General features: G+C 70.9%; 50 protein-coding genes (2 of these 50 cut by a window edge). 7 read left to right on the top strand and 43 right to left on the bottom strand.

Features of this window, described 5'->3' with window-relative positions; translation table 11 throughout:
* The 7 genes from ACIP4Y_RS25635 to pyrR all read right to left on the bottom strand — a co-directional run.
* A protein-coding gene (locus ACIP4Y_RS25635) for a quinone-dependent dihydroorotate dehydrogenase (RefSeq protein ID WP_401397645.1) crosses the window boundary here: on the bottom strand, window positions 1-245 show its start. The gene continues 862 nt to the left of window position 1, outside the view; only the first 245 of its 1,107 coding nucleotides appear in the window; the start codon lies at window positions 243-245; its stop codon lies off the left edge, out of view.
* A 51-nt stretch (window positions 246-296) separates the two neighbouring features.
* Complete coding sequence (gene carB / locus ACIP4Y_RS25630) at window positions 297-3,605, bottom strand: carbamoyl-phosphate synthase large subunit (RefSeq protein WP_401397642.1); 3,309 nt, start codon at window positions 3,603-3,605, stop codon at window positions 297-299.
* Window positions 3,598-4,740: a glutamine-hydrolyzing carbamoyl-phosphate synthase small subunit gene (gene carA / locus ACIP4Y_RS25625; RefSeq protein ID WP_358646179.1), complete on the bottom strand. Its 1,143-nt coding sequence runs from the start codon at window positions 4,738-4,740 to the stop codon at window positions 3,598-3,600. The genes carB and carA overlap by 8 nt, the downstream gene beginning before the upstream one ends.
* Window positions 4,737-5,297, bottom strand: coding sequence for a hypothetical protein (locus ACIP4Y_RS25620; protein WP_401397638.1), 561 nt, complete (start codon window positions 5,295-5,297; stop codon window positions 4,737-4,739). Before ACIP4Y_RS25620 ends, carA begins: the two co-directional genes overlap by 4 nt.
* On the bottom strand, window positions 5,294-6,580 hold the full coding sequence (locus tag ACIP4Y_RS25615) for a dihydroorotase (protein ID WP_358646175.1): 1,287 nt from the start codon (window positions 6,578-6,580) through the stop codon (window positions 5,294-5,296). The genes ACIP4Y_RS25620 and ACIP4Y_RS25615 overlap by 4 nt, the downstream gene beginning before the upstream one ends.
* 5 nt (window positions 6,581-6,585) lie before the next feature.
* Window positions 6,586-7,563: an aspartate carbamoyltransferase catalytic subunit gene (locus ACIP4Y_RS25610; RefSeq protein WP_401397635.1), complete on the bottom strand. Its 978-nt coding sequence runs from the start codon at window positions 7,561-7,563 to the stop codon at window positions 6,586-6,588.
* 91 nt (window positions 7,564-7,654) lie between these two features.
* Window positions 7,655-8,233 (bottom strand): bifunctional pyr operon transcriptional regulator/uracil phosphoribosyltransferase PyrR, encoded by a 579-nt coding sequence (gene pyrR, locus ACIP4Y_RS25605; protein WP_401397632.1) that lies wholly within the window; start codon window positions 8,231-8,233, stop codon window positions 7,655-7,657.
* A 297-nt stretch (window positions 8,234-8,530) separates the two neighbouring features.
* Here pyrR and bldD point away from each other — a divergent pair, with 297 nt between their 5' ends.
* Window positions 8,531-9,034 carry a transcriptional regulator BldD gene (bldD, locus tag ACIP4Y_RS25600; protein WP_014671524.1) on the top strand — a complete coding sequence of 168 codons (504 nt, stop codon included), beginning with the start codon at window positions 8,531-8,533 and terminating at the stop codon, window positions 9,032-9,034.
* A 178-nt stretch (window positions 9,035-9,212) separates the two neighbouring features.
* On the opposite strand, the gene nusB is transcribed toward bldD, so the two are convergent.
* The 13 genes from nusB to ACIP4Y_RS25535 form a co-directional block, all read right to left on the bottom strand.
* Window positions 9,213-9,647, bottom strand: a complete 435-nt coding sequence (nusB, locus tag ACIP4Y_RS25595) for a transcription antitermination factor NusB (RefSeq protein ID WP_189300531.1) — start codon at window positions 9,645-9,647, stop codon at window positions 9,213-9,215.
* Window positions 9,648-9,649: 2 nt separating this feature from the next.
* Window positions 9,650-10,216, bottom strand: coding sequence for an elongation factor P (efp, locus tag ACIP4Y_RS25590; protein WP_353759039.1), 567 nt, complete (start codon window positions 10,214-10,216; stop codon window positions 9,650-9,652).
* Between the two features lie 50 nt (window positions 10,217-10,266).
* The gene (locus ACIP4Y_RS25585; protein ID WP_358647142.1) at window positions 10,267-11,373 is read right to left on the bottom strand and encodes an aminopeptidase P family protein; all 1,107 of its coding nucleotides are present in this window, start codon (window positions 11,371-11,373) and stop codon (window positions 10,267-10,269) included.
* Between the two features lie 106 nt (window positions 11,374-11,479).
* A complete protein-coding gene (locus tag ACIP4Y_RS25580) occupies window positions 11,480-12,385 on the bottom strand; it encodes a Pro-rich N-terminal domain-containing protein (RefSeq protein WP_401397625.1) in 906 nt (301 codons plus the stop codon).
* A 187-nt stretch (window positions 12,386-12,572) separates the two neighbouring features.
* A complete protein-coding gene (gene aroB / locus ACIP4Y_RS25575) occupies window positions 12,573-13,664 on the bottom strand; it encodes a 3-dehydroquinate synthase (protein ID WP_401397622.1) in 1,092 nt (363 codons plus the stop codon).
* Window positions 13,661-14,170 carry a shikimate kinase gene (locus ACIP4Y_RS25570; protein ID WP_401397620.1) on the bottom strand — a complete coding sequence of 170 codons (510 nt, stop codon included), beginning with the start codon at window positions 14,168-14,170 and terminating at the stop codon, window positions 13,661-13,663. Before ACIP4Y_RS25570 ends, aroB begins: the two co-directional genes overlap by 4 nt.
* A gap of 5 nt (window positions 14,171-14,175) precedes the next feature.
* Window positions 14,176-15,360 carry a chorismate synthase gene (aroC, locus tag ACIP4Y_RS25565; protein ID WP_401397617.1) on the bottom strand — a complete coding sequence of 395 codons (1,185 nt, stop codon included), beginning with the start codon at window positions 15,358-15,360 and terminating at the stop codon, window positions 14,176-14,178.
* 165 nt (window positions 15,361-15,525) lie between these two features.
* Window positions 15,526-16,365, bottom strand: a complete 840-nt coding sequence (locus ACIP4Y_RS25560; protein WP_401397614.1) for a shikimate dehydrogenase — start codon at window positions 16,363-16,365, stop codon at window positions 15,526-15,528.
* 933 nt (window positions 16,366-17,298) lie between these two features.
* Window positions 17,299-18,960 (bottom strand): endolytic transglycosylase MltG, encoded by a 1,662-nt coding sequence (mltG, locus tag ACIP4Y_RS25555; protein WP_401397611.1) that lies wholly within the window; start codon window positions 18,958-18,960, stop codon window positions 17,299-17,301.
* 122 nt (window positions 18,961-19,082) lie between these two features.
* Window positions 19,083-19,547, bottom strand: a complete 465-nt coding sequence (gene ruvX / locus ACIP4Y_RS25550; protein WP_401397609.1) for a Holliday junction resolvase RuvX — start codon at window positions 19,545-19,547, stop codon at window positions 19,083-19,085.
* Between the two features lie 14 nt (window positions 19,548-19,561).
* Window positions 19,562-22,234: an alanine--tRNA ligase gene (gene alaS / locus ACIP4Y_RS25545; RefSeq protein WP_401397606.1), complete on the bottom strand. Its 2,673-nt coding sequence runs from the start codon at window positions 22,232-22,234 to the stop codon at window positions 19,562-19,564.
* Window positions 22,234-22,581, bottom strand: a complete 348-nt coding sequence (locus ACIP4Y_RS25540; protein ID WP_401397603.1) for a hypothetical protein — start codon at window positions 22,579-22,581, stop codon at window positions 22,234-22,236. The genes alaS and ACIP4Y_RS25540 overlap by 1 nt, the downstream gene beginning before the upstream one ends.
* 16 nt (window positions 22,582-22,597) lie before the next feature.
* Window positions 22,598-23,023: a DUF948 domain-containing protein gene (locus ACIP4Y_RS25535; RefSeq protein ID WP_361480179.1), complete on the bottom strand. Its 426-nt coding sequence runs from the start codon at window positions 23,021-23,023 to the stop codon at window positions 22,598-22,600.
* 162 nt (window positions 23,024-23,185) lie between these two features.
* On the opposite strand from ACIP4Y_RS25535, the gene ACIP4Y_RS25530 reads away from it, so the two are divergent.
* Complete coding sequence (locus ACIP4Y_RS25530; RefSeq protein ID WP_401397600.1) at window positions 23,186-25,357, top strand: ATP-binding protein; 2,172 nt, start codon at window positions 23,186-23,188, stop codon at window positions 25,355-25,357.
* 21 nt (window positions 25,358-25,378) lie between these two features.
* On the opposite strand, the gene rpsD is transcribed toward ACIP4Y_RS25530, so the two are convergent.
* From rpsD to ACIP4Y_RS25505, 5 genes are all read right to left on the bottom strand, one after another.
* On the bottom strand, window positions 25,379-25,993 hold the full coding sequence (gene rpsD / locus ACIP4Y_RS25525; protein WP_020938857.1) for a 30S ribosomal protein S4: 615 nt from the start codon (window positions 25,991-25,993) through the stop codon (window positions 25,379-25,381).
* Between the two features lie 301 nt (window positions 25,994-26,294).
* The gene (locus ACIP4Y_RS25520) at window positions 26,295-27,650 is read right to left on the bottom strand and encodes a replication-associated recombination protein A (RefSeq protein ID WP_401397596.1); all 1,356 of its coding nucleotides are present in this window, start codon (window positions 27,648-27,650) and stop codon (window positions 26,295-26,297) included.
* A 66-nt stretch (window positions 27,651-27,716) separates the two neighbouring features.
* Complete coding sequence (locus ACIP4Y_RS25515) at window positions 27,717-28,373, bottom strand: vitamin K epoxide reductase family protein (protein WP_358647167.1); 657 nt, start codon at window positions 28,371-28,373, stop codon at window positions 27,717-27,719.
* A 202-nt stretch (window positions 28,374-28,575) separates the two neighbouring features.
* Window positions 28,576-29,838 carry a histidine--tRNA ligase gene (gene hisS / locus ACIP4Y_RS25510; protein WP_401397592.1) on the bottom strand — a complete coding sequence of 421 codons (1,263 nt, stop codon included), beginning with the start codon at window positions 29,836-29,838 and terminating at the stop codon, window positions 28,576-28,578.
* Between the two features lie 12 nt (window positions 29,839-29,850).
* A complete protein-coding gene (locus ACIP4Y_RS25505) occupies window positions 29,851-30,555 on the bottom strand; it encodes an MBL fold metallo-hydrolase (RefSeq protein WP_401397589.1) in 705 nt (234 codons plus the stop codon).
* A gap of 170 nt (window positions 30,556-30,725) precedes the next feature.
* Between ACIP4Y_RS25505 and ACIP4Y_RS25500 the strand changes: the two genes are divergently transcribed.
* On the top strand, window positions 30,726-31,550 hold the full coding sequence (locus tag ACIP4Y_RS25500) for a peptidylprolyl isomerase (RefSeq protein WP_358647173.1): 825 nt from the start codon (window positions 30,726-30,728) through the stop codon (window positions 31,548-31,550).
* Window positions 31,551-31,720: 170 nt separating this feature from the next.
* Window positions 31,721-32,950 (top strand): DUF349 domain-containing protein, encoded by a 1,230-nt coding sequence (locus ACIP4Y_RS25495; RefSeq protein ID WP_358647175.1) that lies wholly within the window; start codon window positions 31,721-31,723, stop codon window positions 32,948-32,950.
* A 78-nt stretch (window positions 32,951-33,028) separates the two neighbouring features.
* On the opposite strand, the gene ACIP4Y_RS25490 is transcribed toward ACIP4Y_RS25495, so the two are convergent.
* The 15 genes from ACIP4Y_RS25490 to pgsA all read right to left on the bottom strand — a co-directional run bounded on the left by ACIP4Y_RS25490 (window position 33,029) and on the right by pgsA (window position 48,638).
* Window positions 33,029-35,563, bottom strand: coding sequence for a RelA/SpoT family protein (locus ACIP4Y_RS25490; RefSeq protein WP_401397587.1), 2,535 nt, complete (start codon window positions 35,561-35,563; stop codon window positions 33,029-33,031).
* Between the two features lie 316 nt (window positions 35,564-35,879).
* A complete protein-coding gene (locus ACIP4Y_RS25485; RefSeq protein WP_401397584.1) occupies window positions 35,880-36,419 on the bottom strand; it encodes an adenine phosphoribosyltransferase in 540 nt (179 codons plus the stop codon).
* Complete coding sequence (secF, locus tag ACIP4Y_RS25480) at window positions 36,416-37,516, bottom strand: protein translocase subunit SecF (protein ID WP_401397581.1); 1,101 nt, start codon at window positions 37,514-37,516, stop codon at window positions 36,416-36,418. The genes ACIP4Y_RS25485 and secF overlap by 4 nt, the downstream gene beginning before the upstream one ends.
* Before the next feature lie 2 nt (window positions 37,517-37,518).
* Window positions 37,519-39,303, bottom strand: a complete 1,785-nt coding sequence (secD, locus tag ACIP4Y_RS25475) for a protein translocase subunit SecD (RefSeq protein WP_401397578.1) — start codon at window positions 39,301-39,303, stop codon at window positions 37,519-37,521.
* Window positions 39,304-39,445: 142 nt separating this feature from the next.
* The gene (gene yajC, locus ACIP4Y_RS25470) at window positions 39,446-39,949 is read right to left on the bottom strand and encodes a preprotein translocase subunit YajC (RefSeq protein WP_358648011.1); all 504 of its coding nucleotides are present in this window, start codon (window positions 39,947-39,949) and stop codon (window positions 39,446-39,448) included.
* Window positions 39,950-40,127: 178 nt separating this feature from the next.
* Window positions 40,128-41,222 carry a Holliday junction branch migration DNA helicase RuvB gene (ruvB, locus tag ACIP4Y_RS25465; RefSeq protein ID WP_401397575.1) on the bottom strand — a complete coding sequence of 365 codons (1,095 nt, stop codon included), beginning with the start codon at window positions 41,220-41,222 and terminating at the stop codon, window positions 40,128-40,130.
* 26 nt (window positions 41,223-41,248) lie between these two features.
* Window positions 41,249-41,854 carry a Holliday junction branch migration protein RuvA gene (ruvA, locus tag ACIP4Y_RS25460; RefSeq protein WP_401397572.1) on the bottom strand — a complete coding sequence of 202 codons (606 nt, stop codon included), beginning with the start codon at window positions 41,852-41,854 and terminating at the stop codon, window positions 41,249-41,251.
* Entirely contained in the window at window positions 41,851-42,390 is a 540-nt protein-coding gene (gene ruvC, locus ACIP4Y_RS25455; RefSeq protein ID WP_358648008.1) for a crossover junction endodeoxyribonuclease RuvC, read from the bottom strand. The genes ruvA and ruvC overlap by 4 nt, the downstream gene beginning before the upstream one ends.
* A gap of 125 nt (window positions 42,391-42,515) precedes the next feature.
* Window positions 42,516-43,268 (bottom strand): YebC/PmpR family DNA-binding transcriptional regulator, encoded by a 753-nt coding sequence (locus ACIP4Y_RS25450; protein WP_014671555.1) that lies wholly within the window; start codon window positions 43,266-43,268, stop codon window positions 42,516-42,518.
* A 65-nt stretch (window positions 43,269-43,333) separates the two neighbouring features.
* Entirely contained in the window at window positions 43,334-43,933 is a 600-nt protein-coding gene (gene pdxT / locus ACIP4Y_RS25445) for a pyridoxal 5'-phosphate synthase glutaminase subunit PdxT (RefSeq protein WP_401397568.1), read from the bottom strand.
* Window positions 43,934-43,946: 13 nt separating this feature from the next.
* Window positions 43,947-44,852, bottom strand: a complete 906-nt coding sequence (gene pdxS / locus ACIP4Y_RS25440) for a pyridoxal 5'-phosphate synthase lyase subunit PdxS (RefSeq protein WP_069781943.1) — start codon at window positions 44,850-44,852, stop codon at window positions 43,947-43,949.
* 124 nt (window positions 44,853-44,976) lie between these two features.
* Window positions 44,977-45,519: a hypothetical protein gene (locus tag ACIP4Y_RS25435; protein ID WP_358648006.1), complete on the bottom strand. Its 543-nt coding sequence runs from the start codon at window positions 45,517-45,519 to the stop codon at window positions 44,977-44,979.
* Between the two features lie 388 nt (window positions 45,520-45,907).
* Window positions 45,908-47,071, bottom strand: a complete 1,164-nt coding sequence (locus ACIP4Y_RS25430) for a glycosyltransferase family 4 protein (protein ID WP_401397563.1) — start codon at window positions 47,069-47,071, stop codon at window positions 45,908-45,910.
* Entirely contained in the window at window positions 47,068-47,976 is a 909-nt protein-coding gene (locus tag ACIP4Y_RS25425; RefSeq protein ID WP_401397560.1) for a phosphatidylinositol mannoside acyltransferase, read from the bottom strand. Before ACIP4Y_RS25425 ends, ACIP4Y_RS25430 begins: the two co-directional genes overlap by 4 nt.
* Entirely contained in the window at window positions 47,973-48,638 is a 666-nt protein-coding gene (pgsA, locus tag ACIP4Y_RS25420) for a phosphatidylinositol phosphate synthase (protein WP_401397557.1), read from the bottom strand. Before pgsA ends, ACIP4Y_RS25425 begins: the two co-directional genes overlap by 4 nt.
* A gap of 304 nt (window positions 48,639-48,942) precedes the next feature.
* On the opposite strand from pgsA, the gene ACIP4Y_RS25415 reads away from it, so the two are divergent.
* Both ACIP4Y_RS25415 and ACIP4Y_RS25410 read left to right on the top strand, forming a co-directional pair.
* Complete coding sequence (locus tag ACIP4Y_RS25415) at window positions 48,943-51,144, top strand: elongation factor G-like protein EF-G2 (RefSeq protein WP_358648003.1); 2,202 nt, start codon at window positions 48,943-48,945, stop codon at window positions 51,142-51,144.
* Between the two features lie 200 nt (window positions 51,145-51,344).
* A complete protein-coding gene (locus ACIP4Y_RS25410) occupies window positions 51,345-52,991 on the top strand; it encodes a hypothetical protein (RefSeq protein ID WP_401397553.1) in 1,647 nt (548 codons plus the stop codon).
* 30 nt (window positions 52,992-53,021) lie between these two features.
* Here ACIP4Y_RS25410 and ACIP4Y_RS25405 read toward each other — a convergent pair whose 3' ends face one another.
* On the bottom strand, window positions 53,022-53,579 hold the full coding sequence (locus ACIP4Y_RS25405; protein WP_401397550.1) for an HIT family protein: 558 nt from the start codon (window positions 53,577-53,579) through the stop codon (window positions 53,022-53,024).
* A gap of 67 nt (window positions 53,580-53,646) precedes the next feature.
* On the opposite strand from ACIP4Y_RS25405, the gene ACIP4Y_RS25400 reads away from it, so the two are divergent.
* Window positions 53,647-54,321 (top strand): potassium channel family protein, encoded by a 675-nt coding sequence (locus ACIP4Y_RS25400; RefSeq protein ID WP_401397547.1) that lies wholly within the window; start codon window positions 53,647-53,649, stop codon window positions 54,319-54,321.
* A gap of 28 nt (window positions 54,322-54,349) precedes the next feature.
* On the opposite strand, the gene thrS is transcribed toward ACIP4Y_RS25400, so the two are convergent.
* Window positions 54,350-56,326, bottom strand: a complete 1,977-nt coding sequence (gene thrS / locus ACIP4Y_RS25395; RefSeq protein ID WP_401397544.1) for a threonine--tRNA ligase — start codon at window positions 56,324-56,326, stop codon at window positions 54,350-54,352.
* Between the two features lie 167 nt (window positions 56,327-56,493).
* Window positions 56,494-57,671: the 3' portion of a hypothetical protein gene (locus ACIP4Y_RS25390; RefSeq protein ID WP_401397541.1), read on the bottom strand. It continues 40 nt past the right edge of the window; the window shows 1,178 of its 1,218 coding nt (coding positions 41-1,218); the start codon falls outside the window, past its right edge; the stop codon is at window positions 56,494-56,496.

Raw genomic sequence — 57,671 nt, 5'->3', positions numbered from 1 at the left:
AGCATCGACATGCCGTCGATGGCGACGGCGTTCTTGTCGAAGCCGGCGGCGAGCCCGAAGGGGCCGTGCATGCGCAGCCCGAAGGCCTCCGTGCGCAGCTCCTTGTAGCGGGGCGCCAGGGCGGCCGCGACGAAGGTGCGCAGCACGGGGACGCGGGCGGCGAGGCGGATCCAGCGGAAGGCCAGGTAGTGGGCCTTCTCGGGGTCCATGCGCTGGAAGACCAGCTTGAAGAAGATGGAGTACATGGTGTCCTCGTGAAGAGGGGGACACCGTTTCCGGTGTCCCCCTCGGGGCTGCTAGTCGCGGGCCGCGGTCAGGTGGGCCGCGTGTTCCTGGAGCGAACGGACGCCCACGTCCCCGTGGTTGAGGGCGTCGATGCCCTGGACCGCCGCCGCGAGCGCCTGGACGGTCGTCAGGCACGGCACGGAGCGGGCCACCGCGGCCGTACGGATGTCGTAGCCGTCGAGGCGGCCGCCGGTGCCGTACGGGGTGTTGACGATGAGGTCGACCTCGCCGTCGTGGATCAGCTGGACGATGGTCCGCTCGCCGTTCGGGCCGGTGCCCTCGGACTGCTTGCGCACGACCGTGGCGTTGATGCCGTTGCGCTTGAGGACCTCGGCGGTGCCGGAGGTGGCCAGCAGCTCGAAGCCGTGGGCGACCAGCTCGCGCGCCGGGAAGATCATCGAGCGCTTGTCGCGGTTGGCGACCGAGATGAACGCGCGGCCCTTGGTGGGCAGCGGACCGTAGGCGCCGGCCTGCGACTTGGCGTACGCCGTGCCGAAGACGGAGTCGATGCCCATGACCTCGCCGGTCGAGCGCATCTCCGGGCCGAGGACGGTGTCCACACCGCGGCCGTGGATGTCGCGGAACCGCGACCACGGCATGACGGCCTCCTTGACGGAGATCGGCGCGTCCAGCGGCAGCTCCCCGCCGTCGCCGTTCTGCGGCAGCAGCCCCTCGGCGCGCAGCTCGGCGATGGTCGCGCCCAGCGAGATGCGGGCGGCGGCCTTCGCGAGCGGCACCGCGGTCGCCTTGGAGGTGAAGGGGACCGTACGGGAGGCGCGCGGGTTGGCCTCCAGGACGTAGAGGATGTCGCCGGCCATCGCGAACTGGATGTTGATCAGGCCGCGCACGCCGACACCCTTGGCGATGGCCTCCGTGGAGGCGCGCAGCCGCTTGATGTCGAAGCCGCCGAGGGTGATCGGGGGCAGGGCGCACGCCGAGTCGCCGGAGTGGATGCCGGCCTCCTCGATGTGCTCCATGACGCCGCCGAGGTACAGCTCCTCGCCGTCGTAGAGGGCGTCGACGTCGATCTCGATGGCGTCGTCCAGGAAGCGGTCGACGAGGACCGGCCGGGAGGGGCTGATCTCGGTCGACTCGGCGATGTAGGAGGCGAGGCGGGTCTCGTCGTAGACGATCTCCATGCCACGGCCGCCGAGGACGTACGAGGGCCGGACCAGGACCGGGTAGCCGATCTCGTCGGCGATGGCCTTGGCCTCCTCGAAGGTGGTGGCCGTGCCGTGCTTGGGCGCCGGCAGGCCCGCCTCCGCCAGGACCCGGCCGAAGGCGCCCCGGTCCTCGGCCGCGTGGATGGCCTCGGGGGACGTTCCCACGATCGGCACGCCGTTGTCCTTCAGGGCCTGCGAGAGGCCCAGCGGGGTCTGGCCGCCCAGCTGCACGATCACGCCCGCGATCGGGCCGGCCTGCTGCTCGGCGTGGACGATCTCCAGCACGTCTTCCAGCGTCAGCGGCTCGAAGTACAGGCGGTCGGAGGTGTCGTAGTCCGTGGAGACGGTCTCCGGGTTGCAGTTGACCATCACGGTCTCGTACCCGGCGTCGGACAGCGCGAAGGAGGCGTGGACGCAGGAGTAGTCGAACTCGATGCCCTGGCCGATGCGGTTCGGGCCGGAGCCCAGGATGATGACGGCCGGCTTCTCGCGCGGCGCGACCTCGGTCTCCTCGTCGTAGGAGGAGTAGAAGTACGGCGTCTTCGCGGCGAACTCGGCGGCGCAGGTGTCGACCGTCTTGTAAACCGGGCGGACGCCCAGGGCGTGCCGGACCTCGCGGACGACGTCCTCGCGCAGGCCGCGGATCTCGGCGATCTGCTGGTCGGAGAAGCCGTGCCGCTTGGCCTCGGCGAGCAGCTCGCGGGTCAGCTCGGGCGCCTCGGCCAGCTCGTCCGCGATCTCCTTGATCAGGAAGAGCTGGTCGACGAACCAGGGGTCGATCTTCGTGTACTCGAAGATCTCCTCAGGGGTGGCGCCCGCGCGGATGGCCTGCATGACCGTGTTGATCCGGCCGTCGGTGGGCCGTACGGCCTCCCGCAGCAGGGTCTCCTTGTCGCTGGGCTCGCCGGTGAAGGCGAACTGGCTGCCCTTCTTCTCCAGGGAGCGCAGCGCCTTCTGGAAGGCCTCGGGGAAGTTGCGGCCGATGGCCATGGCCTCGCCGACCGACTTCATGGTGGTGGTCAGCGTGGAGTCGGCCTGCGGGAACTTCTCGAAGGCGAACCGCGGGGCCTTGACCACCACGTAGTCGAGCGTGGGCTCGAAGGAGGCCGGGGTCTCCTGCGTGATGTCGTTCGGGATCTCGTCCAGCGTGTAGCCGACGGCCAGCTTGGCGGCGATCTTGGCGATCGGGAAGCCGGTCGCCTTGGAGGCGAGCGCGGAGGACCGCGACACGCGCGGGTTCATCTCGATGACGATCACGCGACCGTCCTCGGGGTTCACCGCGAACTGGATGTTGCAGCCGCCGGTGTCGACGCCGACCTCGCGGATGACGGCGATGCCGATGTCGCGCAGGAGCTGGTACTCGCGGTCGGTGAGCGTCATCGCGGGCGCGACGGTGATGGAGTCACCGGTGTGCACGCCCATCGGGTCGAAGTTCTCGATGGAGCAGACGACCACGACGTTGTCGTGCTTGTCGCGCATCAGCTCCAGCTCGTACTCCTTCCAGCCGAGGATGGACTCCTCCAGGAGCACCTCGGTGGTCGGGGAGAGCGTGAGGCCCTGGCCGGCGATGCGGCGCAGCTCCTCCTCGTCGTGCGCGAAGCCGGAGCCGGCGCCGCCCATGGTGAAGGACGGGCGGACGACGACCGGGTAGCCGCCGAGGGTCTCGACGCCCTTGAGGACGTCGTCCATGGAGTGGCAGATCACCGAGCGGGCGGACTCGCCGTGCCCGATCTTCTTGCGGACCTCCTCGACGACCTCCTTGAACAGGTCGCGGTCCTCACCCTTGTGGATCGCCTCGGGCTTGGCGCCGATCAGCTCGACGCCGTACTTCTCCAGGACACCGTTCTCGTGCAGCGAGATGGCGGTGTTCAGGGCCGTCTGGCCGCCCAGGGTGGGCAGGAGGGCGTCGGGGCGCTCCTTGGCGATGATCTTCTCGACGAACTCGGGGGTGATCGGCTCGACGTAGGTGGCGTCGGCGATCTCCGGGTCGGTCATGATCGTCGCCGGGTTGGAGTTGACGAGGACGACGCGCAGGCCTTCGGCCTTGAGCACGCGGCACGCCTGGGTGCCGGAGTAGTCGAACTCGGCGGCCTGGCCGATGACGATCGGGCCGGAGCCGATGACCAGGACGGACTGGATATCGGTGCGCTTAGGCACGCTGGCCCTCCATCAGGGAAACGAAGCGGTCGAAGAGGTAGGCGGCGTCGTGCGGACCGGCTGCCGCTTCGGGGTGGTACTGGACGGAGAAGGCCGGCTGGTCGAGCAGCTGCAGCCCCTCCACGACGTCGTCGTTCAGGCAGACGTGCGAGACCTCGGCGCGGCCGAACTTCGTCTCGCTGACCTTGTCGAGCGGCGCGTCCACGGCGAAGCCGTGGTTGTGCGCGGTGACCTCGACCTTGCCGGTCGTACGGTCCTGGACCGGCTGGTTGATGCCACGGTGGCCGTACTTCAGCTTGTAGGTGCCGAAGCCGAGGGCGCGGCCGAGGATCTGGTTGCCGAAGCAGATGCCGAACAGGGGCGTCCTGCGCTCCAGCACGGCGGTCATCAGCGCGACCGGGCCGTCGGCGGTGGCCGGGTCGCCCGGGCCGTTGGAGAAGAACACGCCGTCCGGGTTGACGGCGTAGACGTCGTCGGCCGTGGCGGTGGCGGGCAGCACGTGCACCTCGATGCCGCGCTCGGCCATGCGGTGCGGGGTCATGCCCTTGATGCCGAGGTCGATGGCGGCGACCGTGAACCGCTTCTCGCCGACGGCCGGGACGACGTACGCCTCCTTGGTCGCGACCTCCTCGTAGAGGCTCGCGCCCTTCATGTGCGGCTGGGCCTGCACGCGCTCCAGCAGCTCCGCCTCGGGGGCTACGCCCTCGCCGGAGAAGATGCCGGCGCGCATGGAGCCGCGCTCGCGCAGATGGCGGGTCAGGGCCCGGGTGTCGATGCCGGAGATGCCGACGACGCCCTGCCGCTCCAGCTCGTCGTCCAGGGAGCGCTTGGCCCGCCAGTTGGACGGCACGCGCGCGGGGTCGCGCACGACGTAGCCGGAGACCCAGATGCGGTTCGACTCGTCGTCCTCGTCGTTCCAGCCGGTGTTGCCGATCTGGGGGGCGGTCGCGACGACGATCTGGCGGTCGTACGACGGGTCGGTGAGGGTTTCCTGGTAGCCGGTCATGCCGGTGGAGAACACGGCCTCGCCGAAGGTCTCCCCCACGGCCCCGTAGGCACGGCCGCGGAAGACCCGGCCGTCCTCCAGGACGAGTACGGCGGGAACCTTGCCAGCTCCCCTTGTGGAGGTCGTCATCGTGCGCCTTCCGTGTCGTTGATCATCTGGTTCAGGGTGTCGACCCACTCGGTGTGCTCGGCCGCGCGGTCGGAGCGGAAACCGGAGTCGATCAGTTTGTCGCCGTGTGCCCAGGTCACCACCAGCAGTCCGCCCTCGGTGAGGACCTTGCCGGCGATGCCCTTGTCGAGGCGGGCGCCGCGCAGCGCCGCCGTGGGGACGAAGAAGTCGGCCGCTCCGGGGCGCTCGACCTCCAGGCCCGCGTCGGTCAGGGTGAGCTCGGCCCTGCTGCGGGTGCCCAGGCCGTGGGCCACGATGCGGTCCAGCCACTGCCCGGCGGTGGTGGAGCCGTGGTAGCGGCCGCTCATCGTCAGTCTCGCCTCGCCGGGCTGCTCCGGCGCGGTGGGCAGCGCAGGGAGGTCGCCCTGGAGGGTGCCGCGCCACTTCCAGCCCTCGCGCATCAGCCAGTAGACCAGCGCGATGAACAGGGCCAGTCCGACGAGCCAGCCGATGCGGGCCCCCCAGTCGGTGACCTCGGCCGACTTCTTCGCCTCGGCCAGCAGGATTGCAGGTGTCACGTGAGCTTCCCGTCGACGAGCGTGGCCTTGCCCCGCAGCCACGTGTGCGTCACACGGCCCGGCAGCTCGCGCCCCTGGTAGGGGGTGTTGCGGCTGCGCGAGGCGAAGCCCGCGGGGTCCACCCGGCCACGGTATTCCGTGTCGACGAGGGTGAGGTTGGCGGGCTCACCAGCCGAGACGGGACGGCCGTGCCCGGTGGCCTGTCCGATCTGCGCGGGCTTGGCGGACATGCGGTCGGCGACGCCGGCCCAGTCCAGCAGGCCCGTGTCGACCATGGTCTCCTGGACCACTGACAACGCGGTCTCCAGGCCGACCATGCCCATGGCGGCGGCGGCCCACTCGCAGTCCTTGTCCTCGTGCGGGTGCGGGGCGTGGTCGGTGGCGACGATGTCGATCGTGCCGTCGGCGAGCGCCTCGCGCAGGGCCAGCACGTCGCGCTCGGTGCGCAGCGGCGGGTTGACCTTGTAGACGGGGTTGTAGGTGCGCACCAGCTCGTCGGTGAGCAGCAGGTGGTGCGGGGTGACCTCGGCGGTGACCTGGATGCCCCGGGACTTGGCCCAGCGGACGATCTCGACGCTGCCGGCGGTCGAGAGGTGGCAGATGTGGACGCGGGAGCCGACGTGGTCGGCGAGCAGTACGTCCCGCGCGATGATCGACTCCTCGGCGACGGCCGGCCAGCCGCCCAGGCCCAGCTCGGCGGAGACGACGCCCTCGTTCATCTGCGCGCCCTCGGTGAGGCGCGGTTCCTGCGCGTGCTGGGCGACGACACCGCCGAAGGCCTTCACGTACTCCAGCGCGCGGCGCATGATCACGGCGTCGTCCACGCACTTGCCGTCGTCGGAGAAGACGGTGACGCCGGCGGCGGACTCGTGCATGGCGCCCAGCTCGGCGAGCTTCCTGCCCTCCAGGCCGACGGTGACGGCGCCGATGGGCTGCACGTCGCAGTAGCCGTGCTCCTTGCCGAGCCGCCAGACCTGCTCGACCACACCGGCGGTGTCGGCGACCGGGAAGGTGTTGGCCATGGCGAACACGGCGGTGTAGCCGCCGCTCGCCGCCGCGCGGGTGCCGGTGAGGACGGTCTCGGAGTCCTCGCGGCCGGGCTCGCGCAGGTGGGTGTGCAGGTCGACCAGGCCGGGGAGGAGCACCTTGCCGTCGGCCTCGACCACCTCGGCGCCCTCGGCGGACAGGCCGTTGCCCACCTCGGCGATGGTCTCGCCGTCGATCAGGACGTCCTGCGGCGCGCCGCCGAGCACCTTCGCACCACGGATCAGGATCTTGCTCATGTGTCTTACTTCTCCTCGGTACGAGAGTGGGTCACGGCAGGCTCGTTCCCGCCCAGCAGCAGGTACAGGACGGCCATCCGGATGGAGACGCCGTTGGCGACCTGTTCGACGGCGGTGCAGCGGTCGGAGTCGGCGACCTCGGCGGTGATCTCCATGCCGCGGACCATCGGGCCGGGGTGCATCACGACGGCGTGCTCGGGCAGCTTGGCCATGCGGTCGCCGTCGAGGCCGTAGCGCCGCGCGTACTCGCGCTCGGTGGGGAAGAAGGCCGCGTTCATGCGCTCGCGCTGGACGCGGAGCATCATCACGGCGTCGCACTTGGGCAGCGCGCTGTCGAGGTCGTACGAGACCGCGCACGGCCAGGACTCGACGCCGACCGGCACCAGGGTGGGCGGGGCGACCAGGGTGACCTCGGCGCCCAGGGTGTGCAGCAGGTCGACGTTGGAGCGGGCGACCCGGCTGTGCAGGACGTCACCGACGACGGTGATCCGCTTGCCGGACAGGTCCTGGCCGAGCCCGGCGTCGCGGCCGATCAGCCGGCGGCGCATGGTGAAGGCGTCCAGCAGCGCCTGGGTGGGGTGCTGGTGGGTGCCGTCGCCGGCGTTGATGACGACGGCGTCGATCCAGCCGGAGTTGGCGAGGCGGTACGGGGCTCCGGAGGCGCCGTGCCGGATGACCACGGCGTCGACGCCCATGGCCTCCAGGGTCTGCGCGGTGTCCTTCAGGGACTCGCCCTTGGACACCGACGAGCCCTTGGCGGAGAAGTTGATCACGTCCGCGGACAGCCGCTTCTCGGCGGCCTCGAAGGAGATCCGCGTGCGCGTGGAGTCCTCGAAGAAGAGGTTGACGATCGTCCGGCCGCGCAGGGTCGGCAGCTTCTTGATCGGCCGGTCGGCCACCCGGGCCATCTCCTCGGCGGTGTCGAGGATCAGGACGGCGTCGTCGCGGGTGAGGTCGGCGGCCGAGATGAGATGACGCTGCATCTGTCAGGCTCCGTAAGGCAGTTCAAGTGAGGAGATGTACGGCAAACCGGCGCGTGTGCGGGCATGCCGAAGCAGCCCGGCGCCCGGGTTGCTACTGGCCGGCCTTCACACCGAGCAGCACGGTGTCGCGACCGTCCTCCTCGGCGAGCTGGACCTTGACCGTCTCCCGCAGCGACGTGGGGAGGTTCTTGCCGACGTAGTCGGCGCGGATGGGCAGTTCGCGGTGGCCGCGGTCGACCAGGACCGCGAGCTGCACCGCGCGCGGGCGCCCGATGTCGTTCAGGGCGTCGAGGGCGGCACGGATGGTACGGCCGGAGAAGAGCACGTCGTCGACGAGGACGACCAGCTTGCCGTCGATGCCGTCACCGGGGATGTCGGTGCGGGCCAGCGCGCGCGGGGGGTGCATGCGCAGGTCGTCGCGGTACATGGTGATGTCGAGCGAGCCGACCGGGACCTTGCGGTCGGTGATCTGCTCCAGCTTGGCGGCGAGCCGCTGGGCGAGGAAGACACCCCGGGTCGGAATGCCGAGGAGCACCACGTCGTCGGCGCCCTTGGCGCGCTCGACGATCTCGTGGGCGATGCGGGTCAGCACCCGCGCGATGTCGGGGCCCTCGAGAACGGGCCGGGCATCGGACGCTTGCGCGTGCGCAGGCGAGTCGTGCTTGTCCATACGAAACGGACCTCCTTCTCCGCCTCACGGGACGGACCTTAAAGGACGTCGGAATTGCGCCACCTACCGTAGCAGGTCACCGGGCGGGCCTCCGCCACCCCCCGGGCACGCCCGTGGCACCCTTGTGTCACCCCGTTTTCACCCGCTTGGCCCAACCGACCGCCACTACCACGGAAGAGTCGGTGTGGACCATTCGGCTTGACGCACAAGAGTCACGCTGCGTAACCTCACAGTGAGTTACCAGCCGCGCGGCGGGAAGACAGTCCGGTCGCGTCGACACAGTGTCCGGGGAGCTATATGTCCAGCGAATACGCCAAACAGCTCGGGGCCAAGCTCCGGGCCATCCGCACCCAGCAGGGCCTTTCCCTCCACGGTGTCGAGGAGAAGTCCCAGGGTCGCTGGAAGGCCGTGGTGGTCGGTTCGTACGAGCGCGGCGACCGCGCCGTGACCGTACAGCGACTGGCCGAGCTGGCCGATTTCTATGGCGTTCCGGTGCAGGAGCTCCTGCCGGGCACCACGCCGGGCGGCGCCGCCGAGCCGCCGCCGAAGCTGGTCCTCGACCTGGAGCGGCTGGCCACCGTGCCGGCCGAGAAGGCGGGCCCGCTGCAGCGCTACGCGGCGACCATCCAGTCCCAGCGCGGTGACTACAACGGCAAGGTGCTCTCCATCCGCCAGGACGACCTGCGCACACTCGCCGTCATCTACGACCAGTCCCCCTCGGTCCTCACCGAGCAGCTGATCAGCTGGGGCGTCCTGGACGCGGACGCGCGTCGCGCGGTCGCCACCCACGAAGAGGCGTAAGCACTCCACAGCCTCAGCAGAAACGTGCCGCCGGGGTGGCCGGAACCATGCGGTTCCGGCCACCCCGGCGGCGTTTCTGCGCGCGCTGCAGGATTCAGTGCGGGATGCGCCGCGGGAACGTCGGAGGGCCCGCAGCACAGGCGTGCTGCGGGCCCTCCGACGATGGCGTGTCGGGCGGTCAGGCCTCGTCCCGGCGCAGGGACGGCTTGAGCTCCTTCAGGCGGCCCAGCAGTCCGTTGACGAACGAGGGCGACTCGTCGGTCGAGAACTCCTTCGCCAGCTGCACCATCTCGTCCAGGACGACGGCGTCCGGGGTCTCGTCGACCCAGATCAGCTCGTACGCGCCCAGCCGCAGGATGTTGCGGTCCACGACCGGCATACGGTCGAGCGTCCAGCCCACCGCGTACTGGGCGATCAGCTCGTCGATCCGCTTCGCGTGCACGGCGTAGCCCTCGACCAGCTGCATCGTGTACTCGCTGACCGGCGGCTGCCGGGTGTCGGACCGGGACAGCCGGATCCAGTCCGCCAGGACCGTCAGGACGTCGGCGCCGCGCTGGTCGCCCTCGAAGAGGATCTGGAAGGCGCGCTTGCGGGCCGTGTTGCGGGCAGCCACGGTTAGCTGTTCACCCGGCCGAGGTAGTCGCTGGTGCGGGTGTCGACCTTGATCTTCTCACCGGTGGTGATGAAGAGCGGGACCTGGATCTGGTGGCCGGTCTCCAGGACGGCGGGCTTGGTGCCACCGGTGGAGCGGTCGCCCTGGACGCCCGGCTCGGTCTCCTGGACGGTCAGCTCGACGGCGGCCGGCAGCTCGACGAAGAGCACCTCGCCCTCGTGCTGCGCGACGGTGGCCGTGAAGCCCTCGATGAGGAAGTTGGCGGCGTCGCCGACGGCCTTGCGGTCGACCATCAGCTGGTCGTAGGTCTCCATGTCCATGAAGACGAAGTACTCGCCGTCCATGTACGAGAACTGCATGTCGCGCTTGTCGACAGTGGCCGTCTCGACCTTGACACCGGCGTTGAAGGTCTTGTCGACCACCTTGCCGGAGAGCACGTTCTTGAGCTTGGTGCGCACGAAGGCGGGGCCCTTGCCGGGCTTGACGTGCTGGAACTCGACGACGGACCAGAGCTGGCCGCCTTCGAGCTTGAGCACCAGGCCGTTCTTGAGGTCGTTCGTGGAAGCCACGGTTGCGGAATCTCCTGGACTGACGTGGACGACCCCGGGGGCACGCACTCCTACAGCGCGAGCAGCTCCTTGGTCGTGATGGTGAGTAGCTCGGGTCCGCCGTCCGCCTCGGGGCGCACGACGAGCGTGTCATCGATCCGGACGCCGCCCCGGCCCGGGAGGTGGACCCCCGGTTCGACGGTGACCGGCACGCAAGCGTCCAGTTTACCCATGGCTGAGGGAGCCAACTGCGGGTCCTCGTCGATTTCGAGTCCGACACCGTGGCCGGTCAGCGGTGGCAGGGCCTCCGCATAGCCCGCGGAGTCGAGCACCTGACGGGCCGCGCGGTCGACGTCGCGGTAGGCGGCGCCGGGCGCCAAGGCCTCGCGTCCGGCCCGCTGAGCGGCGAAGACGAGGTCGTAGAGCTGGATCTGCCAGTCCGCGGGCGAGGTACCGATGACGAAGGTACGGCCGATCTCGCAGCGGTAGCCCCGGTAGGTGGCGCCGAGGCACACGGAGAGGAAGTCGCCCTCCTCCACTCGCCGGTCGGTGGGGCGGTGGCCGCGGCGGCCGGCGTGCGGTCCGGTGGCCACGGAGGTGGAGAAGGCCGGTCCGTCGGCGCCGTGGTCGACCAGGCGCCGCTCCAGCTCCAGGGCGAGGTGCCGTTCGGTGCGGCCGACCAGGATGGACTCCAGCAGCTCGCCGAGGGCCTGGTCGGCGATCTCGGCGCCGATGCGCAGGCAGGAGATCTCCTCCTCGTCCTTGACCACTCTGAGCTGCTCGACGGCTCCGCCGAGGTCGGTGAGGCGGAGCTTGGGGGCGACGGAGGCGATGGCCCGGTGCCGGGCGACGGTGAGGTGGTGTTCCTCGACCGCCAGGGAATCGGCGTCCTGACCGGCGGCGATGCCTGCTGCCGCGACGGCGGCGTCACCGTCGTTCGACGCAAGGACGTGCAGGCGCAAATTCTCGTCCGGCCTGCCTTCGTGCGGGCGGTCGTCCGGCGGGCCGGCGCAGACCAGGAGATCCTCGCGTCTGCCGAGCAGCAGGACGGCGCCCTGCGGGGCTGCGGCGGCGAGGTAGCGGACGTTGGCCGGGCGGGTGACGAGCGCTGCCGCGGTGCCGGCCGCGTTGACATGGTCCCTCAGCCGGGATCGGCGGTTCGCGTACACCTCTGACATGAGATGAGCGTAGGAGTTTTGTGCGGGTTGTGCCGATTCGTGGGGGCCGAGTGGGGCTGCGGGGCAGGTGGAGGGTGGTGCGGTCGTGCCCCCCGGTCACCCCCGCTCACCAGCTCGGTGGGCTCGCGATCGCTCTGGCCAGAACCTCGTCCAGTACGCGGGCCGTGCCGGGGACGTCCAGCTGGGAGTTGTCGATGATCGGCAGGCCCGAGCCGTACCAGCCGGCCATGCGGCCGTGGATGCGGGCCACCTCCTCGTCGGTGAGGCGGCGGTTGCCGGTGCGTTCGGCGTTGCGTTCCAGGACGATGTCCAGGCCCGGCAGGAGGACCACCGGGAGCAGGCCGGGGCCCACGTGCCGCTTCCAGCCGCCCAGGCCCACGACCGGGCGGTCCGGGAAGACCGCGTCGTCCAGGATGCAGGAGATGCCGTTGGCGAGAAAGTTGCGGGCGGCGAAGCCGCAGGTGCGGCGCGCCAGGCGGTACTGGGCCTCGGAGTGGTCGTTCCAGCCGGACTGGGGGTCGGCGAAGCCCGAGCGGACCCATTCGCGGACGTCGTCCAGGCTGATGTGGGCCGTGGGGGCGCGGCGGTGGTCCGCCCAGTACTTGGCGACGCTGGTCTTGCCCGCGCCGGCCGGGCCGATGAGGAGGACGGCGAGGGTGGTGGCCGTCGGGTCCGGTGCGCTGGCCGCGGCGGGCGGCGCCGCGGGCGCGCCGACCGGACCGCCGGGCGGCAGCGGGACGTGCCCGGTGGTATCGGGGGTCGGCGGGCCGGAGGTGTGCTGCGGGGGCGGCGGCACGGAGACGGACGGTGCCGGGGGCTGCTGCGGGGTGGGCGGCACGGGGCCCGACGGGGCCGCGAAGCCCGGCACCGGGGGCGGCGGGGGAACGGGAGCGGGCCCCTGGGAGGTGCCCGGGTGCGCACCCGGGTGGTGCGCGGCCGGCGCCCAGCCGGCGTGCGGTCCCTGCCCCGGCTGGTGGGGCGGCGGCAGCGGAGACCCCACTGCGTGCTGCATCCGTTGCCACTCCGTCTCGTACAGGCGATGCGTGCCGGCAGCGAGGCGTGCCCCGCTCCCTACCGAACGGTACCGTCCCCGGCCGTCGTTTGGTGAAACGGCCGGGGGCGGCCCGAAGTGCCCGGTGGGCGAGGGAAATCGGACGCGGGGGAACGGCTCCAAGGAACGGTCCGGGACGGACCGGGAGTTACTGGCCGACCTCGCCGTAGGCGGCGAGGAGCACGGCCGGGTCCGGGCCCTCCAGGACGGTCGGCCTGGCCAGCCCGTCCAGGACGATGAAGCGCAGCAGGTCGCCGCGGGACTTCTTGTCGACCTTCATCGTCTCCAGCAGCTTGGGCCACTGGTCGTAGCGGTAGTGCAGCGGAAGGCCGACGGACTCCAGGATGGTGCGGTGGCGGTCGGCCGTCGCATCGTCCAGACGGCCCGCCAGGCGGCCCAGTTCGGCGGCGAAGTGCATGCCGACCGCGACGGCCGCCCCGTGCCGCCACTTGTACCGCTCGTTCTTCTCGATCGCGTGGCCGAGCGTGTGGCCGTAGTTGAGGATCTCCCGCAGGCCCGACTCCTTCAGGTCCGAGGAGACGACCTCCGCCTTGACCCGGATCGACCGCTCGATCAGCTCGGCCGTGTGCGGGCCCGCCGGGGTGCGGGCGGCCTCCGGGTCGGCCTCGATCAGGTCCAGGATCACCGGGTCGGCGATGAACCCCGCCTTGATGACCTCGGCGAGACCGGAGACGTAGTCGTTCACGGCCAGGGAGTCCAGCGCCGCCAGATCGCACAGCACGCCGGCCGGCGGGTGGAAGGAGCCGACCAGGTTCTTGCCCTCGGCGGTGTTGATGCCGGTCTTGCCGCCGACCGCCGCGTCCACCATGGCCAGCACGGTGGTCGGGACGGCGATCCAGCGCACCCCGCGCAGCCAGGTCGCGGCGACGAACCCGGCCAGGTCCGTGGTCGAGCCGCCGCCGACCCCGACGATGGCGTCGGTGCGGGTGAAACCGCACTGGCCGAGCGCCTTCCAGCAGTAGGCGGCGACCTCGGCGGTCTTGGCCTCCTCGGCGTTGGGCACCTGGATGGCGACGGCCTCGTAGCCCTGCTCGGCCAGATCGGCGCGCAGCGCCTCACCTGTCTCGGCCAGCGCCTCCGGGTGGATCACGGCGACCCGCTTGGCCCGTTCCCCGATCAGCCCGGCCAGCTCGCCCAGCAGCTGCCGGCCCACCAGTACCTCGTACGGGTCGGTGCCCGCGGTACCGGCCACCGGGATCCGGGTGACTGCCTCGCTCATACCTGCTTCAACTCCAGTGCGTCCCATGCCGCCTGTGTGACCTCTTCGGGCGTGCGGCCGTCCGTCGCCACGACGGCGGTGGCGACCTCCTCGTACAGGTGCCGGCGCGCCTCCATCAGCTCCCGCCACTGCTTGCGCGGGTTGACCGCGAGCAGCGGGCGGGCCACGTTCAGGCCGGTGCGCTTGACGGCCTCCTCGACCTCCATCGACAGGTAGATCACCCGGTGCCCGGCCAGCAGCGCCCGCGTGTCCGGGTCGAGGACCGCCCCGCCGCCGAGTGCGACGACACCCGGGTGCTCGGCGAGCGCGGCCCGTACGGCGGCCTTCTCCAGCGCGCGAAAGGCCGCCTCGCCCTCGTCCACGAAGATCTCGGCGATCGTGCGGCCCTCGGCCGCCACGATGTCCTCGTCGGTGTCCCGGTAGCCGACGCCGAGGCGCTCGGCGAGCAGCCGGCCGACGGTGGACTTGCCCACGCCCATCGGACCGACCAGGACGACCGCAGGCATGCCGCTCACCTGATCGCCAGGCTGTCGAGGTACGACGTCACGTTGCGGCGGGTCTCCGGCACGGAGTCACCGCCGAACTTCTCCGCGACCGCGTCCGCGAGGACGAGCGCCACCATGGCCTCGGCGACGATGCCGGCCGCCGGGACGGCGGAGACGTCGGAGCGCTGGTGGTGCGCCTGTGCGGGCTCGCCGGTGGTGACGTCCACGGTCCGCAGCGCGCGCGGCACGGTGGCGATCGGCTTCATCGCGGCACGCACCCGCAGCAGCTCACCCGTGCTGAGGCCGCCCTCGGTGCCGCCCGAGCGGCCGGAGACGCGCCGGATGCCCTCCGGCGTGCTGACGATCTCGTCGTGTGCCTGGGAGCCGGGCACGCGGGCCAGCTCGAAGCCGTCGCCGACCTCGACGCCCTTGATCGCCTGGATGCCCATGAGCGCGCCGGCGAGGCGGGCGTCCAGCTTGCGGTCCCAGTGCACGTGCGAGCCGAGGCCGACCGGGACGCCGTAGGCCAGCACCTCGACCACGCCTCCCAGGGTGTCGCCGTCCTTGTGGGCCTGGTCGATCTCGGCGACCATCGCCTTCGAGGTGTCCGCGTCGAGGCAGCGCACCGGGTCCGCGTCGAGCTTCTCGACATCGGCCGGGGTGGGGTGGACGCCCTGCGGGGCCTTCACGGAGCACAGCTCGACCACGTGGGACACGATCTCGATGCCGGCGGTCTCCTTCAGGTACGACCGGGCGACCGCGCCCAGCGCGACCCGGGCCGCCGTCTCCCGGGCCGAGGCGCGCTCCAGGATCGGCCGGGCCTCGTCGAAGCCGTACTTCTGCATGCCCGCCAGGTCGGCGTGGCCGGGGCGGGGGCGGGTCAGCGGCGCGTTGCGGGCCAGCCCCGCGAGGACCTCGGGGTCGACCGGGTCCGCCGCCATGACCTGTTCCCACTTCGGCCACTCGGTGTTGCCCACCATGATCGCCACCGGCGAGCCGAGGGTCAGGCCGTGCCGGACACCGCCCAGGAAGGTGACCTCGTCCCGCTCGAACTTCATGCGGGCACCGCGGCCATAGCCGAGCCGCCGCCGCGCCAGGTGGTCCGCCACCATGTCCGTGGTGATCGGCACGCCGGCGGGAAGACCCTCCAGCGTCGCGACAAGTGCGGGACCGTGGGACTCCCCCGCGGTCAGCCAACGCAGCCTGCTCAACGGTGCTCCTCAGTGCTCGCGCCCGGTACTGCCTTGCGCACGCGCGTCCTCGCGTACGGCGACGGCGCCACCCGGGTGCGCGACCCCGGTACGCCACCTCCGATCCTCCCACGTCCGGGGGCGGGGACCGGCCGCCGGTCCAGCAGGCGGACGCGTGCGCGGGCGTCAGCGGGCCGCGAGCGCCTTCTCGCCGGCGTGCCGCATGGCCTCCAGCGGGCCCGGGATGCGCCCGGTCATCTGCTCGAACTGGAGCACGGCCTGGTGGACCAGCAGGTCCAGGCCGCTGACCACGGCACCGCCGAACATGGACCAGCGGGCCGCCAGCCCGGTGGGCCAGGGGTCGTAGAGCACGTCGAAGAGGGTGGCGGGGCGTTCGGGTACGGCGGTGGCGAGGGCGTCGGTGGTACCGGCGGGCGTGGTGGCGATCACCAGCGGGGCGCGCAGCGCCTCGGCCGCGTCCGACCAGTCCGCCGTACGCACCTCCACGTCGAGCCGTTCGCCCCACTGCCGCATCTCGGCGGCGCGGGCCTCGCTGCGGACGTAGGCGACGACCTCCCCGGTGCAGACCCGGGCCAGCGCGGCGAGCGCGGAGGAGGCGGTGGCGCCGGCGCCGAGGATCGCGGCGGAGTCGACCTGCTCGATGCCGTGCTCGCGCAGGGCGGCCACCATGCCCGGGATGTCGGTGTTGTCGCCGAGCCGGCGTCCGTCCTCGGTGAGGACCAGCGTGTTGACGGCGTCGACCGAGGCGGCCGTGTCGCTGATCTCGTCGAGCAGCGGGATGACCGCCCGCTTCAGCGGCATGGTCAGCGACAGCCCGGCCCACTCCGGGCCGAGCCGGTCCAGGAACCCGGGCAGGGCGGCCTCGTCGACGTCGAAACTGTCGTACGACCAGCCGGTGAGTCCGGCCGCCTCGTACGCGGCCCGGTGCAGCACCGGGGAGAGGGAGTGGGCGATCGGCGAACCGAGCACGGCGGCACGACGGCCGTCAACTGCCTTCGATGTCATGGAGAGCTACCCTCGGATTCCACGGATTCAGGTTACCTTGACCGACCTTCCGCCTCTCCAGGAGCTCGTCGAGCTTACGGATGAGCGGAGGCGCCAGCGACGGGCTGGCGAATCCACCGGATCCGCCAGAAAGTCACGTCTGCCGCTTGGCGATACACCCAACCGCACAACACGGCGCGACGGCCAGCCAACTTGCAAAGCGAGTTGGCTGGCCGTCGAGTTCAGAAGCTAAGCCTTGTCAGGCCTGCTGACGCAGGTACTCTCATTCACCTTGCCTGCATTACCGGTGCAAGCCTCCAGACGGATGGAAGCCCCGTCAGCAAACCAGACTTCGTCCCGACTCTCTTCGCAAGTATGCGCCCCCTTCTTGTTCCAGACAGTCGCCGCGAGCTTGCCCTTGTAATAGATTCGACCAACCGCAGCGTGACCGTCTGCCTTTTCGTCACAGGTATTCCAGTACTCAGTAGAAGAGTCATAGCCGACCATCGCCCCGCCATCCGCGGAATATATGACCCCGGTAGCGTTGGCCGATCCTGCCGCGAACCCGACGACAGCGACACTCATGGCCGCAACGGACCCCAGCCGTGCGAACTTCATACCGCTTCCCCCAACGTGGATACGTGAAGTGGTGTTGACTTCACTAATAGTTATGGTCGACCGTTGACCATACATGCAGCCTTGATTGTGTCCAAACAAGAAACTGGGACGTTCATGCCCGTCAGTCGGGCAATCTTGGTGCGCTCGGGCAACCGGGAAACGAGCGAGACCGCTGGTCAGGGAGTCCACGCCCCAGATGCCGTCCAGCTACAGGCCGCGGCCAGGGACCGGGGGACCTACTCGACCGCTTGGAGGAGAGTGAGGCTGACCTGAACCAGCCTCCTCCTGGCCGAGCACACCCTGTCCCTCAGGGCAGCGAGTAGCCGCGCGCTGCCATCAGTTCTTGTTCCTCGCCGCGTTCCACTCGTCGACTAGCTTCTCGTGGTCCGCGAGCGTCTTCGTGAACTTGCTGGTTTTGCCGTCCATCGAGATGAAGTAGTACCAGCCGTCGTGAGTCGGGTTGAGCGCACCCCTGAGCGCCTCCTCGCCAGGGTTGTCGATAGGTCCCGGCGGCAACCCCTTGGAGAAGTAGGTGTTGTAGGGGTTGCCGTACCTACGCAGCTCGGCGATGCTCAGATCGAGCTTGCTCTGATTCTTCACGTAGTTGTAGGTGGAGTCGAACTCCAATCGACCGTAGGTCTGAGGGTTATCGACCTTGAGTCGGTTGTATACGACCTCCGCCATCTTGCGGAAATCATCGTGACTGGTGCCCTCGGCCTGCACCAGGCTCGCCACCGTAAGCAACTGCCAAGGACTGTCGAGGCCCAGCGCCTGAGCCTTGTTCTCTAGACCCAACGCTTTGTACTCCGCGGTGGACTGAGCCACCATCTTCCTGAGAACGGCCGCAGGCTTCTGTTCCTTGGTGACCGCGTAACTCGAGGGGTAGAGGAAGCCTTCCAGCGGGTCCTTCAGGTTCGGGTGGTTCATCGCCCAGGCAGGTAGCCCCAGGTGCTTGTACTCCTTCTTCGCGACCCGCGCCGTGGTGCCCGTCGCCACTCCGAGGCGCTTGTCGATCAGGGCGTACACCGCTGTGTTGCGGAGGCCCTCGGCGATGATCAGGTTGCTGCGGCTCTTCGGGCTCAGCATCAGGTCCACCGCGCTCGCGGCGGACATCTCCTTCTCCAGGGTGTAGACCCCGTCCTGGAGCGATTTACCGTCAGGGTTGGCCTGCAGCGCGGAGACGAACGCGGCGGCGCTTTCGACGACACCCGCGTCCTTCAGCTTCTGACCGATCTCCCAGCCCCCCGCGCCCTTGGGGATCTCGACTGTGACCTGCTCCCCGTTGCCGTCGCCCGCGTAGTCCGGAGCCGTGCCGAAACGATTTTGGTAAAACTGGTAGCCGAAATACCCGACTCCGGCGAGGCCTCCGCCGAACACCAGGACGACCACCATGCAGGCGCAGCCGGTGCGCCGCTTCTTGCTCTTGACGGGCTTCTTTCCCTTGCCGCGCCGCTCCCGCCGGCTCTGGAGCTCGTGCTCCTCGTCGTCCTCCCCGCCGTCCCCCGCGAAGATGGCGGGCTCCTCCTCCTCGCCCGCCGTCTCCGGCTCGGGCTCCGGCTCGGGGCGCCTGCGGCCGGGCGGCTCCGGCGGCGGATAGGCGTCCTCGGTGCCGTAGAAGTCGGGCTGTTCCCCGCCGTAGGCCACGGGCTGCTGGCCGAACGGGTCGCCGGGGTCGGCCGCGTACGGCACCTGGCCGTGGGTGCCGGTCGCGTCCCAGCCGCCCTGGTGGACGTGCTGCTGGGTCTGGCCGTGGAACCGCTGGTCGTACTGCTGCTGACCGGATCCGTCCGGGTACGAGTGCTGCTGCCCGTCGTACCCGGGCTGCTGCTCCTGGCTCCAGTCGCCGTACTGCGGCGCCTGCGGATAGTGCTGGGGCTGACCCTCGTAAGGGGACTGCCGGCCCGCGTGGGTCTGCTGTCCTCCCCATCCGCCGTCCCCGTACAACGGGTCCTCCGGATGCCACGGTTCGGAGCCTGGGCCCCGGCCATACTCAGTCATCGATCCCCTAGAGCCGCGAGGCCGACGGTCACGCGGCCGGGGGGCCGGCTTCCGCTCCGCCTCTTGCTGTGCCCCGGCTGTTCGAACACCGGCGCATCGCGCGGAACGTTACCGTATCGCGATCAGATGACCACTTCGACGCCTTCGCCGGGTGGATTGTCTGACACCCGTTCGGATTCCAGGGCCTGCTGCAAAATGATGACGGCGGCGGCCTGGTCGATGACCGCGCGGCCCTTCTTCGACTTCACCCCCGAGGCGCGCAGTCCCTGACTGGCCGTCACCGTCGTCATCCGCTCGTCCACCAGCCGCACCGGTACCGGCGTGATGCCCTTGGCCAGTTCCTGGGCGAAGGCGCGGACCTTGACCGCGGCCGGGCCCTCGCCCCCCTTGAGGGAGCGAGGGAGGCCGACGACGACCTCGATCGGTTCGTACTCCGCCACCAGCTGACGCAGCCGGCGGTGGGCGGCGGGGATGTCCCGGCCGGGGACGGTCTCCACCGGGGTGGCGAGGATCCCGTCGGGGTCGCACGAGGCGACCCCGATCCGGGCGTCCCCGACGTCGATCGCGAGCCGACGTCCTCTGCGCATGTCTCGACCGCTTCTTACTTGGCGGTCTCGGCGACGAGGCGCTCGACGGCCTCGACGGCCTCGCCGACGGCGGCCGGGTTCTGGCCGCCGCCCTGGGCGACGTCCGGCTTGCCGCCACCGCCGCCGCCGAGCGTCTTGGCGGCCGTACGGACCAGGTCGCCGGCCTTCAGACCGCGGTCGCGGGCGGCGTCGTTGGTGGCGATGACCGTGAGCGGCTTGCCGTTGTTCACCGTGAAGAGGGCCACGACGGCGGCGCGTCCGCCCTGGATCCGGCCGCGCACGTCGAGGACCAGCTTGCGCAGGTCGTCCGGCGTGGTGCCGTCCGGGACCCGGCCGGTCACCAGGGCCACGCCCCGCACGTCCTTGGCGGACTCGGCGAGGCCGGCGGCGGCCTGGAGCACCTTCTCGGCGCGGAACTTCTCGATCTCCTTCTCGGCGTCCTTCAGCTTGCCGAGCATCGCGGAGACCTTCTCCGGCAGCTCCTCCGGACGGCCCTTGAGCAGCTCGGTCAGCTGGTTGACCACCGTGTGCTCGCGGGCGAGGAAGTTGTAGGCGTCCACACCGACGAGGGCCTCGATACGGCGGACACCCGAGCCGATGGAGGACTCGCCGAGCAGCTTCACCAGGCCCAGCTGGGCGGTGTTGTGCACGTGCGTGCCGCCGCACAGCTCCTTGGAGAAGTCGCCGATGGTCACGACGCGCACCCGCTCGCCGTACTTCTCGCCGAACTCGGCGATGGCGCCCTGCTTCTTGGCCTCGTCGATACCCATGACCTCGGCGCGCACGTCGAGGTCGCGGGCGAGCACCTCGTTGATCTTCTGCTCGACGTCGGTCATCACGGCCGTCGGCACGGCGGACGGGGAACCGAAGTCGAAGCGGAAGCGGCCCGGCTGGTTCTCGGAGCCGGCCTGGGCGGCCGTCGGGCCGAGGGCGTCGCGCAGGGCCTGGTGGGTGAGGTGGGTGGCCGAGTGGGCGCGGGCGATGGCGTGGCGGCGGCGGGCGTCGATGGAGGCGTGGGCCTTGGCGCCGACCGTCACCTCGCCGACCTGGACGACGCCCTTGTGGACGTACACGCCCGGGACCGGCTTCTGGCAGTCGCGGACCTCGATGACGGCACCGGAGTCGACCTTGATCTTGCCGGTGTCGCCGATCTGGCCGCCGCCCTCGGCGTAGAACGGGGTGCGGTCCAGGACGATCTCGACCTCGTCGCCCTCGGTGGCGGCCGGGGAGGAGACGCCGTCGACCAGGATGCCGACGATCGTGGTCTCTCCCTCGGTGTCCGTGTAACCGATGAAGTCGGTGGCACCGGCGGAGTCGGCGATCTCGCGGTAGGCGCCCATGTCGGCGTGGCCGGTCTTCTTGGCCTGTGCGTCGGCCTTGGCGCGCTCCCGCTGCTCCTTCATCAGGCGGCGAAAGCCCTCCTCGTCCACGGACAGCCCCTGCTCGGCGGCCATCTCGAGGGTGAGGTCGATCGGGAAGCCCCAGGTGTCGTGGAGCAGGAACGCCTTGTCGCCCGGCAGCACGTTCGAGCCCGAGGCCTTGGTCTCGGTGACGGCGGTGTCGAGGATGTTGGTGCCGGCCTTCAGCGTCTTCAGGAAGGCGTTCTCCTCGGCGAGGGCGACCTTCTCGATGCGCTCGCGGTCGGTGATCAGCTCCGGGTACTGCTGGCCCATCATCCGGATGACGGTGTCGATCAGGTCCTTGACGACCGGACCGGTGGCGCCGAGCAGCCGCATGTTGCGGATGGCGCGGCGCATGATGCGGCGCAGCACGTAGCCGCGGCCCTCGTTGCCGGGGGTGACGCCGTCACCGATGAGCATGGTGGCCGTGCGCATGTGGTCGGTGACCACGCGCAGGGAGACGTCCGAGGCGTGGGCGTCGCCGTAGCGGACGCCGGTCAGCTCGGTGGCCTTGTCGATGACGGCCATGGAGGTGTCGATCTCGTACATGTTCTGCACGCCCTGCAGAATCATGGCGAGCCGCTCCAGGCCGAGGCCGGTGTCGATGTTCTTGCTCGGCAGGTCCCCGAGGATCTCGAAGTTGTCCTTGCCGATGCCCTCACCCCGCTCGTACTGCATGAAGACGAGGTTCCAGATCTCCACGTACCGCTCGTCGTTGACGGCGGGGCCGCCCTCGACGCCGAACTCGGGGCCGCGGTCGTAGTTGATCTCGGAGCAGGGGCCGCAGGGGCCGGGGACGCCCATGGACCAGAAGTTGTCCTTCATGCCCAGGCGCTGGATGCGTTCCTTGGGCACGCCGACGACCTCGTGCCAGATCTGCTCGGCCTCGTCGTCGTCCTTGTAGACGGTGATCCACAGGCGCTCGGGGTCGAGGCCGTAACCGCCCTTGTCCTGGGGGCTGGTGAGCAGCTCCCAGGCGAGCTTGATGGCGCCTTCCTTGAAGTAGTCGCCGAAGGAGAAGTTGCCGCACATCTGGAAGAACGTGCCGTGCCGCGTGGTCTTGCCGACCTCTTCGATGTCGGGCGTGCGCACGCACTTCTGCACGCTGGTGGCGCGCGGGAACGGCGGCTTGACCTCACCCAGGAAGTAGGGCTTGAAGGGGACCATGCCGGCGGGGACGAGGAGCAGAGTCGGGTCGTCCGCGATGAGCGACGCCGAAGGGACGACGGTGTGCCCGCGCTCCTCGAAGAAGCTCAGCCAGCGGCGGCGAATCTCGGCCGACTCCATCAGTGGTCCTCATTCCGGTTGTACGAGTACGTCGTGTTCTCGATGTACTTCGGGTTGCTGCGGTTGTTCTCGATGGCGGCGTACCGCCGGGGCGCCGGGAGCTCCGGGCTGTCCTGGATGCCGAGGGCCTCCTCCAGCTCGGCCTCCCGCTGGGCCATGTTGTCGCGGACGTCGAGCGCGAAGCCGACCGCGCGGTCCTTCAGCCGCTGACCGGTCTCCAGGGCCTTGTTCGCCGCGGTGGCGGCGAGGCTCTCCGGGGTCAGCTGCTTCAGCTTGCGGTTGACCTTGGTGGTGGCCCACACACCTGCGGCGACTCCTGTGGTGAACCAGAACGTACGGCGGAACATCGCTCGGTCTCAGTCCTTACTTCCGCTTGCGTCGTGCGGCGGGGACCGTCCGGCCCACGATCACGGTACGCCGGGGCGACTTCCCAGGCACGTCCTCCTTGCGGCCGCCGAGCGCCCGGCGGACGCCGTAGCCGAAGGCCGCGACCTTCACCAGCGGGCCGCCGAAGGTGGAGGCGACGGTGCTGGACAGCGCGGAGGCGTTCGACGTGACCTCCTGGACGTCGGAGGCGATCGCGTCGACCCGGTCGATCTGCGTCTGCGCCGAGCGCACGGCCTCGGAGGCGTCGGCGAGCAGCGGCACCGCCTGGTCGGTCACGTCCGCGACGAGCTTGGTGGTCGCCTTGAGCGTCTGGGCCAGCCTCGCCAGTGCGACCGCGAGGAAGGAGACCAGGATCGCCCAGAAGACGGCCACCAGGATCCCGGCCACCTCTCCACCGGACACTGTGCGCACCCGCTCCCTGAAACGTGCCTGAACATCGAAAAAGTCGTGCCCCGAGCCTATCGCGCCGGGGCCGAGGCTCCGTACCCGATTACCGTGCGGGGCGGGCGGAGTTGCGGGAAGAGATTGTACGGAGTGAACACGGTTCAGTACGCTCCGTGTCCTATGCGAGGTCCTCACAGTCCCGGCTTCCGGGCGGACGGCGATCCGCCCGTCGAACTCACCGCTTTCGTCGGGCGCTCGGCCGAGCTGGCCGAGTTGACGGCGACGCTCGGTCAGGCGCGGCTGGTGACCGTGACCGGGGTGGGCGGGGTCGGCAAGTCCCGGCTGGCCGTGCGGGCGGCTGTCCGGTGGGCCTCCGGCGCGGCGGCGGCCGGGCCGGGCTGGGGGCGGGTGGAGCTGTCGCCCGTGCGGGACCCGCAGTTCGTGGAGTACGCGGTCGTGGAGGCGCTGGGGCTGACCGACCACACCGCCCGCATGCCCCGGGAGACGCTGCTGGAACATCTGGCCGGCCGGCCGGCGCTGCTGGTGCTGGACGGGTTCGAGCATCTGGTGGCGGCCTGTGCCGATCTGACGGCGGAGCTGCTGCGCACCCTGCCGGAGCTGCGCGTGCTGGCCGTGGGCCGGCGTCCCCTCGGTCTCGCGGGCGAGCGGCTGTTCCCGCTGGCGCCGCTCGCCGAGGACGAGGCCGTGGAGCTGTTCGCGGACCGGGCCCGGACGCACGGGGTGCCGGTGGCCGACGGCCCCGAGGTCCGGGAGCTGTGCCGGCGGCTGGAGGGGATCCCGCTGGCGCTGGAGCTGGCGGCCGGACGGCTGCGGGTGCTGTCCCCGGCGCAGCTGCTGCACCGGCTCGACGACCGGTTCCGGCTGCTGACCGGCGGCGACCGGGACGCCCTCCCCCGGCACCAGACGCTGCGCACGGCGATCGGCTGGAGCCACGAGCTGTGCACGCCGGCCGAACGGCTGTTGTGGGCACGGCTGTCGGTGTTCGCTCAGACCTTCGACCTGGAGGCGGCGGAGTACGTGTGCAGCGGTGACGGGCTGGCCGCCGAGGACGTCCTGGACGTGCTCTCGGAGCTGCTCGCCCAGTCGGTCGTCTCCCGCGAGGAGACCCCGGCGGGCCCCCGCTACCGGATGCTGGACACCGTCCGGGCCTACGGCGCCGACTGGCTGGAGGCGACGGGGGACGCGGGCCGGCTGCGCAGACGGCACCGGGACTGGTACCTGGGCCTGGCGACCTGGTGCGAGCTGGAGTGGTTCTCGCCCCGGCAGCGGGAGGTGGCCGCGCGGGTCGACGCCGAGCTGCCGAATCTGCGGACGGCGCTGGACTTCTGTCTGACCGAGCCCGAGGAGGCGCATCTCGGCCAGCACCTGGCGGGTTCGCTGTGGTTCTGCTGGGTGGGCTGCGGCCGGCTCTCGGAGGGACGGCGCTGGCTGGAGCGCAGCGTGGAACTGGACTCGGAGTACGAGCAGTCCCGGCTGAAGGCGCTGTGGGTGCTCGGCTACGTGGCGATCCTGCAGGGCGACACCGTACCGGCGCTGCAGGCGCTCCAGGTCTGCCGGGAGCAGGCGGAGCGGTCGGCGGATCCGACGGCGGTGGCGTACGCCGAGCACCGCACCGGCTGTCTGGCCCTGGTCTCGGACGACATGGCCCGCGCAGAAACGCTGCTGCGGTCGGCGCTGGACCGCTACCGGGAGATCGGCGAGCTGAACAGCAACGTCCTGATGGGCCAGGTGGAGCTGGCGATGACGCGGGCGTTCCAGGGGGATCTCCCGGACGCGGTGCGGCTGTGCGAGGACGTGCGCCGGGTGTGCGAGGACCACGGGGAGCGCTGGGCGCGGTCGTACGCGCTGTACGTGCTGGCGTACGCGGCCTGGCAGGGCGGCGATCCGGTCCGCGCACGGGAGTTGCTGGCCGAGTGTCTGGACAACGCGCACTCCTTCCGCGATCTGCTCGGGACGGTGCTGTCGATCGAGCTGCTGGCCCTGGTGACGGTGACGCAGGGCGATGCGGTGGAGGCGGCGGTGCTCCAGGGCGCCGCCGGACGCATGTGGCCCTCGGTCGGGCTGCCGCTGTTCGGCTCGGCGTACTACAACGCCCCGCACGAGCTGTGCGAGGCGACGGCCCGGGAGGAGCTGGGCGACGAGCGGTACGAGGAGTGGGTGCGCCGGGGGGCGCGGCTGGACCGGGAGACGGCGGTGGCCCGGGCGCTCAGCAACGACGTCCGACCGCTGCCGGCGCTGCCGACGCCCCGGGGGCCGGTTCCGCACACCCGCTCCGGACAGCGCGAACCCGCCGCCTCGCCCACCCGGAAGGGCGGGGAGACGGCGGGCTGAGGGCCTACGCCGGAGCTGGGGTCAGCGGGCGTAGTACTCGACGACGAGCTGCTCGTCGCAGATCACCGGGATCTCCTTGCGGTTCGGCTCGCGGTCCAGGCGGAACGCCAGGGCCTTGAGGTTCACCTGCAGGTAGCGCGGGGTCTCGCCGTCGGGGGCGAAGCCACCCTCACGGGCGATCTGGAAGAGCGTCTTGTCCTTGGAACGGTCGCGGACCTGCACGACGTCGTCCGGGCGGACACGGAAGGACGGCTTGTCGACCTTCTGGCCGTTGACCTGGATGTGGCCGTGGACGACCATCTGGCGGGCCTGGTAGATCGTGCGGGCGATGCCCGAACGCAGGACCAGCGCGTCGAGGCGGCGCTCCAGCTCGACGATCAGGGCCTCACCGGTCTTGCCCTGGACCTTGGACGCACGCTCGTAGGCGCGGACCAGCTGGCGCTCGGAGATGTCGTACTGAGCGCGCAGGCGCTGCTTCTCCAGCAGACGGACCTTGTAGTCCGAGTTCTGCTTGCGGCCACGGCCGTGCTCACCCGGCGGGTAGGGGCGGGCCTCGAAGTACTTGACGGCCTTCGGGGTCAGCGCGATACCGAGGGCACGCGACTTCTTGACCTTGGGGCGGGACTGGTTCGCCACTCTTATCTCGTTTCCTAGTTTCCGGCTTGTCAGGATTAGGGAGGTCGCATCCGCAGCCGGGAAAACCCGCCGGGTCCGCAGGGGACCTGCCGGGCAGCCGCTTCCCTGGTCTGGGCACATACGTGCAGCACGCGAGTGGCCCACCGACCGTCCCGATACTGCGGGGGGTGGTGGGCTGCCCGCGACACCGTTCGACGGTGCGCGACGCTCCTGGAGTCAGTCCGCGAGGGACTGGACGTCCGGCTGACCGTCCCGTTCTGACAGCACGGGACTCAGCACTCCGGAGCAGTTTACAGGGTGCTCAGGACCGCTTGCGACCGAGGTGTTCACGGGTCCATTCCACGGCGTCCGCGTACCTGGCCTCGGCGCCGTGCCGGGTCGGCGCGTAGTACTCGCGGTCCTTCAGGGCGTCCGGGGCGTACTGCTGCTCGGCGATGCCCTCCGGCAGGTCGTGCGGGTACACGTACCCCTGGGCGTGGCCGAGCTTGGCGGCGCCCTTGTAGTGCCCGTCGCGCAGGTGCGGCGGCACCGGACCGGCCAGGCCCTTGCGTACGTCGTCCAGGGCGGCGCCGATCGCGGTGGTCGCGGAGTTGGACTTGGGAGCGAGGGCCAGGGCGATCGTGGCGTGGCTGAGGGTGAGGGCGGCCTCCGGGAAGCCGATCATGGCGACGGCCTGGGCGGCGGCGACCGCGATCGGCAGGGCGCCCGGGTCGGCCAGGCCGATGTCCTCGCTGGCGGAGATCATCAGGCGGCGGGCGATGAACCGGGGGTCCTCGCCGGCCTCGATCATGCGGGCCAGGTAGTGCAGGGCCGCGTCGACGTCGGAGCCGCGGATGGACTTGATGAGGGCGCTGGCGACGTCGTAGTGCTGGTCGCCGTCGCGGTCGTACTTCACCGCGGCCCGGTCGACGGTCTGCTCCAGCGTCGCCAGGCTGATCTCGCTCTCGCCCTGGTCGAGTGCGGCCCCGGCGGCGGCCTCCAGGGCGGTCAGGGCGCGCCGGGCGTCGCCGCCGGCGATCCGCAGCAGGTGCTCCTCGGTGTCCTCGGGCAGGCCGACCGCGTCCTTCAGGCCGCGCTCGTCGCTCAGCGCGCGCCGGAGCAGGCCCCGGATGTCGTGGTCGGTGAGCGGTTCCAGGGTGAGCAGCAGGGAGCGGGAGAGCAGCGGGGAGATCACCGAGAAGTAGGGGTTCTCCGTCGTGGCGGCGATCAGGGTCACCCAGCGGTTCTCCACGGCCGGGAGCAGGGAGTCCTGCTGGGCCTTGCTGAAGCGGTGGATCTCGTCCAGGAACAGGACGGTCTCCTTGCCGAAGCCGCCGGTGGCGCGGCGGGCGCCGTCGATGACCGCGCGGACCTCCTTGACGCCCGCGGTGATCGCGGACAGCTCCACGAACCGCTTGTTCGTCGCCTTGGACACGACGTACGCCAGGGTGGTCTTGCCGGTGCCGGGCGGGCCCCACAGGATCACCGAGGACGGTCCGGCGGGGCCGCCGTTGCCCTCGCCGACCAGCCGGCGCAGTGGGGAGCCGGGTTTGAGCAGGTGCTGCTGGCCCACGACCTCGTCGAGCGTGCGCGGGCGCATGCGCACCGCCAGGGGGCTGGCCGCCGGGTCCTTCTCCTGGCGTTCTTCTGCTGCTGCGGTGAAGAGGTCGGGTTCCACGCTGAAACCCTAGAACACCGCACTGACAATCGGGTCCTGGCCGTCAGCCGGCCCCCTGCCGCCCGGTCAGCTGGTCCAGAAGTCCCACCAGCGGGTGAGGACCAGCATGCCGATGATGCCGACGTGCAGGACCGGCAGCACCCAGGTGAACTCGCCGAAGAAGGACTTCAGCCACCGCGGGGACGGCAGGAAGTCGTTGCGGATGTTGAACGAGGTGACGTACCAGAACATGGTGATCGTGGCGACCCAGGCGAGCGAGCACCACAGGCACAGCGCGTTGATCCGGTACAGGGACTGGAACTGCAGCCAGGTGCAGAAGGCCACGCCGAACAGCGTGCCGAAGTTGAAGGTCAGCCAGTACCAGCGCGGGAAGCGGGCGCGGGCGAGCAGGCTCATGCCGACGCAGATGACGATGCCGTAGGCGACCAGGCCGAGCATCGGGTTGGGGAAGCCGAAGGCGGCGGCCTGCTTGCTCTCCATGACGCTGCCGCAGGAGACCACCGGGTTCAGGCTGCACCCGGGGGTGAACGTCTTGCCGGCGACCTTCGCTTCCAGCAGCTTGAACTTGTCGATCGTGATGACCCAGGCGGCCAGCAGTCCGGCCGCGCCGGTGATCAGCAGCACGATGGCGAAGGCACGGCTGCCGCCCACCGCGCGCGGGGCGTCGGCGGCGCGCTCCGGACCGGGTTCCGCGGAGACGTCTTTGACTGTCGTCTTGCTCATCACGCCGATTCCGTCACTTGAGAGTGGACCATCTTCGGGCACGGGTCATTCTGCCGCACGCGCCTGTGTGCGCACCGTTCGCTTCCCATAAGGAGTACGTACGACGCGTGCCGTCTGCTCGGTTCCGGACAGTCCCGGCCGGCCGGAAACAGGGGCGCCGGACGCCCCCTCGGGGAGCGTCCGGCGCCCACGCGCGTGCGGGTCAGCCGAGCCGGGCTTCCAGTTCCGCCACGATCTCGTTGACGCCGATCGCCGTCTGCTCGCCCGACTCCATGTCCTTGAGCTGGACGACGCCTTCGGCGAGGTCGCGCTCGCCGGCGACGATCGTGTAGCGGGCGCCCGAGCGGTTGGCGTTCTTCATGGCGCCCTTCAGGCCCTTGCCGCCGTACGCGAAGTCCGCCGCGATGCCCACCTTGCGCAGGTCGGTGATCTTCCCGAACAGCACCCGGCGGGCCTCCTCTCCGAGCGGGACGGCGTAGACCGAGGTGGCGGACGGGATGTCCAGTTCCACCCCCTCGGCCTCCAGCGCGAGGACCGTGCGGTCCACGCCCAGGGCCCAGCCGACGGAGGGCAGCGCGGGGCCGCCGATCATCTCGGACAGGCCGTCGTACCGGCCGCCGCCGCCCACCGCGGACTGCGAGCCGAGACCGTCGTGCACGAACTCGAAGGTGGTGCGGGTGTAGTAGTCCAGACCGCGCACCAGCTTCGGGTCGTCCTCGAAGGAGACACCGGCCGCCGTGATCAGCTCGCGGACCTCCTCGTGGTACGCCTTGCACGCGTCGCACAGGTAGTCGCGCAGCAGCGGGGCGCCCGTGAGCTGCTTCTGGACCGACTCGCGCTTGTCGTCGAGGACCCGCAGCGGGTTGATGTCGACGCGCCGGCGCGTGTCCTCGTCCAGGTCCAGGCCGTGCAGGAACTCCTGGAGCGCGGACCGGTACACCGGGCGGCACTCCTTGTCGCCCAGGCTGTTCAGCAGGATGCGGAAGTTCCTGAGGCCCAGCGAGCGGTAGGCCTGGTCGGCCAGGATGATCAGCTCGGCGTCCAGCGCCGGGTCCTCCGCGCCGATCGCCTCGGCGCCGACCTGGGAGAAGTGCCGGTAACGGCCCTTCTGGGGGCGCTCGTAGCGGTACTGCGAGCCCGAGTACCAGACCTTGACCGGGAGGTTGCCCGTCTTGTACAGGTTGGCCTCGAGGACCGCCCGCAGCACGGGCGCGGTGGTTTCCGGGCGCAGGGCCAGCCTGTCGCCGCCCTTCGTCTCGAAGACGTACATCTCCTTCGTCACGATGTCGGTGGACTCGCCGACACCGCGCGCGAAGAGCTCGACGTTCTCGAAGCCGGGGGTCTCGATGTAGCCGTAGCCGGAGCTCCTGAGCGGCGCGGCGATCGCCTCGCGGACGGCCAGGAACTTGGCACTGTCCGGCGGCAGCAGGTCGTACGTGCCCTTGGGGGCCTTGAAAGTGCTCACGGAAATCTCTCGTCACATTCCTCGTCGGGGAGCCTCGGCTCCCTGGCCGGCGGCCACCTGCCGCAGATAGGGGTTGGCGGCGCGCTCCTGGCCGATGGTCGTCTGGGGGCCGTGTCCGGACAGCACCACGGTGGAGTCGTCGAGCGGCAGGCACACACGGGCCAGCGAGTCGAGCATGTCCACCATGGATCCGCCCGGCAGATCGGTGCGTCCGATGGAGCCGGCGAACAGCAGATCCCCGGAGAAGAACACCGACGGGACGTCGGCGGTCTCGGGCATCCTGAAGGTCACCGACCCCTTGGTATGGCCCGGCGCGTGCGCGACGGAGAGCGTGAGGCCGGCCAGCTCCAGGGACGTGCCGTCGGTCAGCTCCCTGACGTCGTCCGGCTCCCCCACGGTCAGCTCGCCCATCAGCGGCATGCCGATGGACCGGCCGAGCGCCTTCTCGGGGTCGCTCATCATGTACCGGTCCTCGGGGTGGATCCAGGCCGGTACGTCGTGCGCCCCGCAGACGGGGACGACCGAGGCCACGTGGTCGATGTGGCCGTGGGTGAGGACGACGGCGACGGGCTTGAGCCGATGTTTCCTCAGCGCTTCCTCGACGCCTGGGGCGGCCTGGTGGCCGGGGTCGATGATCACGCACTCCTCACCGGCGGCGGGGGCGACGAGATAACAGTTCGTCCCCCAGGCCCCGGCGGGGAACCCGGCAATGAGCACGATCGTCCTTCGTTGTGTCGATTCACAGGCGGCTTCAGCTGCTGTCAGAGCCTACCGGCGCTGCCGTTTCCTCAGCCAACCCATATACGGTACGGGGCTACACGCAGCGGTCGGCTCACGAGGACGTACGCGTACCGCCCGACACACGACACGCATGAGGAGAGAACCCGGTGGTCAGCCAGGAGCAGCGGCGGCGTCAGCTCGCCCGGGAGAAGTTCTTGCGGCAGCAGCAGCGGCGCACCCAGGCGCGGCGCAAGTCCCGCGTGCGCAACTCCGTGATCGCGTCGGTACTCGGCGTGGTCGTGATCGGCAGTGTCGCTCTGTACACGACCGGGGTGCTGAAGAACGACGACGACAAGAAGACCAACGCGAGCGCCGAGGTCACCCCGAGCGCGACGCCGACGAGCAAGGCACCGGACCCGTGCGCGAAGCCGGCGGCCGGCTCGGTGAAGAAGCAGAGCTGGAAGAAGGAGCCGGCGATGACGATCGACACGTCGGCGAAGTACACGCTGAAGCTCGCGACGACGTGCGGCGACATCGGCGTGGCGCTGAAGACGTCGGCGGCCCCGCACACGGTCAACTCGTTCGACTTCCTCGCCGGGAAGGGCTACTTCGACCACACGAAGTGCCACCGCCTGACCACCCAGGGCATCTACGTCCTGCAGTGCGGCGACCCCCAGGGCACCGGCATGGGCGGTCCGGGCTACACGCTCCCGGACGAGAACCTCAAGGACAAGAGCCTGAAGAACAACACCTATCCGGCGGGCACGGTGGCGATGGCCAACACCGGCCAGAAGCACACCGGCGGCAGTCAGTTCTTCCTCGTCTACAAGGACAGCCAGCTGCCGCCGAGCTACACCCCGTTCGGCACCATCGACGCGGCCGGCATGAAGGTGCTGGACAAGATCGCCGCGGCCGGCGAGAGCACCGGCGCCGGCGACGGAGCGCCGAACGCGACGGTCGTGATCAACAAGGCGACGGTCGGCAAGTCCTGAGGTCACCGGTGCCGAAGCGACCGGAGGGACGGGAACGGCCGACTGCGGAATTTCGGTCGCGCTGGATGCGGACAGGCAACCCGCTGGTCGCCTATGTTGGCCGTGACGAAACTGTGGACGATGCCCGGGGGTGCTGAGGCCCCCCGCAGGCATCATGTGGAGGAGGCGCTGTGAGCAGCGACCCGTGGGGCCGCGTCGACGAGACGGGGACCGTGTACGTGCGTACGGCCGACGGCGAGAAGGTCGTCGGTTCCTGGCAGGCCGGCTCCCCCGAGGAGGCGCTGGCCTACTTCGAGCGCAAGTACGAGGGCCTGGTTGTCGAAATCGGCCTCCTCGAGAAGCGCGTGCGGACCACCGACCTGTCGGCGAAGGACGCCCAGGCCGCCATCGACCACCTGCGCGAGCAGGTCGACGCCCACCACGCGGTCGGTGACCTGGACGCGCTGCGGGCCCGGCTGGACAAGCTCGTCGAGACCGTCGAGGCGCGCCGCGAGGAGCGCAAGGCGCAGCGGGCCAAGCAGTCCGACGAGGCTCGCAAGGCCAAGGAGGACCTGGTCGCGGAGGCGGAGCAGCTGGCCCGGTCCGACCAGTGGCGGGCGGCCGGCGAGCGGCTGCGCGCGCTGGTGGACACCTGGAAGGGCCTGCCTCGCCTGGACCGTAAGTCCGACGACGAGCTGTGGCACCGCTTCTCGCACGCCCGATCGGCGTTCTCCAAGCGCCGCAAGGCGCACTTCGCGCAGCTGGACGCGCAGCGCGAGGAGGCCCGCCGCATCAAGGAGCGGCTGGTCGCCGAGGCCGAGGCGCTGTCCGGTTCGACGGACTGGGGTCCCACGGCCGCCCGGTACCGCGAGCTGATGGCGGAGTGGAAGGCAGCGGGCCGCGCCCAGCGCGAGCACGAGGACGACCTGTGGAACCGCTTCCGAGGCGCCCAGGACGTGTTCTTCGCCGCCCGCAGCTCGGTGTTCGCCGAACGGGACGCGGAGCAGTCGGAGAACCTGAAGCTGAAGGAGGAGCTGGCCGAGGAGGCCGAGAAGCTCCTGCCGATCGGCGACCTGAAGGCCGCGCGGGCCGCCTTCCGCTCGATCAACGAGCGCTGGGAGGCCATCGGTCACGTCCCGCGGGACGCCCGGCCGAAGGTCGAGGGGCGGATGCACGCCGTCGAGCGGGCGATCCAGGAGGCCGAGGAGGCCGAGTGGCGCCGGACGAACCCGGAGGCACGCGCGCGTGCCGAGGGTCTGACCGGTCAGCTCCAGGCCGCCGTGGACAAGCTGAAGGCGCAGATCGAGCAGGCGCGCGCCCAGGGCAACAACGCCAAGGCCGACAAGCTCCAGAAGGAGCTGGAAGGCCGTGAGGCGCTCCTGGAGCAGGCCCTGAAGGGCTTGCAGGAGTTCGGGGGCTAGATTCCCTCAGCGAGCATACGAAAGGCCCTGTACGCGCGTACGGGGCCCTTTCGTATGCCGGTCCGCCGGGCGGGCGGTCTACGACCGGGTGCGTCCGGAGGTCACGCGGTAGACGTCGTACACGCCCTCCACGCCCCGCACGGCCTTCAGGACGTGGCCGAGGTGCTTCGGGTCGCCCATCTCGAAGGTGAACCGGGAGGTGGCAACCCGGTCGCGGGACGTCTGCACGGCCGCCGAGAGGATGTTGACGTGCTGGTCGGACAGGACCCGGGTGACGTCCGAGAGCAGGCGCGAGCGGTCCAGCGCCTCGACCTGGATGGCGACGAGGAAGACCGAGGACTGGGTGGGCGCCCACTCGACGTCGAGGATGCGCTCCGGCTCGCGGGACAGCGACTCGACGTTGACGCAGTCGCTGCGGTGAACCGATACGCCGCTGCCCCGGGTGACGAAGCCGATGATGGGGTCGCCGGGCACCGGCGTACAGCACCGGGCCAGCTTGACCCACACGTCCTCGACGCCCTTGACCACCACGCCCGGGTCGGTGCTGGAGCGGCGCTTGCGACCGCGGGTGCGGGACGGGGGAACCGTCTCGTCGATCTCCTCGGTGGCCGCCTCCTCGCCGCCGAGGGCCTGGACGAGCTTCTGCACGATGCTCTGCGCCGAGACATGGCCCTCGCCGATCGCCGCGTACAGCGCGGAGATGTCCGAGTAGCGCATCTCGTGGGCGAGCGTGACCAGCGAGTCGCCGGTGAGGATCCGCTGGATCGGCAGGTTCTGCTTGCGCATGGCCCGCACGATGGAGTCCTTGCCCTGCTCGATCGCCTCGTCCCGGCGCTCCTTGGAGAACCAGGCACGGATCTTGTTGCGGGCCCGCGGCGACTTGACGAAGCCGAGCCAGTCCCGGGACGGGCCGGCGCCGGCCGCCTTGGAGGTGAAGACCTCCACGAGGTCGCCGTTGTCCAGGGTGGATTCGAGCGGTACGAGACGGCCGTTGACCCGCGCTCCTATGGTGCGGTGGCCGACCTCGGTGTGGACGGCGTACGCGAAGTCGACGGGGGTGGCACCGGCCGGCAACGCGATGACGTCACCCTTGGGCGTGAAGACGAAGACCTCGTTGCGGGACAGGTCGAAGCGCAGGGACTCCAGGAACTCGCCCGGGTCCTCGGTCTCCTTCTGCCAGTCCAGCAGCTGGCGCAGCCACGCCATGTCGTTGAGGTGGTCGTCCTTCTTGCCCGCCTTGGGCACGTCGGTGCGGACCTTGGAGGCGCCGGCGACGGCCTCCTGCTTGTACTTCCAGTGCGCGGCGATGCCGTACTCGGCGCGGCGGTGCATGTCGAACGTGCGGATCTGCAGCTCGACCGGCTTGCCGTTGGGGCCGATGACCGTCGTGTGCAGCGACTGGTACATGTTGAACTTGGGCATCGCGATGTAGTCCTTGAACCGGCCGGGGACCGGATTCCATCGCGCGTGCACGGTGCCGAGGGCGGCGTAGCAGTCGCGCACGGTGTCGACGAGGACACGGATGCCCACCAGGTCGTAGATCTCCGCGAAGTCACGGCCGCGGACGATCATCTTCTGGTAGACGCTGTAGTAGTGCTTCGGGCGGCCGGTGACGGTCGCCTTGATGCGGGCGGCGCGCAGGTCGGCCTGGACCTCGTCGGTCACTATGGCGAGGTACTCGTCCCGCTTCGGCGCGCGCTCGGCCACCAGCCGTACGATCTCGTCGTACATCTTGGGGTAGAGGATCGCGAAGGCGAGGTCCTCCAGCTCCCACTTGATGGTGTTCATGCCGAGGCGGTGGGCGAGCGGAGCGTAGATCTCCAGCGTCTCGCGCGCCTTCTTCTCCTGCTTCTCGCGCTTGAGGTAGCGCATGGTGCGCATGTTGTGCAGGCGGTCGGCGAGCTTGATGACCAGGACCCGAGGGTCCTTGGCCATGGCCACGACCATCTTGCGCACGGTCTCGGCCTGCGCGGCCTCGCCGAACTTGACCTTGTCCAGCTTGGTGACGCCGTCGACGAGGAGGGCGACGGTGTCGCCGAAGTCGCGGCGGAGCTGGTCCAGGCCGTACTCGGTGTCCTCGACGGTGTCGTGCAGCAGCCCTGCCATCAGCGTCGCCGGGTCCATGCCCAGCTCGGCGAGGATGGTGGTGACGGCGAGCGGGTGCGTGATGTACGGGTCGCCGCTCTTGCGCTTCTGGCCGCGGTGCCAGCGCTCGGCGACCTGGTAGGCGCGCTCGATCTGGCGCAGCGTGGAGTTCTCGATCTTCGGGTCGTTGCTGCGCACTATCCGCAGCAGCGGCTCCAGGACCGGGTTGTACGGGTTCGCGCGCTGGACGCCGAGGCGGGCGAGGCGGGCCCGGACGCGGTTGGAGGAGCCGGTGCGGGAGGGCTGCGCGGCCGGCTGGCGCACGACGGGGGGCTGGGCCGGGCGCTCGGGCGGGACCGGCTTGGGGCGCGAGGACTCGGCGCTCTTCTCGACGGGCGCGGACTGGGCGTGCTCGACCGTCCCGCGGGCGTCGTTCTTCACCTGCGAAGTGCTCGGCGCGGGCTTCGCCGCGGGGGCCGAGGCGGGCTCGGGCTTGGCGGCGGTCAGGTGCTGGGCCTCGTCTGGCAAGAGGGCTCCTCGTGCGCGATCCGGGTCCCCCGGTCAGGCTCCGGAGACCCCATGGTATCGATCCTGCGCCCGGTCATCGCCTGCAGGCGACTGTGAGGACCGTCTATCCGTGGAACACCGGGGGGGGGCCGCGGGATTCCGGGGAGGTGACGGGCGGGTGGTGCGGGGGTTGTCCCGGGGGTGCGGTGGGTGTCCGGCGGGTGGCTTCCGGGTGCCCCTTGCCGAGCCGTTCTCCCCTCCGTTTCCCGGGGCCGGTGCCGGGAACGCGGACGGCCGCCCCGGCGATGCCGGGGCGGCCGTCCGTGGGTGTGGGGGCTCAGACCTGGAGGAGCGCCTCCAGCGGGGAGCCGTCCAGGGCCGGTTCCAGGCGGGCGCGGCCGTCGAGGAAGCCCAGTTCCATGAGGACCGCGAGGCCGCAGACGTCGGCGCCCGCGCGCCGGATGAGCTGGATCGCGGCCTCGGCGGTGCCGCCGGTGGCCAGGACGTCGTCCACGATCAGGACGCGGTCGCCGGCGGCCAGGTCCTCCGCGTGCACCTCGATCTCCGCCGAGCCGTACTCCAGGTCGTACGCCTGGCGCAGGGTGGCTCCGGGCAGCTTGCCCGCCTTGCGGACCGGGATGAAGCCCAGGCCCGCGCGGACGGCGACCGGGGCGCCGAGGATGAAGCCCCGGGCCTCCAGACCGACGATCTTGGTGGCGCCGGTGTTGGCGGCGATCTCGGCCAGCGCGTCGGTGAGCGCGGTGAAGGCAGCCGGGTCGGCCAGGAGCGGGGTGATGTCCTTGAACATCACGCCCGGCTCCGGGTAGTCGGCGACGTCGCGGATGCGGCTGAGCAGCAGCTCCTGGATGTCGGTCATCGGCGCTTCCCCGAGGTGCGGCCACGGCCGCGGCCGCGGGCCGCGGGCTGGTTGCGCGGGCCCACCACGGCGGGCGCGGCCTCGTCGGCGTCGTCACCGGCGCCGCGGACCACGTCCTCGTCCGCACCGGCCTGGGCACGCTTGGCCAGGACCCGCTTGGTGAGCGCCTTCATCGCCGGCTCGCGCTCCTTGAGGTCGGCGACGAGCGGCGTGGCGATGAAGATCGACGAGTAGGCACCGGCCGCCAGACCGACGAACAGCGACAGGGAGATGTCGTTGAGCGTGCCCGCGCCGAGGAAGCCGCCGCCGATGAAGAGCAGACCGGCGACCGGCAGCAGGGCGACGACCGTGGTGTTGATGGAGCGGACCAGGGTGCCGTTGATCGACCGGTTGGCGATGTCGCTGTACGTCCAGCGGGTCTGCTTGGTGATGTCCTTCGTCTGCTCCTTCAGGCTGTCGAAGACGACGACCGTGTCGTAGAGCGAGTAACCGAGGATGGTCAGCAGACCGATGACCGTACCGGGCGTGACCTCGAAGCCGACCAGGGCGTAGATACCGGTCGTGATGGTGATGTCGTGGATCAGCGCGACCAGCGCCGCGATGGCCATGCGCCACTCGAACGCGATCGCCAGGTAGATCACGACCAGCACCATGAAGATCGCCAGGCCCTCCCAGGCCTTGTTGGCGATCTGCTCGCCCCAGCTCGGGCCGACCAGGTCGGCGGCGAGCTTCTCCGGGTCGAGGTTCAGGTCCTTGGCCAGCTCCTGCTTGATCCGGTCGGACTGGTCGGTGTCGATGCCCGCGATCTGGATGCGCAGGCTGCCGTTGCCCAGCTTCTGCACGACCGACTGGTGGCCCGAGGCCTCGTTGGCGTACTCCTCGGCCTTGGCCACCGAGGTGCTCATCTTGGTCGGCGTCGTGAAGACCGCGCCGCCCTGGAACTCGATGCCCATGTTCAGGCCGCGCACCGCCAGGCCGAGGATGGCCGTGATGGTGATCAGGATGGAGACGCCGTACCAGATCTTGCGCTTGCCGACGAAGTCGTAAGAGATCTCGCCGCGGTGCAGTCGAGCGCCGAGGTTGCCGAGTTTCGACATGCTCACGCCTCCTTCGGGTCGACAGGGCCGGCGACGGGACCGGCGGGACGGCGGGTGCGGCGCAGCGGCGGCTTGGCACCCAGGCTCTTCGGGTCGAGGCCGGACCACTTGTGACCGTCCGCGAAGAACCTGCGGCGGGCCAGGAGCGTCATCAGCGGCTTGGTGAAGAAGAAGACGACGACGACGTCGAGGATGGTGGTCAGGCCCAGCGTGAACGCGAAGCCCTGGACCTTGCCGACCGTGACGATGAACAGCACCGCGGCGGCCAGGAACGACACGAAGTCCGAGACCAGGATGGTGCGCCGGGCGCGCGGCCACGCCCGCTCCACGGCGGGGCGCAGGGAGCGGCCCTCGCGGATCTCGTCCCGGATGCGCTCGAAGTACACGATGAACGAGTCCGCGGTGATACCGATGGCGACGATGGCACCGCAGACGGCCGGCAGGTTCAGCGCGAAGTGGATGGCCGGACCGAGCAGCGCCATGATCACGTAGGTGAGGATGGCGGAGACCAGCAGGGACGCCATGGCCACGATCGACAGGCCGCGGTAGTAGACCACCAGGTAGATCACGACCAGCGCGAGACCGATGGCGCCGGCGAGCAGACCGGCGCGCAGCTGCTCACCGCCGAGCGCGGCGGTGACGGTGGTGACGGACTGCTCCTGGAAGGACAGCGGCAGCGCGCCGTACGACAGCATGTTGGCGAGGTTCTGCGCCTCCTGCTGCTTGAAGCTGCCGGAGATCTCCGCCTGGCCGCCGGTGATGGCGGTGCTCACGTAGGGGCTGGAGACGACCTCGCCGTCCAGGACGATGCCGAACTCGTTCTGCGGGGGCTGGTTCTTGGCCAGCTCGCCGGTGATGTCGGCGAACTTCTTGGCCCCGCCGCCGGTGAAGGTCATCTGGACCTGCCAGCCGGAGGCGCCCTGGGTGTCGAAGACGGCCTGCGCCTTCTTCACCTCGGTGCCGTCCACGGCGGCCGGGCCGAGGAGGTACTTGTACCAGGCGTTGTTGACCTGGCCGCAGGCCACGGTGGAGTCGCCGGGCTTGGCGTTCTTGCCGGCGCTGGCGCGATCGGTGGGCTTGGCGCAGTCCAGGGCCGCGTACTGGGCCTGGAGCTTGGCCGCCGTGTTCGAGCCGCCGCTCGCCGAGGCCGACGGGCTGCCCGAGGGCTTGCCGCTGCCGGAAGCGCTCGGCGAGGGAGTGGAGTCGGCCTTCAGCGCGTCGCTGACGGCGCGGCCCTGAGAGGTCGCCGAGGCCGAGGGGGACGTGGAGCCGGACGAGGACGCCTTCTCCTTGGAGGAGGCGGTCGACGACGGGCTGGTGCTCGGCTTCGGCGAGGAGCTGCCGCTGGAGGACGCGCTCGGCGAGGGCGTCTTCACGGCGGCGCCGCTGGGCTCGCTGGCCAGGACCGGCCGGAAGTACAGCTTGGCGGTGGTGCCGACCTGCTCCTGCGCCTCCTTGGAGTTGGTGCCCTTGGGGATGTTGACGATGATGTTGTCCGTCCCCTGGGTCTGCACCTCCGCCTCGGAAACACCCAGGCCGTTGACACGGCGGTTCATGATGTCGACCGCGGTGTCCATGTTGGCCTTGTTGATCGCGGACCCCTGGTCGGCCTTCGCCTTGAGCGTGATGCTCGTACCACCGGCGAGGTCGATACCGAGACGCGGAGTGGTGTGCCCGGAGAGGAACATCCCTCCGGTGAGCGCCACGATGGCGATCAGGATGAGGGCCAGCGAGCGCCCTGGCTTGCTCTGGGCGCTCGCGCTTCGGCCCCTCTTAGGTGCTGCCACCTTCTCGTACTCCCTCTCGGGCCGCCCCGCGCCCGGTCGGCGCGGTCGGCCATGACATGGTGTCGGGCTCCGGTGCGGGAAACAGACGCGCCCGGGGTACGCGGGGCGCCATCATGCCGCCGCCGCGCCTCCCGGGGCGTGACTACTTCGCGTCGGAGTCGCCGTCGGTCTTCTTCGGCTCGTCCTCCGCCTTCGCCTCGGCGGCACCGGCCGCGTCGGCGTCCTCGGCGGCGTCCTTCTTACCGAGGTCGATCTTGTCGTCGGAGGCGGCGGCAGCGGCGGCAGGCCCGTCGGTCTCGTCGGTCTCGGTGAGGGAGGAGGCGTCGTCCGGGACGAGGTCGGCGTCGGACTTCAGGTCGTGCTCGATGCCGTGGACGATGCGGTTGTACTCGTCGTCGGTGAGGACGGCGCCGATGGCGTTCTTGGCGAAGAGCAGGTCGACGCCCGGTCCGGCGTCGAGGAGGACCGTGTCCTCGTTGACCTCCTTGACCGTCGCGTACATACCCCCGATCGTGCGGACACCGGAGCCGGGCTGCATCTCGTTCCGCATCTGGGCGGCCTGCTGCTGCTTCTTCTTGGCCGAACGCGTCATCAGGAACATCGCCGCGATGAGCACGATGAACGGGAGAAGGGTATAGGCATTCACGGGACGGAATTTCCTTCGCGCGACCGCGCGGGTGAGCGGCCAGTTGGATGGGGGTGTGGTCGGCGCCGCCCACAAGGGCGGCATCGGCGGAGTCTAAGCGAGTCCGCTTGCATGGAACAACGCTCAGCATGGCACCTGGGTTCCTGCCCGGGCCATTGCCCTCGCCGGGCGGCAGCCATCACGCCCCGAACAGGTCCTGTTGTCCGTTTCCCGTGCCCGACGAGCGCGGCGGGGTGAGGCCGAGGTGCGCCCATGCCGCGGGCGTGCCCACCCGGCCCCGGGGGGTACGGGCCAGCAGCCCCTCCCGGACCAGGAACGGTTCGGCTACCTCCTCGACGGTCTCCCGCTCCTCCCCCACCGCGACGGCCAGGGTGGACAGGCCGACCGGTCCGCCGCCGAACAGCTTCAGCAGGGCCTCAAGGACCGCGCGGTCGAGCCGGTCCAGACCGCGCGCGTCGACCTCGTACACGGCGAGGGCCGCGGCGGCGATGTCGCGGGTGATCAGCCCGTCGGCCTTGACCTGCGCGTAGTCGCGGACGCGGCGCAGCAGGCGGTTGGCGATGCGGGGCGTGCCGCGGGAGCGGCCGGCGATCTCGGCGGCGCCGTCCGGCTCGATCTCGACGTCCAGCAGGGTCGCCGAGCGGTGGACGACCCGCTCCAGCTCGTGCGGCTCGTAGAACTCCATGTGCGCGGTGAAGCCGAAGCGGTCGCGCAGCGGCGGGGGCAGCAGGCCCGCGCGCGTGGTGGCACCGACCAGGGTGAACGGCGGCAGTTCCAGCGGGATCGCGGTGGCGCCGGGGCCCTTGCCGACGATGACGTCGACGCGGAAGTCCTCCATCGCCATGTACAGCATCTCCTCGGCGGGCCGGGACATGCGGTGGATCTCGTCCAGGAAGAGGACCTCGCCCTCCTGGAGGGAGGACAGGATCGCGGCGAGGTCGCCGGCGTGCTGGATGGCGGGGCCCGAGGTGATGCGGATGGGGGCACCCATCTCGGCCGCGATGATCATCGACAGGGTGGTCTTGCCGAGGCCGGGCGCGCCAGAGAGCAGCACGTGGTCGGCGGTGGCACCCCGCGCGCGGGCGGCGCGCAGCACGAGGTCGAGCTGTTCACGGACCTTCTCCTGGCCGATGAACTCGCCGAGGTCCTTGGGGCGCAGGGCGGCCTCGACGGCCTGGTCCTCCCGGTCGGCGACCGAGCCCACCAGCCGCTCCGCGGCGGGGCCGGCGAGCCGCTCCTCGCCGGGGGTGCCGGTCGTGTCGTCCCAGTTCACGAAGTTCTCCTAGCGGGTGACGCAGGTCAGCGGGCGCGGTTCAGGGTCTGCAGGGCGGCCTTGAGCAGCTGTCCCACCTGGGGTGTGCCGCCGGCCTCCGCGGCCTGGGGGGCGACGGCGGCCACCGCCTCGTCGGCCTCGCGGGTGGCGTAGCCGAGGCCGATCAGGGCCGCGTGCAGCTGGTCGCGCCAGCCCTGGCTGGCGGGCGCGCCGACGGCGGGGGCGCCGACGGGTTCGCCGAGCCGGTCCTTCAGTTCCAGCAGCAGCTTCTGGGCGCCCTTCTTGCCGATGCCGGGGACGGCGGTGAGGGCCTTCTCGTCACCCGTGGCGACCGCGCGGCGCAGCGCGTCCGGGGTGTGCACCGCGAGCATCGCCTGCGCCAGGCGCGGTCCGACGCCGCTCGCGGTCTGCAGCAGCTCGAAGACCTGGCGTTCGTCGTCGTCGGCGAAGCCGTACAGGGTGAGCGAGTCCTCGCGGACGACGAGGGAGGTGTGCAGCTTGGCCGGCTGGCCGATCCGGAGCGTCGACAGCGTGTTCGGCGTGCACTGGACGGCCATGCCGACGCCGCCGACCTCGACGACCGCTGCGTCGGGGGCGAGCGCGGCGACCGTGCCGCTGACGAAGGCGATCATGCCGTACGGCCTTTCGTTGCGTGGGCTGCATGCCGGGCGACGGCCTGCTGGAGCCGGTTCTGGGCGGGGGCCCGCCAGATGTGGCAGATGGCGAGCGCGAGGGCGTCGGCGGCGTCGGCCGGTTTCGGCGGCGCGGCGAGCCGGAGCAGCCGGGTCACCATGGCGCCGACCTGCGCCTTGTCGGCGCGCCCGCTGCCGGTGACGGCGGCCTTGACCTCGCTGGGGGTGTGCAGGGCGACCGGGATGCCGCGCCGTGCGGCGCAGAGCATGGCGACGGCGCTGGCCTGGGCGGTGCCCATCACCGTGCGCACATTGTGCTGGCTGAAGACGCGTTCCACGGCGACGAACTCCGGCCGGTGCTCGTCCAGCCACTGCTCGATGCCCTGCTCGACGGCGAGCAGCCGGTGGCTGAGGTCGGCGTCCACGGGCGTGCGGACGACGCCGACGCCGATCATCGTGAGCGGGCGGCCCGCGACCCCCTCGACCACGCCGACACCGCACCGGGTCAGTCCGGGGTCCACCCCCAGTACGCGCACCGCGCCCCTCCCTCGGATCCCTCGATCACCTGTTTGTGCAGGCTATCGGGTCCCACTGACAATGACGGCGGGCCGGTGGGACGTGTCCCACCGGCCCGCCGTCATTCCGCTGGTTCAGCGAAGCGTCACGCGTCGACCTTCTCCATGATCTCGTCGCTCACGTCGAAGTTGGCGAAGACGTTCTGCACGTCGTCGCTGTCCTCCAGGGCGTCGATCAGCTTGAAGATCTTCTTCGCGCCCTCCTCGTCCAGCTCGACCTGCATGGTCGGGACGAAGTTGGCCTCGGCGGAGTCGTAGTCGATGCCGGCCTCCTGGAGGGCGGTGCGGACCGCGACCAGGTCGGTGGCCTCGCTGATGACCTCGAAGGTCTCGCCGAGGTCGTTGACCTCCTCGGCGCCCGCGTCCAGGACGGCCATGAGGACCTCGTCCTCGGTCAGCTCCCCCTTGGGGACGATGACGACGCCCTTGCGGTTGAACAGGTACGACACCGAGCCCGGGTCGGCCATGGAGCCGCCGTTGCGGGTCATGGCGACGCGGACCTCGGAAGCGGCGCGGTTGCGGTTGTCGGTGAGGCACTCGATGAGCACCGCGACACCGTTCGGGCCGTAGCCCTCGTACATGATCGTCTCGTAGTCGGCGCCGCCGGCCTCCAGGCCCGCGCCGCGCTTGACCGCGGAGTCGATGTTCTTGTTCGGGACCGACGACTTCTTCGCCTTCTGGATGGCGTCGTACAGCGTCGGGTTGCCCTCGGGGTCCGCGCCGCCCATGCGTGCCGCGACCTCGATGTTCTTGATGAGCTTCGCGAAGAGCTTGCCGCGCTTGGCGTCGATCACGGCCTTCTTGTGCTTCGTCGTGGCCCATTTAGAGTGGCCGGACATCTGCCTGTCTCCTTCGCGTAACCCATCCAGATACGAACGCCAGAGATCCTACAAGGACTCTCGTCCTACTCCGGTGTCCGGTGCGCGCGCACCATGTCGACGAACAGCGAGTGCACGCGGTGGTCGCCGGTCAGTTCGGGGTGGAACGACGTGGCGAGCGCGTTGCCCTGGCGTACGGCGACGATGTGGCCGTCGTGCTCGGCGAGCACCTCGGTCCCGGCGCCCACGGACTCCACCCAGGGGGCGCGGATGAAGACGCCCTCCACAGGATCGCCCGGGATGCCCTTGACGTCGAGTGCGGCCTCGAACGACTCGTTCTGCCGCCCGAAGGCGTTGCGGCGCACGATCATGTCGATGCCGCCGACGGTCTCCTGGCCCGAGCGCGGGTCGAGGATCTTGTCGGCGAGCATGATCATGCCCGCGCAGGTGCCGTAGACGGGCATACCGTTCCGCACGCGCGCGCGCAGGGGCTCCATCAGGCCGAACAGATGGGCCAGCTTGGAGATGGTGGTGGACTCGCCGCCGGGCAGGACGAGACCGTCCACCTCGGCGAGTTCCTCGGGGCGCCGCACCGGCCTGGCCACGGCGTCGGCCGCGGCCAGGGCGATGAGGTGCTCCCGTACGTCGCCCTGGAGGGCCAGGACGCCTATGACGGGGGTGTTCATGTGATCCAGTGCCTTACCAGCCGCGGTTGGCGTAGCGCTCGGTCTCGGGGAGGGTGTCGCAGTTGATGCCGACCATGGCCTCGCCGAGGTTGCGGGACGCGTCCGCGATGATCTTCGGGTCGTCGTAGAAGGTGGTGGCCTTCACGATGGCGGCGGCGCGCTTGGCCGGGTCGCCGGACTTGAAGATGCCGGAGCCGACGAACACGCCCTCGGCGCCGAGCTGGCGCATCAGGGCCGCGTCGGCCGGGGTGGCGACGCCACCGGCGGAGAAGAGGACCACCGGGAGCTTGCCCAGCTCGGCGACCTCCTTGACCAGCTCGTACGGGGCGCGCAGCTCCTTGGCGGCGGCGTACAGCTCGTGGTTGTCGAAGCCGCGCAGCTTGGCGATCTCGTTCTTGATCTGGCGCAGGTGGCGGACGGCCTCGACGACGTTGCCGGTGCCGGCCTCGCCCTTGGAGCGGATCATCGCGGCGCCCTCGGCGATGCGGCGCAGGGCCTCGCCCAGGTTGGTCGCGCCGCACACGAACGGGGTGGTGAAGGCCCACTTGTCGGAGTGGTTGACCTCGTCGGCCGGGGTGAGCACCTCGGACTCGTCGATGTAGTCGACGCCGAGGGACTGCAGCACCTGGGCCTCGACGAAGTGGCCGATGCGGGACTTGGCCATGACCGGGATCGAGACGGCGTCGATGATGCCCTCGATCATGTCCGGGTCGGACATGCGGGCCACGCCGCCGTCCTTGCGGATGTCGGCCGGGACCCGCTCCAGGGCCATGACGGCGACGGCGCCCGCGTCCTCGGCGATCTTCGCCTGCTCCGGCGTGACGACGTCCATGATCACGCCGCCCTTGAGCTGCTCGGCCATGCCGCGCTTCACGCGGGCGGTGCCGGTCTCGGGAGCCTGGTTCTCGATGGTGGACACGGGTGACCTCACTGAAGTGAAAGGTGGCTGATGCTTCACCGAGGAAACGCGAGTGGACCAGGCCACAGCAAGGGCCAATGGCAAGCGGGTGGATCCTTTTCGCCCGCCGTTCGTCGGGGTGCGGTCAGGAAACCCGCTCCACCAGGGCGGCCGGCGGCTCGTCGTCCATCTCGAAGGCCAGCGGGAAGGGGGCGTGGCCGGCCAGCCGGAACCAGCGGACCTTGCGGTGCTCGCGGAGCCGGCGGGCGGCGCCCACGGTGTCGTTGTGGAAGCGGCGGGCCATCGGCACCCGGCGGACGGCCTCGGCCAGCTCACGGGCCGCCTCCTCGCCGCCGGGGGCCTCGCGGACGGCCTCCACCTGTGCGGGGTCCTCGAAGACCGCGCGCAGCGCCTGGCTCAGCTCGCTCTCGGCGACCTCCCGCTGCTCCTCCTCGGCCTGCCGGGCCGCGTGCGCGGCCTCGTACAGCACGATCGAGGCGGCCGGGTCCAGCACGCCCGAGGTGGCCAGCTCCTGCGCCACGGAGGCCCGCCGCAGCAGCTGCGCGTCGAGCGCGGCCCGTGCGGCGTCCATCCGCACGTGCAGCCGGTCCAGCCGCCCGGCCGTCCAGCTGAGGTAGACGCCGATGGCGAGGAGCGCGACGAGGATCCAGATGAGGGTTGCGGTCACGGCCGAAGGCTATCGGCTGCCGCTCCGCCCCTTACGCGCCAGCCGGCACCGGCCGGAACCCGCCTCGGCCCCGGACCGCCCCGAAGGCCGCACACCGGTCCCCCACCGAACCCGCGCCGGTACAGGCCCGCCCGCAGGCCCCGCACAGCCCCGCGCCACCTCACGCAGAGCCGGCCGGCCGGTCTCAGTCCCGGGCCAGTCCGAACCGGGCCCGCAGGCCCGTCGCCCCGGATCCCCTGCGCGCCAGCCGGCACCGGCCGGAACCCGCCTCGGCCCCGGACCGCCCCGAAGGCGCACACCGGTCCCCCACCGAACCCGCGCCGGTACAGGCCCGCCCGCAGGGCCCGCACAGCCCCGCGCCACCTCACGCAGAGCCGGCCGGCCGGTCTCAGTCCCGGGCCAGTCCGAACCGGGCCCGCAGGCCCGTCGTCCGTTCGTCCGCGGCGACCGCTGCCGCGCCGGCCGTCACCGTCTCGTACACGGAGAGGATGTCCGCGCCGACCGTCGACCAGTCGAACCGCCGTACATGGGCGCTGCCGCGCTCGCGCAGCTCGGTGCGGCGCGCCGGGTCCTCCAGCAGGCGTACGGCCGCGTCGGCCAGCGCGTCGGCGTCCTCGTTGGCGAACACCTCGCCGGCCTCACCCTGGTCGAGGACCTGCACGAACGCGTCCAGGTCGGCGGCGAGCACGGGGGCGCCCGCCGACATCGCCTCGACCAGGATGATGCCGAAGCTCTCGCCGCCGGTGTTGGGTGCGACGTACAGGTCGACGCTGCGCAGCAGACGGGCCTTGTCCTCGTCGCTGATCATGCCGAGGAACTCCACGCGTGCGCGCAGCTCCTTCGGCAGGTCCTCCACGGCCGCCTCCTCGTCGCCGCGCCCCGCGACCAGCAGCCGGGTCTGCGGGCGGGCGGCGAGGATCCTGGGCAGGGCCTTCATGAGGACGGGCAGGCCCTTGCGGGGCTCGTCGATGCGGCCGATGAAGCCGATGGTGTCGCCCTGCCACTCCGGCCTGGGCTCGGCCTTGGCGAAGAAGTCCACGTCGACGCCGTTGGGGATGACCACCGCGTCCCCGCCGAGGTGCTCGACCAGCGTGCGGCGGGCGTACTCGCTGACCGCGATTCGCGCGCTGATCTTCTCCAGCGCGGCCTGCAGGATCGCGTACGCGGCGATCATCGCGCGCGAGCGGGGGTTGGAGGTGTGGAAGGTGGCCACGATCGGACCGGACGCCGCCCAGCAGGTCAGCAGGCCCAGCGACGGCGAGGTCGGCTCGTGGATGTGCACCACGTCGAACTTGCCCTCGTGCAGCCAGCGCCGCACCCGCGCGGCCGACAGGAACCCGAAGTTCAGCCGGGCCACCGAGCCGTTGTACGGCACCGGGACCGCACGGCCGGCGGAGACGACGTACGGCGGCAGCGGGGTGTCGTCGTCGGCCGGGGCGAGGACGGACACCTCGTGGCCGAGGCGGAGGAAGTACTCGGCGAGGTCGCGGATGTGGAATTGGACGCCACCGGGCACGTCCCAGGAGTACGGGCAGACGATCCCGATTCTCACGCGGGTCCCTTCGCGGGGTCGAGGTCGGCGAGCCACAGCCGTTGGAGCATGTGCCAGTCCTCGGGATGCTCGGCGATCCCCGAGGCGAAGGCGTCGGCCAGGGCCTGTGTCATGACAGACGTCTTCTCGGCCCGCGTACCTGACCCGGGGACCTCGACCGGCGGATGCACGCGGCCCTTCATGACGGGCGAGTCGTCGTACCAGAGGGTGACGGGCAACAGCAGCGCGCCGGTCTGCTGGGCGAGCAGGGCAGGTCCGGCGGGCATGCGGGCCGTCTCGCCGAAGAAGCCGACCTCGACACCGGAGGCGGACAGGTCGCGGTCGGCGACCAGGCAGACCAGGCCGCCGTCGCGCAGCCTGCGGGCGAGCGTGCCGAAGGCGGAGCCGCCGCTGTGCGGCAGGACCTCCATGCCGAGGCCCTCGCGGTAGGCGACGAAGCGGTCGTAGAGCGTCTCGGGCTTCAGTCGCTCGGCGACCGTCGTGAACGGCGTCTCCAGCTCCGTGGTGACCCAGGCACCGGCCAGGTCCCAGTTGGCCAGGTGGGGCAGGGCCAGGATCACGCCCCGGCCGGAGGCGAGCCCGTCGGTCAGGTGGTGGATGTCCTTGGGCTCGAAGCCCGTCCGCACGCGCTCGGCACTCCAGGCCGGCAGCCGGAAGGACTCCATCCAGTAGCGCAGGTACGAGCGCATGCCCGCGCGGGACAGCTCGGCGAGCCGCTCGGGACCGGCGTCGGGCACCACGCGCGCGTAGTTCGCCTCCAGGCGCTGCACGCCCTTGCCGCGCTGCTTCCAGGCGAGGTCGGCGATGGTCCGGCCGAGGCGTACCGCGGCCGGCTCGGGGAGCTTCTTGACGGTGCTCCAGCCGAGGCCGTACAGCGCGTCGGTGAGCCGGTCGGCGGCGCTCACTGCGCCACCTCGCCGGCGCCGGCGCGGGCCGCCGCCTCCGCCTCGGCGGACTCGCGGCGGACGGTGACGACGCGCTGGACCAGGGTGACCAGGCTGCCCACCGCGACGATCCACAGCGCGATCGGCAGCAGCCACTGGATGCCCGGCACACCGAACGTGTGCAGGCCCGCGAAACCGGCCGCGACCAGCGAGATGACCAGCCGCTCGGCGCGCTCGACGAGCCCGTTGACGGCGACCGGCAGCCCGATCGACTCGCCGCGCGCCTTGGTGTACGACACCACCTGGCCGCTGGCCAGGCAGAAGATCGAGACGGCGCACAGCGCGTTGTCGTTGCCCTGGCCCGCGTACCAGAGCGCGAAGCCGCCGAAGATCGCGCCGTCGGCGACCCGGTCCAGGGTGGAGTCCAGGAAGGCGCCCCAGCGGCTGGAGCGGCCCAGCTGACGGGCCATGTTGCCGTCGACCAGGTCGGAGAAGACGAACAGGGTGATCACGACCGTGCCCCAGAAGAACTCGCCCCGGGGGTAGAAGACCAGCGCGCCCGCGACCACACCGGCCGTGCCGATGAGCGTGACCGCGTCGGGGCTCACGCCCCGGCGGATGAGAAACGCGGCGAACGGTGTGAGGACACGCGTGAAAAATGCACGCGCGTACTTGTTCAGCATGGCCTTCCCGACGGTCGGTGTCGCCGCGGCCCCTGGTGGCCGCCGGCTGGCCCATCGTAGCCACGCGCGCGTGCCCGTGACGGGCGGGCACCCGCAGCCGCGCCGGGAACCGGCGCGCACCCCCGCGCGCGTAGCGTGCGTGACACGGAGGGTGCCCCGTGCGCACCCTTCGTAGTCCTTCGTATGGACGCGACGTGACGGGAGTGGAAAGCTCGAATAACCGCGGGCGTCGCCGGAGCCGCCAGCACGCGGGTCCCGCGTGTCCGCGCCCACAGTGACCTCACCGTGCACGGGAGGCAGGATCATGGGCGACAAGGCACAGTCACACCACCCCGGGGCCGCCGGCAGGGCTCTGGCGGCCGACCGACCCGCGTCCGTACGGAACGTGGTGCTGGTCGGCCACTCCGGCTCGGGAAAGACGACCCTCGTGGAGGCCCTCGCGCTGACCGCGGGGGCGGTGAACCGGGCGGGCCGCGTCGAAGACGGCGGCACCGTCTCCGACTACGACGACATCGAGCACCGGCAGCAGCGCTCCGTACAGCTCTCCCTGGTGCCGGTCGAGTGGGACGGCATCAAGGTCAACCTCCTGGACACCCCCGGCTACGCCGACTTCGTCGGGGAGCTGCGGGCCGGTCTGCGGGCCGCGGACGCGGCCCTGTTCGTCGTCTCGGCCTCGGACGGGGTCGACGGCTCGACCCGGATGGTGTGGGAGGAGTGCGCGGCCGTCGGCATGCCCCGCGCGATCGTCATCACGCACCTGGAGGCCGCGCGCTCCGACTTCGAGGAGATGACCCGGACCTGCGCGGAGGCCTTCGGCGGCGACGACCCCGACGCCGTCCTGCCCCTGTACCTGCCGCTGCGCGGCCCCGAGGGCCCCGACGGGCACGCGCCCGTGACCGGCCTGGTCGGACTGCTCTCCCAGAAGCTGTTCGACTACTCGACCGGGGAGCGCAAGGAGTCCGAGCCCGGCGAGGACCAGTTGCCGGACCTCGAGGAGGCACGCAACCGGCTCATCGAGGGGATCATCGCCGAGAGCGAGGACGAGACCCTCATGGACCGCTACCTGGGCGGCGAGAAGGTCGACGTCAAGACGCTGGTCGAGGACCTGGAGCGGGCCGTGGCCCGCGGATCCTTCTTCCCCGTCCTGGCCGCCGCCCCCGCCGGCGAGGGTGCCCGGCAGGGCCTCGGCACGCTGGAGCTGCTGGAACTGATCACGCGCGGCTTCCCGACCCCGTTCGAGCATCCGCTGCCCGGCGTGACCACCATCGACGGCAAGCCGCGCGAGCTGAAGCCGTGCGACACGGACGGCCCGCTGGTCGCCGAGGTCGTCAAGACCTCCTCCGACCCCTACGTCGGCCGGATCTCGCTGGTCCGCGTCTTCTCCGGCACGCTACGCCCCGACCAGACGGTGCACGTCTCCGGACACGGCCTCGCCGACCGCGGGCACGAGGACCACGACGTCGACGAGAAGATCGGCGCCCTGTCCATGCCCTTCGGCAAACAGCAGCGCCCGGTCACCCACGCCGTCGCCGGCGACCTGGTCTGCGTGGCCAAGCTGAGCCGTGCCGAGACCGGCGACACCCTCTCCGCCAAGGACGACCCGCTCCTGATGGAGCCCTGGCAGATGCCCGACCCGCTGCTGCCGATCGCCATCCAGGCGCACAGCAAGGCCGACGAGGACAAGCTCTCCCAGGGCCTGTCCCGGCTGGTCGCCGAGGACCCGACCATGCGCCTGGAGCAGAACCAGGACACCCACCAGGTCGTCCTGTGGTGCCTGGGCGAGGCCCACGCGGACGTGGCCCTGGAACGGCTGCGCAACCGCTACGGCGTGCAGGTCGACGTCGTCCCGCACAAGGTCTCGCTCCGGGAGACGTTCGCGACGAAGGCCGGCGGGCGCGGCCGGCACGTCAAGCAGTCCGGCGGCCACGGCCAGTACGCCATCTGCGAGATCGAGGTGGAGCCGCTGCCGGGCGGCTCGGGCATCGAGTTCGTGGACAAGGTGGTCGGCGGCGCGGTGCCCCGCCAGTTCATCCCGTCCGTCGAGAAGGGCGTACGGGCCCAGGCCGCCAAGGGCGTCGCCGCCGGCTACCCCCTGGTGGACGTGCGGGTCACGCTGCTGGACGGCAAGGCGCACTCGGTGGACTCCTCCGACGCCGCCTTCCAGACGGCGGGCGGGCTCGCGCTGCGCGAGGCCGCGGCGGACGCCAGGATCCATCTGCTGGAGCCGGTCGCCGAGGTGACCGTCCTGGTCGGCGACGAGTACGTGGGCCCCGTGATGAGCGACCTGTCCGGCCGCCGCGGCCGGCTGCTCGGCACCGAACAGGTGGGCACCGGGCGGACGTTGATCCGGGCCGAGGTCCCCGAGTTCGAGATCGGCCGGTACGCCGTCGACCTGCGCTCGCTCTCGCACGGCACGGCCCGCTTCGACCGGCGCTACGCCCGGCACGAGCCGATGCCGCCGCAGATCGCCGAACGCATCCGCGAACAGGGCGGGGACGAGGGGTAGTACGCCGGCGCACGGGCGGGCGGCTTCGGCCGTCCGCCCCCGCGTTGTCGGTGCCAGCGGATACGCTGATCACCTGATCACGTCGTGCCGCACCCGTCCGGTCACCGACCGGTACCGGCACGGCGGGGCGGTCAACAGGTGTGCGGAGCAGGGAAGTCGGGAAGGCCGCAGGCACGGCACCGGCGGCGATGGGGGCGGGAATGTCGTTTGGAACGGAGTGGGACGGGCCCCAGGTACCCGTCTCGGGCGACGAGGGGCAGGCGGCGACCTCCGCGCTGGCCTCCGCTGCGTACCGGGACAGCCCGCTCGAGGACATCAAGAAGGCCGACAACGAGTGGCACCAGTCGGCCGTCAAGCCCGGCCGGATGAAGCTGTTCCGGCCCAATCTCGGTGAGGCGTTCTCCCGGGCCCTGGTCGACCGGATGCTCGCCCCCGGCCGCAAGCCGCTCATCCAGTCCTTCGGCTCGGAACCGCAGTTCGTCGTCGAGCACGCCCTGGCCGCGAACAACATCCGCCGGGAGCGCGACAACCGGCTGACCGCCATCACCGTCGTGTGCGGCCTGCTCTTCCTGCCCGGGCTGCTCGGCTGGCTGCTCGTCTTCCAGCTGCGCATGCTCGTCGCCCGACGCGACGACAAGCGGGCGGGCGCCCTGGGCACCGCGCTGCTCCTGGGCGTCGGCATGCTCGCCGCGCTGTTCCTGATCAAGATGCCGTTCACCGGCTTCTGGGCGTGGTACGCGCGCGCCTCCGTCGTCGTCCCCGTGCTCGGCTGGTTCTGGGCCAAGCAGGTCTGCGAGAGCACCGCCCGGGATCTGCGGGCCCGCTGGGACGGTCTGCTCTCCGGCACCAGTGTCGGCGCCAAGGTCCCGGAGGCCGTGCCGCGCGGTCCCGGCCAGACCGCCGCCGAGGAGCTGCGCCAGTCCCTGGCCCGGCTGAGCGCCGAGCAGCAGTCCAACTCCGTCTTCTACGCCGGCCCCAAGGGCATACTCGGCATGGGCACCCGCTGGGGCGCCTGGCAGCTCGCCGAGGATCTCGTGTCCGCCGACCCCGGCCGGGAGATCCACCCCTTCCGCAGCTGGGACGTGGTGCGCGCGATCCACGACCAGCTGTCCCTGCTGGAGCGCGGCCCGCTGAACACCGGCGGCTTCCCCAAGCCGTCGATACGGCACTGGATCGTCACCCCGATCGGCGAGAAGGCCACGGCGGTGTCCCGCCCGGAGGGCACCGACGTGGAGGCCTTCCAGGTCAAGCCGCACGCCATACAGGACATCTGCAACAAGCAGCAGTTCGGCAGCGGCGACCGGCACTACCTGGGTGTGCAGTGGACCCTCTGGGACGGACAGCTGGTCATCACCATGCTGATCACCGTCACCGTGCTGCACGAGACGCTGCGCATCGAGGTCACCGGGCACGCGCTGGGACCGGTGAACTCGCTGTTCACCAGCAAGCCGGAGGCGCCGACCAAGGAGGTCGCGAAGTCTCTGAAGCCCTGGGAGAACCGCACGATCAAGCTGCCGCTGGTCAACGCCGACGAGGTGGTACGGCTCGCCGCCCGCGCCCCGCTGACCTGGTACCCGCCGCTGCTGAACTGGCTGGGCGGCTCGCTGGGGCTGCCCGAGCCGTTCGGCCTGCGGCACGCCTGGGCCGACCAGCCCTGGCGGCACCGTTTCATGGCCGACGACGCGCTGCGCGCCGCCACGCCGGTGCTGCGGGTGGTGCACTCGGCGGCGATACGGGTGCTGGAGGAGAACGGCGTGAACACGGAGAAGTTCGGTGCCCGCTCGGCGTTCCTCAGCGGCAACGTCCAGGACCCGACGCCCCGGAAGGCCGACCTGTACGACGCGTGAGCGGTGCCCTCGGCAGAGGGCACCACGGACCTAGGCGGGCCAGGCCTCCGCCAGCATCTTCCGGGTGTCCGCCAGCAGCTGGGGCAGCACCCTGGTGTGGCCCACCACCGGCATGAAGTTCGTGTCGCCGCCCCAGCGCGGGACGATGTGCTGGTGCAGATGGGCGGCGATGCCGGCACCCGCGACCCCGCCCTGGTTCATCCCGATGTTGAACCCGTGCGCGCCGGACGCGGTGCGCAGCGCCGTCATGGCCTGCTTGGTCAGCTCCGCCAGCTCGGCGGTCTCCGGCCCGGTCAGGTCCGTGTAGTCGGCCACATGCCGGTACGGCACGGTCATCAGGTGGCCGCCGTTGTACGGGTACAGGTTGAGCACGGCGTACACATGCTCACCCCGCCGGACGACCAGCCCGTCCTCGTCGGACTTGGCCGGGATCGCGCAGAAGGGGCAGCCGTCGTCGGCCCCCGGACCGGTCGGCTTGTTCTCGCCCTGGATGTAGGCCATCCGGTGGGGCGTCCACAGGCGCTGGAACGCGTCCTGCGTCCCCACTCCGATCTGCTGCTCCGGCTCACTCGTCATGCTAGGCAGCATATGGCTTCACCCCTTCCCGGCGTGTCGCCGGGGCGGCCGGCGGACGTTCTCCGGCCAAGCTTGGCCGGTGGACGACGACAGCCGTACGCGACGCTGGGAACGCTGGCAGGGACGCGCCGCGCTGCCGCTCGGCCTCGCGTCGCTGCTCTACCTGGCCGGCTACGCGGTGCATGTGCTGGTGGTGGGCCTGCCCCCGATCGCACACGACGTCCTGCGGGCGATCATCGGGGCTTCCTGGGCGGTGTTCATCGTCGATTACGCGGTGCACTGGCGGCTGAGCGGCCGCGGGCTCGGCTTCGTGACCCGTCACTGGCTGGACACGCTGGTCATGCTGCTGCCGTTGCTGTGGCCGCTGCGCATCGTGCGGCTGTACGACGTGCTGCAGCGCGGGCGCGGCCGCGCCCGCCTCACGCTGCACGCGCGCGTGGCGCTCTATGCCGGCCTGTCCGCACTGCTGCTGGGCTTCTCCGGCGCGCTCGCCGTGTACCAGCAGGAACGCGGGGCCCCGCACGCCACGATCCGCACCTTCGGCGACTCGGTGTGGTGGACCAGCGCGACCCTGGCGACCGTCGGCTACGGCGACGTCACCCCCGTCACCCCTTGGGGCCGCACGATCGCCGTCGGCCTCATGGCCTGCGGCCTCGCCCTGCTGGGCGCGGTGACGGGGTCGGTCTCGTCGCTGCTGCTCCAGCGGTTCTCCCTGGAGGAGGACGAGGAAAGGAAGAGGCCCCCGGGACCATGATCCCGGGGGCCCTCAAGGCTCAGGCCGGTCAGACCTGGGTCCGCTCCTCGACCACCGTCGCGATCTTCGCGATGGCCTCGTCGAACGGGATGCCGTTCTCCTGCGAGCCGTCGCGGTAGCGGAAGGACACCGAGCCGTTCGACATGTCCTCGTCGCCCGCGATGACCATGAAGGGGACCTTCTGCTTCTGGGCGTTGCGGATCTTCTTCTGCATGCGGTCCGAGGAGGAGTCCACCTCGACGCGCAGGCCCTGCTTCTTGGCCGCCGCCGCGAACTTCTCCAGGTACTCCACGTGCGCGTCGCCGATCGGGATGCCGATCGCCTGGACCGGGGCCAGCCACGCCGGGAAGGCGCCCGCGTAGTGCTCCAGGAGGACGGCGAAGAACCGCTCGATGGAGCCGAACAGCGCGCGGTGGATCATGACCGGGCGCTGCTTGGAGCCGTCCGGGCCGGTGTACTCCAGGTTGAACCGCTCGGGCAGGTTGAAGTCGAGCTGGATGGTCGACATCTGCCAGGTCCGGCCGATCGCGTCCTTGGCCTGGACGGAGATCTTCGGGCCGTAGAAGGCGGCGCCGCCCGGGTCGGGCACGAGGGGCAGGCCCTGCTTCTCGGCGACCTGGCGCAGGGTCTCGGTCGCCTCCTCCCAGACCTCGTCGGAGCCGACGAACTTCTCCGGGTCCTTGGTCGACAGCTCCAGGTAGAAGTCGGTCAGGCCGTAGTCCCGCAGCAGGTTCAGCACGAAGGTGAGCGTCTTGTCCAGCTCGTCGGACATCTGCTCACGGGTGCAGTAGATGTGCGCGTCGTCCTGGGTGAAGCCGCGGGCGCGGGTCAGGCCGTGCACGACGCCCGACTTCTCGTACCGGTACACGGTCCCGAACTCGAAGAGGCGCAGCGGCAGTTCGCGGTAGGAGCGGCCGCGCGCGTCGAAGATCAGGTTGTGCATCGGGCAGTTCATGGGCTTGAGGTAGTAGTCCACGCCCTCGTCGAGCTGCATGGGCGGGTACATGCCCTCGGCGTACCAGTCCAGGTGCCCGGACGTCTCGAAGAGCTTCCCCTTCGTCGCGTGCGGGGTGTAGACGAACTCGTAGCCCTCTTCCTCGTGCCGGCGGCGCGAGTAGTCCTCCATCACCCGGCGGACGATGCCGCCCTTGGGGTGGAAGACGGCCAGGCCGGAGCCGATCTGCTCCGGGATGGAGAACAGGTCCAGCTCGGAGCCGAGCTTGCGGTGGTCGCGCTTCTCGGCCTCGGCGAGGAAGTCCAGGTACGCCTTCAGCTCGTCCTTGGACGGCCAGGCGGTGCCGTAGATGCGCTGGAGCATCGGGTTCTTCTCGCTGCCGCGCCAGTAGGCGGCCGCGTTGCGCATCAGCTTGAACGCCGGGATGAGGCGGGTGGAGGGCAGGTGCGGACCGCGGCACAGGTCCTTCCAGCACAGCTCGCCGGTCTTGGCGTCCAGGTTGTCGTAGATCGTCAGCTCGCCCGCGCCGACCTCGACGTCCGCGCCGTCGTCGCTGGAGGCGGAGCCCTTGAGGCCGATCAGCTCCAGCTTGTACGGCTCGCCCGCCAGCTCCTCGCGGGCGGCCTCGTCGGTGACGACACGGCGGGCGAACTTCTGCCCGCGCTTCTGGATCTCCTGCATCTTCTTCTCGATGGCCTTGAGATCCTCGGGCGTGAACGGCTTCTCGACGTCGAAGTCGTAGTAGAAGCCGTCCTTGACGGGCGGGCCGATGCCCAGCTTGGCCTCGGGGAACAGCTCCTGCACGGCCTGCGCCATGACGTGCGCGGTGGAGTGGCGCAGGATGTTCAGGCCGTCCTCGGAGCTGATCTCGACGCCTTCGAGCTCGTCACCGTCGGACAGCTCGTACGCGAGGTCCTTCAGCTCGCCGCCCACGCGCGCGGCGATGATCGAGCGCTCGCCCGCGAAGAGGTCGGCGGCCGTAGTGCCCGTCGTCACCACGCGTTCTTCCCGCTCGGAATCGCGTTGGATGATCACACGGACGTCTGACACCGGTCTCTCCTGACTGAAGGTGGGGTGCGGCGCCATACCAGGAGCGCGCGCACAGGCGATCGTACCGACCCGACGGCACCGACTGCGAAACGGTCACCCTCGGTCGCCCTCTCCTCACTCTCCTCCTCGCTTTTCTCCTCGCTTTTCGCCTCGCTTTTCTTTTCTCCTCAGTCTTCCCCGCAGGCCTCCTCGAAGAAGTCGAGGTTCTCCTGGAGGGACTTCATCAGCCGTTCCCGCTCGCCCTCGTCCACCTGCACGGGTACGACCCCGGAGGCGCCGGTGAGCCTGCGGAAGCCGCCCCGGCTCTCCAGCCGGCCGTGCACGCGGACGGGGAGTCCGACGAGGTGGGCGTGGCCGGCGATGCGGTAGTCCTCCTCGTCCAGGGTGACGCGCAGGTGCGGGACGTCGGCGCCGGCGAGGACGCGCAGGCGGACGGTGCCCTCGCCGCCGGGCCCGGAGCGGCGCATGCGGACGACGGCGCCGGTGACGCGGACCGGGACGGAGGGTTCCGCACGCAGGTAGCGGGCGGCGGCCTCGCGCAGCGCGGGCAGGTCGCCGGGGGAGAACTCGACGGGGTCGGCGGAGGAGGCGCAGCCTTCGGGGACGCCGGCGCCGGGTGCCCAGGCGACGGCGACACGGGCGCCCTCGGTGCCGCGGACGAGCACGCTGAGCGCCTCGGTCAGCTCGCGGCTGACGCCGGCCTCCACGGCGCCGTCGAAGGCGTCCATCCCGCCGGTGGCCCGCCGGTAGTCGATGGCCTCGCGGGCGGCGTGCAGGGCCTGGTGGAGGCGGACGGCGAGGGGGCGGCCCGTGGGTACGGGCACGAAGGCGGTGAGGGTGCGGCCCTCGCCGGCGGGTCCGACGAGGACGTCCGCCAGGAGGGCGGCGGCGGGACGGCGGTGGCGGGCGCCGTAGTAGCCGGCACGCGCGCGTGTGGCGAGCGCGGCCGCGAGCAGCGTCTGCCGGGCGGCGGCGCGCAGCTGGCCGTCGGCGCCCCAGGGGGCGGCGCCGGCGGGTCCGGCCGGGGTGTCGCGCCACCAGCGGATCTCGTCGCTGGGGACGGCGAGGGAGATCAGCACCTCGCGCGCGGAGGGGGTGGGGTTGCGGGTGAGGGCGTCGAGGGCCTCGCCGAGCAGGTCGTCGCTGTCGGGGAAGGCGCGGCTCTCGGGGACGAGCAGGCTGGTCCCGGCGCCGCCCGGCCCCGGCGGGGTCCAGCGGCCGTAGTGTCCGGCCGCTCCGCCGCGCCGCTGCCACCCGTGCCGGTGCAGCAGGGCACCGAGCACGGCGGGGTCGACGTCGGCGGGCCGGGGCGGCCGGTTCCAGGGCAGGTCGTCGGGGTGCGGCC

The sequence above is a fragment of the Streptomyces sp. NPDC088810 genome, assembly GCF_044750305.1.
In the GTDB taxonomy this organism is placed as follows: Bacteria; Actinomycetota; Actinomycetes; order Streptomycetales; family Streptomycetaceae; genus Streptomyces.
Note: the sequence above shows the minus strand (reverse complement) of the source record. Positions and strands in the feature narration are given on the sequence as shown.

Bases quoted from the DNA above. Each gene is read 5' to 3' on its own strand.
- carA (WP_358646179.1), bottom strand. From the start codon at position 4,740: ATGACGACCTCCACAAGGGGAGCTGGCAAGGTTCCCGCCGTACTCGTC.
- ACIP4Y_RS25615 (WP_358646175.1), bottom strand. From the start codon at position 6,580: ATGAGCAAGATCCTGATCCGTGGTGCGAAGGTGCTCGGCGGCGCGCCG.
- ACIP4Y_RS25610 (WP_401397635.1), bottom strand. From the start codon at position 7,563: ATGCAGCGTCATCTCATCTCGGCCGCCGACCTCACCCGCGACGACGCC.
- pyrR (WP_401397632.1), bottom strand. From the start codon at position 8,233: ATGGACAAGCACGACTCGCCTGCGCACGCGCAAGCGTCCGATGCCCGG.
- bldD (WP_014671524.1), top strand. From the start codon at position 8,531: ATGTCCAGCGAATACGCCAAACAGCTCGGGGCCAAGCTCCGGGCCATC.
- ACIP4Y_RS25585 (WP_358647142.1), bottom strand. From the start codon at position 11,373: ATGTCAGAGGTGTACGCGAACCGCCGATCCCGGCTGAGGGACCATGTC.
- ACIP4Y_RS25580 (WP_401397625.1), bottom strand. From the start codon at position 12,385: ATGCAGCACGCAGTGGGGTCTCCGCTGCCGCCGCCCCACCAGCCGGGG.
- aroB (WP_401397622.1), bottom strand. From the start codon at position 13,664: ATGAGCGAGGCAGTCACCCGGATCCCGGTGGCCGGTACCGCGGGCACC.
- ACIP4Y_RS25570 (WP_401397620.1), bottom strand. From the start codon at position 14,170: ATGCCTGCGGTCGTCCTGGTCGGTCCGATGGGCGTGGGCAAGTCCACC.
- ACIP4Y_RS25560 (WP_401397614.1), bottom strand. From the start codon at position 16,365: ATGACATCGAAGGCAGTTGACGGCCGTCGTGCCGCCGTGCTCGGTTCG.
- mltG (WP_401397611.1), bottom strand. From the start codon at position 18,960: ATGACTGAGTATGGCCGGGGCCCAGGCTCCGAACCGTGGCATCCGGAG.
- ruvX (WP_401397609.1), bottom strand. From the start codon at position 19,547: ATGCGCAGAGGACGTCGGCTCGCGATCGACGTCGGGGACGCCCGGATC.
- alaS (WP_401397606.1), bottom strand. From the start codon at position 22,234: ATGGAGTCGGCCGAGATTCGCCGCCGCTGGCTGAGCTTCTTCGAGGAG.
- ACIP4Y_RS25540 (WP_401397603.1), bottom strand. From the start codon at position 22,581: ATGTTCCGCCGTACGTTCTGGTTCACCACAGGAGTCGCCGCAGGTGTG.
- ACIP4Y_RS25530 (WP_401397600.1), top strand. From the start codon at position 23,186: ATGCGAGGTCCTCACAGTCCCGGCTTCCGGGCGGACGGCGATCCGCCC.
- ACIP4Y_RS25515 (WP_358647167.1), bottom strand. From the start codon at position 28,373: ATGAGCAAGACGACAGTCAAAGACGTCTCCGCGGAACCCGGTCCGGAG.
- ACIP4Y_RS25485 (WP_401397584.1), bottom strand. From the start codon at position 36,419: ATGACCGACATCCAGGAGCTGCTGCTCAGCCGCATCCGCGACGTCGCC.
- secF (WP_401397581.1), bottom strand. From the start codon at position 37,516: ATGTCGAAACTCGGCAACCTCGGCGCTCGACTGCACCGCGGCGAGATC.
- ruvA (WP_401397572.1), bottom strand. From the start codon at position 41,854: ATGATCGCCTTCGTCAGCGGCACGGTCGCCGCGCTCGCCCCCGACGCA.
- ACIP4Y_RS25450 (WP_014671555.1), bottom strand. From the start codon at position 43,268: ATGTCCGGCCACTCTAAATGGGCCACGACGAAGCACAAGAAGGCCGTG.
- pdxT (WP_401397568.1), bottom strand. From the start codon at position 43,933: ATGAACACCCCCGTCATAGGCGTCCTGGCCCTCCAGGGCGACGTACGG.
- pgsA (WP_401397557.1), bottom strand. From the start codon at position 48,638: ATGCTGAACAAGTACGCGCGTGCATTTTTCACGCGTGTCCTCACACCG.
- ACIP4Y_RS25415 (WP_358648003.1), top strand. From the start codon at position 48,943: ATGGGCGACAAGGCACAGTCACACCACCCCGGGGCCGCCGGCAGGGCT.
- ACIP4Y_RS25410 (WP_401397553.1), top strand. From the start codon at position 51,345: ATGTCGTTTGGAACGGAGTGGGACGGGCCCCAGGTACCCGTCTCGGGC.
- ACIP4Y_RS25405 (WP_401397550.1), bottom strand. From the start codon at position 53,579: ATGCTGCCTAGCATGACGAGTGAGCCGGAGCAGCAGATCGGAGTGGGG.